This is a genomic window from Amycolatopsis albidoflavus (assembly GCF_039525725.1).
GTDB lineage: Bacteria > Actinomycetota > Actinomycetes > Mycobacteriales > Pseudonocardiaceae > Amycolatopsis > Amycolatopsis albidoflava.
In genome coordinates this window covers 224227-280627 of record NZ_BAAAHV010000003.1, presented here as the reverse complement: position 1 = coordinate 280627, position 56401 = coordinate 224227, and the positions used below count along the sequence as shown (strand labels likewise).

General features: G+C 69.2%; 52 protein-coding genes, 3 pseudogenes and 1 riboswitch (2 of these 56 running past the window's edge). Of the genes and pseudogenes, 38 read left to right on the top strand and 17 right to left on the bottom strand.

Translation table 11 applies throughout. The features are described 5' to 3' along the window. A protein-coding gene (locus ABD156_RS02355; RefSeq protein WP_344265575.1) for a hypothetical protein crosses the window boundary here: on the top strand, positions 1-74 show its final stretch. 373 nt of this gene lie to the left of the window's left edge; only the last 74 of its 447 coding nucleotides appear in the window; its start codon lies beyond the left edge, outside the window; the stop codon is at positions 72-74. A gap of 48 nt (positions 75-122) precedes the next feature. On the opposite strand, the gene ABD156_RS02350 is transcribed toward ABD156_RS02355, so the two are convergent. Continuing rightward, positions 123-581 carry a GreA/GreB family elongation factor gene (locus ABD156_RS02350; protein WP_344265572.1) on the bottom strand — a complete coding sequence of 153 codons (459 nt, stop codon included), beginning with the start codon at positions 579-581 and terminating at the stop codon, positions 123-125. Between the two features lie 122 nt (positions 582-703). Between ABD156_RS02350 and ABD156_RS02345 the strand changes: the two genes are divergently transcribed. The 3 genes from ABD156_RS02345 to ABD156_RS02335 all read left to right on the top strand — a co-directional run bounded on the left by ABD156_RS02345 (position 704) and on the right by ABD156_RS02335 (position 3256). After that, positions 704-1291: a TetR/AcrR family transcriptional regulator gene (locus ABD156_RS02345; protein ID WP_344265569.1), complete on the top strand. Its 588-nt coding sequence runs from the start codon at positions 704-706 to the stop codon at positions 1289-1291. Positions 1292-1310: 19 nt separating this feature from the next. Then, positions 1311-1829, top strand: a complete 519-nt coding sequence (locus tag ABD156_RS02340; RefSeq protein WP_344265566.1) for a gamma carbonic anhydrase family protein — start codon at positions 1311-1313, stop codon at positions 1827-1829. 158 nt (positions 1830-1987) lie between these two features. Further along, complete coding sequence (locus ABD156_RS02335; protein ID WP_344265563.1) at positions 1988-3256, top strand: serine hydroxymethyltransferase; 1269 nt, start codon at positions 1988-1990, stop codon at positions 3254-3256. 40 nt (positions 3257-3296) lie between these two features. Here the strand turns inward: ABD156_RS02335 and ABD156_RS02330 are convergent, their stop codons facing one another. Further along, entirely contained in the window at positions 3297-4433 is a 1137-nt protein-coding gene (locus ABD156_RS02330; RefSeq protein ID WP_344265561.1) for an RNA polymerase sigma factor, read from the bottom strand. Further along, on the bottom strand, positions 4430-4837 hold the full coding sequence (locus ABD156_RS02325) for a YciI family protein (protein ID WP_344265559.1): 408 nt from the start codon (positions 4835-4837) through the stop codon (positions 4430-4432). The genes ABD156_RS02330 and ABD156_RS02325 overlap by 4 nt, the downstream gene beginning before the upstream one ends. Positions 4838-5041: 204 nt before the next feature. On the opposite strand from ABD156_RS02325, the gene ABD156_RS02320 reads away from it, so the two are divergent. Next, positions 5042-6691, top strand: a complete 1650-nt coding sequence (locus ABD156_RS02320) for an MDR family MFS transporter (protein WP_344265556.1) — start codon at positions 5042-5044, stop codon at positions 6689-6691. Positions 6692-6748: 57 nt separating this feature from the next. Here ABD156_RS02320 and ABD156_RS02315 read toward each other — a convergent pair whose 3' ends face one another. Then, positions 6749-7267 (bottom strand): inorganic diphosphatase, encoded by a 519-nt coding sequence (locus tag ABD156_RS02315; RefSeq protein WP_009084318.1) that lies wholly within the window; start codon positions 7265-7267, stop codon positions 6749-6751. A gap of 172 nt (positions 7268-7439) precedes the next feature. Between ABD156_RS02315 and dacB the strand changes: the two genes are divergently transcribed. The 14 genes and pseudogenes from dacB (at position 7440) to folK (ending at position 22888) form a co-directional block, all read left to right on the top strand. After that, on the top strand, positions 7440-10373 hold the full coding sequence (gene dacB / locus ABD156_RS02310) for a D-alanyl-D-alanine carboxypeptidase/D-alanyl-D-alanine endopeptidase (protein ID WP_344265549.1): 2934 nt from the start codon (positions 7440-7442) through the stop codon (positions 10371-10373). A 109-nt stretch (positions 10374-10482) separates the two neighbouring features. Beyond that, positions 10483-11499 carry a zinc-dependent metalloprotease gene (locus ABD156_RS02305; protein WP_344266689.1) on the top strand — a complete coding sequence of 339 codons (1017 nt, stop codon included), beginning with the start codon at positions 10483-10485 and terminating at the stop codon, positions 11497-11499. Beyond that, the gene (gene tilS / locus ABD156_RS02300) at positions 11496-12467 is read left to right on the top strand and encodes a tRNA lysidine(34) synthetase TilS (protein WP_344265546.1); all 972 of its coding nucleotides are present in this window, start codon (positions 11496-11498) and stop codon (positions 12465-12467) included. The genes ABD156_RS02305 and tilS overlap by 4 nt, the downstream gene beginning before the upstream one ends. A gap of 3 nt (positions 12468-12470) precedes the next feature. After that, a complete protein-coding gene (hpt, locus tag ABD156_RS02295) occupies positions 12471-13025 on the top strand; it encodes a hypoxanthine phosphoribosyltransferase (RefSeq protein WP_037369179.1) in 555 nt (184 codons plus the stop codon). Between the two features lie 171 nt (positions 13026-13196). Beyond that, on the top strand, positions 13197-13565 hold the full coding sequence (locus ABD156_RS02290) for a hypothetical protein (protein WP_344265538.1): 369 nt from the start codon (positions 13197-13199) through the stop codon (positions 13563-13565). Between the two features lie 23 nt (positions 13566-13588). After that, positions 13589-15007, top strand: coding sequence for a hypothetical protein (locus ABD156_RS02285; RefSeq protein ID WP_377926754.1), 1419 nt, complete (start codon positions 13589-13591; stop codon positions 15005-15007). Between the two features lie 79 nt (positions 15008-15086). Further along, the gene (locus ABD156_RS02280) at positions 15087-15890 is read left to right on the top strand and encodes an ESX secretion-associated protein EspG (protein WP_344265535.1); all 804 of its coding nucleotides are present in this window, start codon (positions 15087-15089) and stop codon (positions 15888-15890) included. Positions 15891-16220: 330 nt separating this feature from the next. Next, positions 16221-17042: an ESX secretion-associated protein EspG gene (locus tag ABD156_RS02275; protein WP_344265532.1), complete on the top strand. Its 822-nt coding sequence runs from the start codon at positions 16221-16223 to the stop codon at positions 17040-17042. 206 nt (positions 17043-17248) lie between these two features. Beyond that, the gene (ftsH, locus tag ABD156_RS02270) at positions 17249-19654 is read left to right on the top strand and encodes an ATP-dependent zinc metalloprotease FtsH (protein ID WP_344265529.1); all 2406 of its coding nucleotides are present in this window, start codon (positions 17249-17251) and stop codon (positions 19652-19654) included. Continuing rightward, positions 19626-19898: pseudogene (locus ABD156_RS02265) on the top strand (GTP cyclohydrolase I); the annotation flags it as partial. The gene ftsH and the pseudogene ABD156_RS02265, both read left to right, overlap by 29 nt. A 969-nt stretch (positions 19899-20867) precedes the next feature. Further along, a pseudogene (gene folE / locus ABD156_RS02260) lies at positions 20868-21212 on the top strand (GTP cyclohydrolase I); the annotation flags it as partial. A 26-nt stretch (positions 21213-21238) separates the two neighbouring features. Further along, positions 21239-22045, top strand: a complete 807-nt coding sequence (folP, locus tag ABD156_RS02255) for a dihydropteroate synthase (RefSeq protein WP_344265526.1) — start codon at positions 21239-21241, stop codon at positions 22043-22045. After that, positions 22038-22397, top strand: a complete 360-nt coding sequence (gene folB / locus ABD156_RS02250) for a dihydroneopterin aldolase (protein ID WP_344265523.1) — start codon at positions 22038-22040, stop codon at positions 22395-22397. Before folP ends, folB begins: the two co-directional genes overlap by 8 nt. After that, complete coding sequence (gene folK / locus ABD156_RS02245) at positions 22394-22888, top strand: 2-amino-4-hydroxy-6-hydroxymethyldihydropteridine diphosphokinase (protein WP_344265520.1); 495 nt, start codon at positions 22394-22396, stop codon at positions 22886-22888. Before folB ends, folK begins: the two co-directional genes overlap by 4 nt. A gap of 15 nt (positions 22889-22903) precedes the next feature. Here folK and ABD156_RS02240 read toward each other — a convergent pair whose 3' ends face one another. Then, a complete protein-coding gene (locus ABD156_RS02240) occupies positions 22904-23842 on the bottom strand; it encodes a helix-turn-helix domain-containing protein (protein WP_377926750.1) in 939 nt (312 codons plus the stop codon). Positions 23843-23912: 70 nt separating this feature from the next. On the opposite strand from ABD156_RS02240, the gene ABD156_RS02235 reads away from it, so the two are divergent. From ABD156_RS02235 to ABD156_RS02205, 7 genes and pseudogenes are all read left to right on the top strand, one after another. After that, positions 23913-24365 carry a DUF3180 domain-containing protein gene (locus tag ABD156_RS02235; RefSeq protein WP_344265514.1) on the top strand — a complete coding sequence of 151 codons (453 nt, stop codon included), beginning with the start codon at positions 23913-23915 and terminating at the stop codon, positions 24363-24365. 69 nt (positions 24366-24434) lie between these two features. Continuing rightward, entirely contained in the window at positions 24435-26390 is a 1956-nt protein-coding gene (locus ABD156_RS02230; RefSeq protein WP_344265511.1) for a DUF6779 domain-containing protein, read from the top strand. 538 nt (positions 26391-26928) lie between these two features. Beyond that, positions 26929-28035: a PrsW family intramembrane metalloprotease gene (locus ABD156_RS02225; protein WP_344266683.1), complete on the top strand. Its 1107-nt coding sequence runs from the start codon at positions 26929-26931 to the stop codon at positions 28033-28035. A 253-nt stretch (positions 28036-28288) separates the two neighbouring features. Continuing rightward, positions 28289-29197, top strand: a pseudogene (locus tag ABD156_RS02220) (Rossmann-like and DUF2520 domain-containing protein); the annotation flags it as partial. Next, positions 29194-30102: a pantoate--beta-alanine ligase gene (gene panC, locus ABD156_RS02215; RefSeq protein ID WP_344265505.1), complete on the top strand. Its 909-nt coding sequence runs from the start codon at positions 29194-29196 to the stop codon at positions 30100-30102. The pseudogene ABD156_RS02220 and the gene panC, both read left to right, overlap by 4 nt. A gap of 12 nt (positions 30103-30114) precedes the next feature. Then, entirely contained in the window at positions 30115-30609 is a 495-nt protein-coding gene (gene panD, locus ABD156_RS02210) for an aspartate 1-decarboxylase (protein WP_043827144.1), read from the top strand. Between the two features lie 46 nt (positions 30610-30655). Next, positions 30656-31429 carry a type III pantothenate kinase gene (locus ABD156_RS02205; RefSeq protein ID WP_344265498.1) on the top strand — a complete coding sequence of 258 codons (774 nt, stop codon included), beginning with the start codon at positions 30656-30658 and terminating at the stop codon, positions 31427-31429. On the opposite strand, the gene ABD156_RS02200 is transcribed toward ABD156_RS02205, so the two are convergent. Beyond that, positions 31426-32160 carry an SDR family oxidoreductase gene (locus ABD156_RS02200; RefSeq protein WP_344265495.1) on the bottom strand — a complete coding sequence of 245 codons (735 nt, stop codon included), beginning with the start codon at positions 32158-32160 and terminating at the stop codon, positions 31426-31428. The two genes, ABD156_RS02205 and ABD156_RS02200, sit on opposite strands and share 4 nt — an antisense overlap. A gap of 87 nt (positions 32161-32247) precedes the next feature. Between ABD156_RS02200 and ABD156_RS02195 the strand changes: the two genes are divergently transcribed. After that, on the top strand, positions 32248-33102 hold the full coding sequence (locus ABD156_RS02195; protein ID WP_344265492.1) for a sigma-70 family RNA polymerase sigma factor: 855 nt from the start codon (positions 32248-32250) through the stop codon (positions 33100-33102). A 3-nt stretch (positions 33103-33105) separates the two neighbouring features. Here ABD156_RS02195 and ABD156_RS02190 read toward each other — a convergent pair whose 3' ends face one another. Next, positions 33106-33420 carry a DMT family transporter gene (locus ABD156_RS02190; protein WP_067576886.1) on the bottom strand — a complete coding sequence of 105 codons (315 nt, stop codon included), beginning with the start codon at positions 33418-33420 and terminating at the stop codon, positions 33106-33108. A gap of 33 nt (positions 33421-33453) precedes the next feature. After that, a riboswitch (guanidine-III (ykkC-III) riboswitch) is annotated at positions 33454-33516 on the bottom strand. Positions 33517-33566: 50 nt separating this feature from the next. Continuing rightward, the gene (locus tag ABD156_RS02185; protein ID WP_344265487.1) at positions 33567-34331 is read right to left on the bottom strand and encodes a class I SAM-dependent methyltransferase; all 765 of its coding nucleotides are present in this window, start codon (positions 34329-34331) and stop codon (positions 33567-33569) included. Positions 34332-34413: 82 nt separating this feature from the next. Between ABD156_RS02185 and lysS the strand changes: the two genes are divergently transcribed. Beyond that, entirely contained in the window at positions 34414-35922 is a 1509-nt protein-coding gene (gene lysS / locus ABD156_RS02180; protein WP_344265484.1) for a lysine--tRNA ligase, read from the top strand. 163 nt (positions 35923-36085) lie between these two features. After that, positions 36086-36439 (top strand): histone-like nucleoid-structuring protein Lsr2, encoded by a 354-nt coding sequence (locus ABD156_RS02175; RefSeq protein WP_009084272.1) that lies wholly within the window; start codon positions 36086-36088, stop codon positions 36437-36439. Positions 36440-36579: 140 nt separating this feature from the next. Here the strand turns inward: ABD156_RS02175 and ABD156_RS02170 are convergent, their stop codons facing one another. Continuing rightward, a complete protein-coding gene (locus ABD156_RS02170; protein WP_344265478.1) occupies positions 36580-37407 on the bottom strand; it encodes a DUF6597 domain-containing transcriptional factor in 828 nt (275 codons plus the stop codon). 67 nt (positions 37408-37474) lie between these two features. Here ABD156_RS02170 and ABD156_RS02165 point away from each other — a divergent pair, with 67 nt between their 5' ends. After that, positions 37475-38044, top strand: coding sequence for a TIGR03086 family metal-binding protein (locus ABD156_RS02165; protein ID WP_344265475.1), 570 nt, complete (start codon positions 37475-37477; stop codon positions 38042-38044). Positions 38045-38062: 18 nt separating this feature from the next. Here the strand turns inward: ABD156_RS02165 and ABD156_RS02160 are convergent, their stop codons facing one another. Beyond that, entirely contained in the window at positions 38063-38878 is an 816-nt protein-coding gene (locus ABD156_RS02160; protein ID WP_344265472.1) for a (2Fe-2S)-binding protein, read from the bottom strand. 368 nt (positions 38879-39246) lie between these two features. Here ABD156_RS02160 and ABD156_RS02155 point away from each other — a divergent pair, with 368 nt between their 5' ends. Both ABD156_RS02155 and ABD156_RS02150 read left to right on the top strand, forming a co-directional pair. Continuing rightward, the gene (locus tag ABD156_RS02155) at positions 39247-41796 is read left to right on the top strand and encodes an ATP-dependent Clp protease ATP-binding subunit (protein WP_344265469.1); all 2550 of its coding nucleotides are present in this window, start codon (positions 39247-39249) and stop codon (positions 41794-41796) included. Positions 41797-41859: 63 nt separating this feature from the next. After that, positions 41860-42852, top strand: coding sequence for a protein kinase family protein (locus tag ABD156_RS02150; protein WP_344265466.1), 993 nt, complete (start codon positions 41860-41862; stop codon positions 42850-42852). Here the strand turns inward: ABD156_RS02150 and ABD156_RS02145 are convergent. Continuing rightward, a complete protein-coding gene (locus ABD156_RS02145) occupies positions 42804-43184 on the bottom strand; it encodes a hypothetical protein (RefSeq protein WP_344265463.1) in 381 nt (126 codons plus the stop codon). The two genes, ABD156_RS02150 and ABD156_RS02145, sit on opposite strands and share 49 nt — an antisense overlap. A gap of 55 nt (positions 43185-43239) precedes the next feature. Next, complete coding sequence (locus ABD156_RS02140) at positions 43240-43665, bottom strand: helix-turn-helix domain-containing protein (RefSeq protein WP_344265459.1); 426 nt, start codon at positions 43663-43665, stop codon at positions 43240-43242. 133 nt (positions 43666-43798) lie between these two features. Here ABD156_RS02140 and ABD156_RS02135 point away from each other — a divergent pair, with 133 nt between their 5' ends. Then, complete coding sequence (locus tag ABD156_RS02135) at positions 43799-45613, top strand: Hsp70 family protein (protein WP_344265456.1); 1815 nt, start codon at positions 43799-43801, stop codon at positions 45611-45613. 3 nt (positions 45614-45616) lie between these two features. Here the strand turns inward: ABD156_RS02135 and pcp are convergent, their stop codons facing one another. Beyond that, the gene (pcp, locus tag ABD156_RS02130; protein ID WP_344265453.1) at positions 45617-46222 is read right to left on the bottom strand and encodes a pyroglutamyl-peptidase I; all 606 of its coding nucleotides are present in this window, start codon (positions 46220-46222) and stop codon (positions 45617-45619) included. Continuing rightward, entirely contained in the window at positions 46219-47664 is a 1446-nt protein-coding gene (locus ABD156_RS02125; RefSeq protein WP_344265450.1) for a M1 family metallopeptidase, read from the bottom strand. Before ABD156_RS02125 ends, pcp begins: the two co-directional genes overlap by 4 nt. A 146-nt stretch (positions 47665-47810) precedes the next feature. Between ABD156_RS02125 and ABD156_RS02120 the strand changes: the two genes are divergently transcribed. Together ABD156_RS02120 and ABD156_RS02115 are read left to right on the top strand one after the other, a co-directional pair. Beyond that, positions 47811-50981, top strand: a complete 3171-nt coding sequence (locus ABD156_RS02120; RefSeq protein WP_344266680.1) for an AfsR/SARP family transcriptional regulator — start codon at positions 47811-47813, stop codon at positions 50979-50981. A gap of 89 nt (positions 50982-51070) precedes the next feature. Further along, on the top strand, positions 51071-52090 hold the full coding sequence (locus ABD156_RS02115; RefSeq protein WP_344265447.1) for an amidohydrolase family protein: 1020 nt from the start codon (positions 51071-51073) through the stop codon (positions 52088-52090). Here the strand turns inward: ABD156_RS02115 and ABD156_RS02110 are convergent. Then, complete coding sequence (locus tag ABD156_RS02110; protein ID WP_344265444.1) at positions 52079-52492, bottom strand: SRPBCC family protein; 414 nt, start codon at positions 52490-52492, stop codon at positions 52079-52081. The genes ABD156_RS02115 and ABD156_RS02110 overlap by 12 nt on opposite strands. A 119-nt stretch (positions 52493-52611) precedes the next feature. On the opposite strand from ABD156_RS02110, the gene ABD156_RS02105 reads away from it, so the two are divergent. Next, positions 52612-53412, top strand: coding sequence for an AraC family transcriptional regulator (locus ABD156_RS02105; protein ID WP_344265441.1), 801 nt, complete (start codon positions 52612-52614; stop codon positions 53410-53412). A gap of 81 nt (positions 53413-53493) precedes the next feature. Here ABD156_RS02105 and ABD156_RS02100 read toward each other — a convergent pair whose 3' ends face one another. After that, positions 53494-54300, bottom strand: coding sequence for an ABC transporter permease (locus tag ABD156_RS02100; RefSeq protein ID WP_344265438.1), 807 nt, complete (start codon positions 54298-54300; stop codon positions 53494-53496). Continuing rightward, positions 54297-55274, bottom strand: coding sequence for an ATP-binding cassette domain-containing protein (locus ABD156_RS02095; protein ID WP_344265435.1), 978 nt, complete (start codon positions 55272-55274; stop codon positions 54297-54299). The genes ABD156_RS02100 and ABD156_RS02095 overlap by 4 nt, the downstream gene beginning before the upstream one ends. Positions 55275-55380: 106 nt before the next feature. Here ABD156_RS02095 and ABD156_RS02090 point away from each other — a divergent pair, with 106 nt between their 5' ends. Together ABD156_RS02090 and ABD156_RS02085 are read left to right on the top strand one after the other, a co-directional pair. Further along, a complete protein-coding gene (locus ABD156_RS02090) occupies positions 55381-56334 on the top strand; it encodes an endonuclease/exonuclease/phosphatase family protein (RefSeq protein ID WP_344265432.1) in 954 nt (317 codons plus the stop codon). Continuing rightward, positions 56331-56401 carry the 5' portion of an acetyltransferase gene (locus ABD156_RS02085; protein WP_344265429.1) on the top strand. It continues 358 nt past the right edge of the window, so the window shows 71 of its 429 coding nt (coding positions 1-71); the start codon lies at positions 56331-56333; its stop codon lies beyond the right edge, outside the window. The genes ABD156_RS02090 and ABD156_RS02085 overlap by 4 nt, the downstream gene beginning before the upstream one ends.

Below are 56401 nucleotides of genomic sequence, written 5' to 3'. Positions count from 1 at the left end.
GCTGGCACGTCGCGGTCGAGAACGACGGCGTGTACGCGTATCAGGCCGAAACGGTGGCCAACGCGGACAAATAACAGTGGCCGCCCCGGAAAACCGGGGCGGCCACTGTCTGTCCTCTGTGGTCAGTTGGCGGGCGGGGTCAGCTTCAGCACCGTCGCGGTGGCTTGCCCGCGCGGGGTGCGGTAGCTGATTTCCTCGCCTGCCTTCGCCTTCGACAGCGCGATGCCGAGCGGGCTGTCCGAGGTGATCGCGTCCGCGTCCTCGCCGGGAAGGGTCACCACGGTGAACTCTTCCTCGTCACCGTCGGAAAAACGCAGCGAAACGCGCGTGCCGTCCGGAAGCAGCGAGCTGTCGTACGCGCCGTGCTCCAGCTTCGCGGTGACGTCGGCGATCTGCCGGTCCAGTCGCGCCGCTGCCTCGGCGCGGTCGATCACGTCCGCCTGATCGGCGGCGTCCCCCGTGCGTTCCTGCTCGCCCGGCTGCGGCGATAGCGCCTCCCGTTGCGCACGCAGGTCCGCGATTTCCTTTTCCAGCTGACGGCGCGCCGCCTCGCTGAGCCCCTTGTCCCCTGAGATCACCATGCCGGGCATTGTCCGCTGCGCGGACCGGGGTGGCCAATCCGGTTTTTCACCCGCCGGAAGACGTTGGGACGACTGGCCTAGGATTCAGGGCTGCCGTCCTGACAAACGTAACGAGGATCACCGTGAGCGCCGTTCCCGGCCGCAGCACCCAGCTGTCGCCCAACCAATTGCAGAAGCAGGAACAGATCGTCGAAGCGGCTCGCAAGGTCCTCGCCCGCGAAGGACTCGGCGGCTGCACGGTACGCGCGATCGCGGAGGCCGGACCGCTCACCAAGAGCGCGATCCACTACTACTTCGCCGACATCGACGTGCTCATCGACCGGGCGATGGCCGCGCACATCAACACTTTCGCCGCGGACCTGCGCACGGTCGCGGACAAGCACTCCGACCCGCGCAAACGGCTTTTCGCGGTGACCGAGGCCTACCTCGCCGAGTTCGCCGACCATCCGCGCGGCGCGTTCCTCTGGTTCGAGTACTGGATCGCCGCCGGACGGGCGCAGCATCCGCAGGCGATCGACGCCATGCTCACCTCGATCACCGAACTGCTCGTCGAACTTCTCGTCCCGCTCGACGTCGACGACCCGCGCGCCCGCGCCCGCTCGCTGCTGAGCTACTTGCTCGGCGCGGTGGTGCAGCAACGCGTCCGGCCGCGGTCGTCCGCGAGCCTGCGCGGCGACATCGAGGCGCTCTGCTTCGCCGGATACCGCTGACGCCGCTTAGGCTCCCGGCATGCCTTTGTTCTCCTTGGACGGCGTCAGCCCGCAGGTTCACCCGGACGCCTGGATCGCCCCCACCGCCACCCTGATCGGCAACGTGACCGTCGAGAAGGACGCTTCCGTTTGGTACGGCGCGGTGATCCGCGCGGACTTCGGCCCGATCATCATCCGCGAGGGCGCGAACATCCAGGACAACTCGGTGATCCACTCCGGACCCGAGACGACCGAGGTCGGCCGCAACGTGACCGTCGGGCACCAGTGCCTCGTGCACGACTGCACGGTCGGCGAGCAGGCCTTGATCGGCAACGGGTCGACGGTGCTCGACCGCGCGGTGATCGGACCGCGCGCGTTCGTCGCCGCCGGGTCGACGGTCACGCCGGGCACCGAGGTCCCGGCGGAGACGATCGCGATGGGCAGCCCGGCGAAGAAGTTCGTGGAACTCACCGATTCCGCGCGGGTGTGGGTCGAGCACAACGCGGCGGTCTACCAGGAACTCGCGCGACGCCACCGCGGCGGCCTCGAGCAGGTCTGAGGCCCTTCCCGCGGACCGGACGCGGGCTGGCGCGGTGCACTAAACTTCGTCCCGCAGCAGCGACTGGCGCCATTCAAGAGGTGGAGCACCACCGGGGAGCGACGACGAGGCCGGCACCGCGCGCCTGGGTGAGGGCCACTGCAGAGCCGGAGTACGCCATGACACACCAGCCCGCCTTGTCCGCACTGTCCGCGGCGGATCCGCGGATCGCCGGTCTCGTCGAGGACGAGGCGAAGCGGCAGCACGACAAGATCCGCCTGATCGCGTCCGAGAACTACGTTTCGCAGGCGGTGCTCGAGGCCACCGGCAGCGTGCTCACCAACAAGTACTCCGAGGGCTACGCCGGCAAGCGCTACTACGAGGGCCAGCAGTTCATCGACCAGGTCGAGCAGGTGGCGATCGAGCGCGCGAAGGCGGTTTTCGGCGCTGACCACGCGAACGTCCAGCCGTACTCCGGCTCTCCGGCCAACCTCGCGGTGTACCTGGCGTTCGCCAAGCCGGGCGACACCGTGCTCGGCATGGCGCTGCCCGACGGCGGCCACCTCACGCACGGCTGGAGCGTGTCCGCCACCGGCAAGTGGTTCACGCCGGTCCGCTACGGCGTCCGCAAGGAAACCGGCCGCGTCGACCTCGACCAGGTCCGCGACCTCGCCCGCCAGCACCGGCCGAAGCTGATCTTCGCGGGCGGCACGGCCATTCCGCGCACCATCGACTTCCCGGCGTTCGCCGAGATCGCCCGCGAGGTCGACGCCGTGCTGGTCGCCGACATCGCGCACATCGCCGGCCTGATCGCGGGCGGCGCGCACCCGTCGCCGGTCGGCCACGCGCAGGTCATCACCACGACCACGCACAAGACGCTGCGCGGCCCGCGCGGCGCGATGATCCTTTCCGACGCCGACCACGCGAAGGCCGTCGACAAGGCGGTGTTCCCCGGCCTGCAGGGCGGCCCGCACAACCACACGACGGCCGCCATCGCGGTCGCGCTGGGGGAGGCGCAGCAGCCGTCGTTCTCCGACTACGCGCACACGATCGTGGCGAACGCCAAGGCACTGGCCGAAGCGCTGGTCGAGCGCGGCTACGACCTGGTGTCCGGCGGCACGGACAACCACCTGCTCTTGATCGACCTGACCAACAAGGCGGTGCCCGGCAAGCCCGCCGCGCAGGCCCTGGACCGGGCGGGCATCGAGCTGAACTACAACACCGTGCCGTTCGACCCGCGAAAGCCGTTCGACCCGTCCGGCATCCGGCTGGGCACGTCGGCGATCACCACGCGCGGGCTCAAGCCCGAGCACCAGGTGCAGGTCGCGGACTGGATCGACCGGACGGTGACCGCCGCGGCGGCGCAGCAGGACGGCGCGCTGGACGCGATCGCGGCGGAGATCCGCGAGTTCCTGCAGCCGTTCCCGATCCCGGGCTACACCGAGTGACGTCGTGAGTGGCGATCGCGGTTCTCACCGTGATCGCCACTCACGAGTTGTTAAGCCGGGCCGCCTGCCTGATCAAGTGCTCGCTCTCCGCCCGGTTCGGCGCCTTCCCCGCCGCTTCGCTGTACAGCCGCGCCGCCGTGACCAGGTCTCCGTCGCGTTCGTGCAGGTAGGCCGCCACCGCGAGGTACCGCGGCAGCTTGTCGTCCAATTCGGCGAGAGCTTTCAACCCGGCGCGAGGCCCGTCCGCCTCGCCGACCGCCACCGCCCGGTTCAGCCGGACGATCGGGCTGTCGGTCAGCGCGAGGAGCTCGTCGTACCACTCGACGATCTGCACCCAGTCGGTTTCCTCCGCCGCGAGAGCGTCGGCGTGCAGCGCGGCGATGGCGGCTTGGGCCTGGTATTCGCCGAGCTGGTCACGGGCCAGCGCCGCCTGCAGGATGTCGACGCCTTCGGCGATCAGCCGGGTGTCCCAAACACTCCGGTCCTGCTCGGCGAGCGGCACGAGGCTGCCGTCCGGCTTCGTCCGCGCGGCCCGGCGCGCGTGGTGCAGCAGCATCAACGCGAGCAGACCGGCCACTTCCGGATGATCGAAACCCGCCGCCAGCTGCCGGGTCAGCCGGATGGCTTCGGCGGCGAGGTCGAGTTCGCCGGAGTAGCCCTCGTTGAACACCAGATACAGCACGCGCAGCACGGTCGCGACATCACCGGGCGCGTCGAACCGAACGCCGGACACCGTCTTCTTGGCCCGGCTGATCCGTTGCGCCATAGTCGCTTCCGGCACCAGATACGCCTGCGCGATCTGTTTCGTGGTCAACCCGCCGACCGCGCGCAAGGTGAGCGCGACGGCCGACGACGGCGTCAAAGACGGGTGTGCGCACAGGAAATACAGCTGGAGCGAATCGTCCACTGCGGACGCCGGACCGGGCTGCGGCTCGGCGTCGATCGCCACTTCCCGGCCCCGGCGCGAGGATTCCGACCGCGTGGCGTCGAGGAACCGGCGCCACGCGGCGGCGATGAGCCACGCCTTCGGGTCGCGTGGCGGATCTTCCCGCCACGCGTCCAGCGCGCGGATCAACGCTTCCTGCACGGCATCCTCGGCCGACGCGAAATCCGCTCCGCGCCGGACGAGGATGCCGATCACCGCGGGCACGAGTTCCCGCAGCAACTCCTCGTTCATTCGGTCACCGAGGGCGTCACGCCGTAGAACGGGCGCAGTTCGAGCCATTCGTGGATCGGCTTGCCGTCCGCGCCGGGGGCCGCGGACAGCTCGCCGGCCAGTTCGACCGCGCGCTCGTAGCTGTCGACGTCGATGATCATCCAGCCCGCGATGACGTCCTTGGTCTCGGCGAACGGGCCGTCGGTGACCGGCGGGCGGCCCTCGCCGTCGTAGCGGACCCACGCCCCTTCCGGCGACAGCGCCTGCTCGCTGACGAACTCGCCGGTCTCCACGAGCCGGTCCGCGAAGTCGCGCATGTACTGGATGTGGGCGGTGACCTCCTCGGGCGTCCACTGGTCCATGGGGACGTTGTTCACCGAGGCCGGAGCGCCGCGGTAGTGCTTGAGCAGCAGGTACTTGGCCATTGTGGTTCTCCTCCGTGCTGGTGGCGGCTCGTTGCCGTCACGTTCGCGCCAGGGACGGAGCCGGTCTCGCGTTCTCGACATCCCCCGGCGAGAGATTAGCGTCACACGATATTTGGTTGATGAATGCAAGCTTTTCGGGAACAGTTGTGGCGAGCAAGTAGTTGAGGGATACAAGCAACTACCCCGGCACTGAGGGAGACCACCATGAGCGACACCGCCACCGCGGAAGGGGGCGCCACCACGAACGGACGGCTTTCACACCGGCAGATCCTCACGGTTCTGTCCGGACTGATGCTCGGCATGTTCCTGGCGGCCCTCGACCAGACCATCGTGTCCTCGGCGATGAAGACCATCGCCGACGAACTGCACGGCCAGAGCCTGCAGGCCTGGGCCACCACCGCCTACCTGATCACCGCGACGCTTTCCACGCCGCTGTACGGCAAGCTGTCCGACCTCTTCGGCCGCAAGCCGATGTACCTGACCGCGATCTCGCTGTTCCTCGCCGGTTCGCTGGCGAGCGCGATGGCCGGATCGATGTACGAACTGGCCGCGTTCCGCGCGTTCCAAGGCCTCGGCGCCGGCGGTCTGATGTCGCTCGCGCTGGCGATCATCACCGACATCACTTCGCCGCGGGAACGCAGCCGCTACCAGGGCTACTTCATGGCCGTCTTCGGCGTTTCGAGCGTCGCGGGCCCGGTCGTCGGCGGGTTCTTCGCCGGACTCGACTCGTTCGCTGGCCTCACCGGCTGGCGCTGGGTGTTCATGGTGAACGTCCCGATCGCGCTCGCCGCGCTGGTCGTGGTGAGCAAGGTGCTGAACCTCCCGCACACCCGCGTCGACCAGAAGGTCGACTTCCTCGGAGCCGGCGCGCTGACGCTGGGCCTCGTGCCGCTGCTGCTCGTCGCCGAGCAGGGCCGCGAATGGGGATGGGGTTCGCCCGCGTCGCTGGCGATGTACCTGGTCGGCGCGCTCGGCGTGGTGCTGTTCATCCTGCAGGAACGCCGGATGGGCGACGCCGCCCTGCTGCCGCTGCGGCTGTTCGGAAACGGGGTGTTCCGGGTGTCGACGCTGGTCACCGTGATCCAGGGCATCGGGATGTTCGGCGCGATGATGTCGCTGCCGCTGTACCTGCAGATCGTGAAGGGCGCGACGCCGACCCAGGCCGGGCTGCAGATGCTGCCGCTCACCCTCGGGATCATGGTCGCGAGCCTCGGCAGCGGGCGGATCATCGCCCGCACCGGCCGGTACAAGGGCTTCGCGGTCGCCGGACTCGGCCTGATGGCCGCGGCGGTGTACTCGTTCTCGATGATCGGCGTGGACACCGCGCTCGGCGTGGTCATGGCCATCGCGTTCGTGCTCGGACTCGGCCTCGGCTCGACCATGCAGACGCTGACCCTGGCCGCCACGAACGACGTCTCGCCCCGCGACATCGGCGTCGCGACCTCGTCGGTCACGTTCTTCCGGCAGATCGGCGGCACGGCGGGCACCGCGGTGTTCCTGTCGATCCTGTTCAGCACGGTCGGCGACCGGATCGCGGCGGCGGTGCGCTCGGCGATGGCCTCCCCGGCCTACACCGCGGCGCTGGCGCAGCACCCGGAGTTCGCCCGGCAGCTGGCGGGCGGCGGCCTCGACGTGAACGACACCTCGTTCCTGTCGAAGCTCGACCCGGTACTCGCCCGGCCGATCCTGGAAGGGTTCTCCAGCTCGATGAGCACGGTGTTCCTGATCGGCGGCGCGGTGCTGACCGTCGGGTTCGCGCTGGTCTGGCTGCTGCGGGAGAAGCCGCTCTCGGACAAGTCGGCGATGGAGCAGCGCGCTGAGCAGGAAGCGGGCGAACTGGCCCTCGCGGGCTGAGCGGGAAGTAAAAAAGGGCCGTCCACCAGGCAGGTGGACGGCCCTTTTTCAGATGGCTCAGTGGTGCTCTTCGCCGTTGATCTCTTCCTTGGCGAGGCGGTCCTTCTCGCGCTCGTACGAGCGGGCAATCTCGGACTCGGCCTCGGCGCGGCTCACCCAGGACGAACCCTCGACGCTCTTGCCCGGCTCCAGGTCCTTGTAGACCTCGAAGAAGTGCTGGATCTCGAGCTTGTGGAACTCGTTCAGGTGGTGGATGTCGCGCAGGTGCTCGAGGCGCGGGTCGTTCGTCGGGACGGCGAGGACCTTGTCGTCCGGGCCCTTCTCGTCGGTCATCCGGAACATGCCGATCGCGCGGCAGCGGATCAGGCAGCCGGGGAACGTCGGCTCCTGGACCAGCACGAGCACGTCCAGCGGGTCGCCGTCCTGGCCGAGCGTGTCGTCGATGAAGCCGTAGTCGGCCGGGTACTGGGTCGCGGTGAACAGGGTCCGGTCGAGCTTGATCCGACCGGTCTTGTGATCGACCTCGTACTTGTTGCGCTCCCCCTTGGGGATTTCGATCGTGACGTCGAATTCCACGGCCGTCCTCGCTGCTTCTTGAATCTCGGTGTCCCACGCGCTCGTGGGCGGCAACCTAATGACCTCGTTGACGTCACTAGTGTGGACTACGCCCCGTCGGCGGGTCGCGCCGATGTCGGCCAGACGGCATGTGACCTTGGCCCCTCCGGGGGCGGGTGAGAAGGAGTGGTGGGTGCCGGAAAACGACCAGCCGAGGTGGCCCACGGGCGACGAGGACACCTCGTCCCAGGCGGACCGGGCGACCTCCCGCCTCCCCCTGCCCAAGCGCGACGCGGGAGCCACCGCGCAGCTTTCCGTGCCGAACGTCACACCGGGAGACGGGCCGGGATCGTGGTTCCGGCCGAACGTCCCGCCCGAGGAGGTCCCCGGGCTCAACGCGCCCTCGGACGCCCCCGCCGCGCCGCCGGAACCGCCCCGATCGAATCTCGCGGACCGGATGAGCGGCACGTCCGTGCCCACGCCGTCTGGTCGCGCTGAGGAGCCGAAACCGCAGGCCCCGTGGGTGCCGGTGGAGGGGCCGACCCGGTTCGTGGCCGGGGTGCCGCGGCCGGGGGACAACGCTGGTCGCCCGGATGCCGAGGCGACGGTGCAGTCTTCGACGGTCGATTCCGCCGAAGGGGCCGCGGAGAAGACTTTCCAGGTTTCGCAGCAGCAGTCGAGGCCCTCGGCGGAGGGGGCCGCGGAGCGGACGGTGCGGGCGCAGTCGAACGTTTCGCCTGGTCAGCAGGATTCTTCACCCGCTTGGCAGGCCGCGCGGAAGCCGGGGAACTCGCTGTTCGAGCCCGCCGGGTCTGGTTCTGGAGCTTCGGGGGACGGGCAGGGGTGGAATCCGTTCCAGTCCGGCCAGTCGGGTCAGTCGGGCCAATCGGGTCAGGCTGCTGGGACGGGCGAGCCCGCGGGCAAGCCGGGGCAGTTCGCCGCGTTCCGGGACGAAACGCCGGGAGCGGGCGACAACAACCAGGGCTGGGCGGCGTTCCGCCCGATCGTCGCGCGGGACGAGCAGGGGGAGGAGCCGCCCAAGGAGGGCTGGACCGCCTTCCGCAACGACTCCGGCTCCGGCGAATCCGGTGCCTCCGGCCAGTCCGGCCAGGCACAGTCCGGCCGAACCAGAGAGGAACCGCAGGAGAACCGGACCGGCTTCCGAGGCGAATCCGGCCCGATCCCAGGGTCCGCCGCCGCTCGGCTCAATCCGGGCCAGCCTGGCCAAGCCGGGAACCAGTCCCAGGAAAGCTGGGCTGCCAACCCAGGCCAGTCCGGCCAAGCCGGGAGCGAGTCCCGGGAAAACTGGGTCGCCAGCTCCAACCAAGGCCAGTCCAGCCGTGCTGGAGACGAGTCGCAGGCAGGCCGGAACGAGTCCGGATCCGAACCCTGGTCGCAGCAGATCGAAATCCCCGTCCGCCCCGGGCTGCCCGAACCGCAGCCGGGCACCGTCCCGCCCGCGGGTGCCAGTCACGTGCGGCCGATGCGGATCGACCCGGCTGGCGGTCAGTTCCCGGCTGAGGCGACCGTCGGGATCCCGAGGCCGCCCGAGGGCTTCCTGAACCAGGGGCCGTCGGAGGCGACTGTCGGCATTCCCGCGCAGGCCGAAGGTTTCTCCGAACGCCCAGGTCCGGAGCAGATTCCGCCGCGCAACGCTGCGGAGCAGTATCCGCCGGAGCCGCCTGCCGGTGCCGGGCCGATCCCGCCCGCGGACGACGCGCCTCGGCCTGAGGGGAAGAAGCCGCGCCGGAAGGCGTTGATCCTGGCGCTCGTCGTGCTGCTTCTGCTGGCCGCCGCGGGTGGTGCGTCGGCCGTGCCCGCCGTGTCCAACCGGCTTGGGTTGCCGTGGGCGCCGAACGCGCCGAAGGGCAGCGAGCCCGATCCCTCAGACGCCAGCCTCGCGCTGCACGGCCCGGACACCTCCGCACAGGGACCGTCCGCGAACGGGGTCGCCTCGAAGCTGTCCGGTCCCGCCGGTGCGGCAGCACTTTCCCAGCTCAGCGGCAGTGTGATCGACCCGGCCAGCGGCACCGTGCTGTGGGACCACGCGTCGAACACCCCGCTGACCCCGGCGTCGACCACGAAGATCCTCACCGTCTCCGCGGCACTGCTCGCGATGGAGCCGACGAAGCGGATCTCCACCAAGATCGTCCAGGGCGCGCAGCCGGGCACGGTCGTCATCGTCGGCGGCGGCGACCCGTCGCTGACCGCGTTGCCGGTCGGCACCGATTCGCCGCTCTACCCGGGTGCCGCGCACGTCGACGACCTCGTCAACCAGGCCAAGAAGGCCGGCGGCGACATCAAGAAGGTGCAGCTCGACGCCAGTGCCTTCAGCGGTCCGAACACCGCGCCGGGCTGGGAGCCGGGCGACGCGCCTTCGCTGTACGGCGCGCCGATCGTCCCGGCCATGACCGACGGCGGACGCGGCAACCCGAAGGTCGACGAGACCATGCGCTCGGGCAACCCGGGGACCGCGCTCACCCAGCTCGTCGCGGAGAAGCTCGGCGCGAGCCCGGCCGGCGCCGCCAAGGCTCCGGACGGCGCGAAGGTGCTCGGCGAAGTCCAGTCGGCTCCGCTGCCGGACCTCGCGTACGCGCTGCTGCAGATCTCCGACAACGTGCTCGCCGATTCGCTCGGCCGCCAGGTCGCGATGGCCACCGGCGGGGAAGCGTCGTTCGCCGGCGCCGCCGCCGCGGTGAAGAAGGTGTTGGCGGACCACGGTTTCGACGTCAACGGGCTTCAGCTGTTCGACACGAGTGGACTGTCCAATCAGAACAAGGTGCCGGCCAGGCTGCTGGCGCAGGTGCTCGCCGCGGCGGCCGGTCCGGACGGCAAGGACCCGAACACGCCGAAGCTGCGTCCGCTGCTGGCCGGTCTTCCGGTCGCGGGCAGCCCGGAAGGCACGCTGCACGGTCGCTACCACTCGGGCGAAACCCAGGGCGGCAAGGGCTGGGTGCGGGCCAAGACCGGCACGCTCACCGGCGTGAACACCCTCGCCGGGTATGTGCTCGACAGCGACAACCGCGTGCTCGCCTTCGCGTTCATGTCCAACGGCTCGGAGAAGAACTCCGGGCAGGCGGCGCTCGACGTGCTGGCGACGGCCTTGCGGGGCTGCGGGTGCAAGTAGCCCGCACTGAGCCGACTCGCTGAACCCGCACGGCTGAGCTGCCCACAATTCCGGACCGGAAGGTAGCGTCGGAGGGGTGAGCCAGGAAACCGAGACCCGACGGCGGCCCATGGTCGACTGGGACCGGGCAGCCGCCACCGGCGCGCTGCTGGTGCGCGGCGGCCCGCAGGTCGCCCGAGGCGAGGCCGACCGCGCGGTGGTCGACCTGCGGGAGCTGACCGCCGAGGCGGAGGGGCACGTCCGCGAGCTGACCGGCCTCGGCCTCGACCTGCCGCTGCTGCCCGGCACCGTGGTGGACCGGCCCGGCTGGGTGCGGTCCGCGGCGTCCGGTCTCGGCGTGCTCACCGGTCGCGCGCTGCCCGCGGCGCAAGGCGGCCCGCTCGGCCCGATCCTGGCGTCCGGCGCTGGCGTGCAGACCGGGCTGCTGCTCGCGTTCCTGGCGTCCCGCGTGCTCGGCCAGTACGACCCGTTCGGCGGCGAGGAGAACAAGGGCGAACTGCTGCTCGTCGCGCCGAACGTGGTGGCCGCCGAGCGCGCGCTGAAGGTCCCCGCGCGCGATTTCCGACTGTGGGTCTGCCTGCACGAATGCACGCACCGGCTGCAGTTCACCGCGGTGCCGTGGCTGCGCGACTACTTCGCCGACGAGGTCGAGCGGCTCGTGTCCGGGCTCGCGGAGAGTTCCACCGACGGGCTGGCCGAGCTGGTCGGCAGGCTGCCCGACGCGCTGCGCAACCGCGGCAAGGGCGGCGGCATCGCGGAGCTGCTGCAGTCGCCGAAGGAGCGTTCGGTTTTCGACCGGCTGCTGGCGTTGTCCACGCTGCTGGAGGGCCACGCGGACTACGTAATGGACGCGGTCGGTCCGCAGGTCGTGCCCAGCGTCGAACAGATTCGCGCGCGATTCACCGCGCGTCGTCAGGGCGGCGGGCTTTTCGACCGGCTGCTGCGTGCGGTCCTCGGTCTCGACGCGAAGATCCGCCAGTACGAGGAAGGCGCGAAGTTCACGCGGCACGTGGTCGACGCGGTCGGGATGGACGGGTTCAACAAGGTCTGGCGCTCGCCGAACACGTTGCCGACTCGCGCCGAGATCGCCGACCCCGCGGCCTGGGTGCGGCGACTGCACGGGTGAGCGCGCTCGCCGCGGTCCGGACAGCGGTCCGCGATTTCCTCGCGACGGTCGCTGTTCCGAGCGAAGTGTGCGTCGCGGTGTCGGGCGGCGCGGACTCCTTAGCGCTCGCTGAAGCGACGGCGTACGTCCTTCGGCACCGAGACGTCCGTACGCGGGCTCTCGTCGTCGACCATGGCCTTCAGGCCGATTCAGCCGCCGTTGCCGCCGAAGCAGCGACAGTCGCGAAGGGCGTCGGCATCGACGTCGTCGAGGTGCACGCTGTGCACGTCGTGGGCAAAGGCGGTCCCGAAGCAGCCGCGCGCGCCGCGAGGTACCACGCGCTGCGCGAAGCGTTGCCAAACGGCGAAGGGCTCGTGCTGCTCGGCCACACCCAAGACGACCAAGCCGAGACGGTGCTGCTCGGGCTAGGCCGTGGCTCCGGACCGCGCTCGCTGGCCGGCATGCGTCCGCACGATCCGCCGTGGGGCCGTCCGCTGCTCGGCATCACTCGCGCGCAAACCGTTGCGGCGTGCGCAGAACTCGGCCTAGAGCCGTGGCAAGACCCGCACAACGCCGATCCACGCTTCACCCGCGTACGGCTGCGTACGGAAGCACTGCCGCTGCTGGAGGACGTCCTGTCGGGTGGAGTCGCTCCAGCTTTAGCCCGTACGGCCGCACAGCTGCGCGAAGACACCGAGGCGTTGGACACACTCGCCGCGCGCGTGCACGAGCGCGCGGCCCGCGAAGACGACCTCGACGTAGCCGTGCTGGCAGCCGAGCCCGCTGCGCTGCGCAGACGGGTTCTCCGCAGGTGGCTGCTGAACTCCGGGGTTCGCGAGCTCACCGACGCGCACCTGCGTTCGGTCGACGCGCTCGTTGCCCGCTGGCGGGGTCAGGGCGGGGTGTGGCTGCCAGGCAACTTGGAGGCTCGACGGCGGCGTGGCAGGCTTTCGGTTGCCGGACCCGAACCCACCACCCGAGGGGAATGACCCGTGTACGAGGGCGAGATCGCCTCCGTGCTCATCACCGAGCAGCAGATCAAAGACAAGATCGCGGAGCTGGCGGCGAAGATCGCCGCCGACCACCCGGAGAACGGCCAGGGCGACCTCCTCCTGGTCGGCGTCCTCAAGGGCGCCGTCATGTTCATGACCGACTTCGCGCGGGCGCTTCCGGTGCCGACGCAGCTGGAGTTCATGGCCGTGTCGTCCTACGGGTCGTCGACCTCGTCGTCGGGGGTGGTGCGGATCTTGAAGGACCTCGACCGCGACATCGCCGGCCGCGACGTCCTGATCGTCGAGGACATCGTCGACTCCGGGCTCACCCTGTCCTGGCTGCTGAAGAACCTGGCGAGCCGGAACCCGGCCTCGCTCGAGGTCGTCTCGCTGCTGCGCAAGCCGGAAGCCGTGAAGGTCGAGGTGCCGGTCAAATACATCGGCTTCGACATCCCCAACGAGTTCGTCGTCGGCTACGGCCTCGACTACGCCGAGCGCTACCGCGACCTGCCCTACATCGGCACGCTCGATCCGCACGTCTACACGTCCGGATAGTCCGGTTCAGCACGGTTCACGGTAATACTTCCGGGTGCGGAACCCGGAAGCCCGAAATCGCGTCATAGGGCTCGACCAGGTGCGTTAACCTATGCGAAGACCTATTGCCATGCGGACGAGTGACACCAGCCGACGGGCTGGTCCTCGCGCGGGGGAACGGAGAGAGGGCAGATGGGCAACAACAGCTCGGCGGATGCCGCGGCGTTCAAGAACGCCGCTGTCAACGGCCAGGTCGGAATCGACCCGGATGCCGCGCAGACCGTGCTGAAGAAGATCCGGACCGGGCGCGACGCGGTCGAAGCTCTCCTGAACAGCGCGGGCACGCTCGCGCAGCCGCCGAAGCTCGGCGCGAACCCGGTCGGCAAGGCGATGGCGACGAAGTTCGTGCAGCGCGCCGACGGCGGCGGCGACTCCTACTCGTCCGCGCTGCAGAACCTGCTCAGCCAGTACCAGGCGGCGGAGGAAGGCATCGTCGCGGCGATGGCCCGCTACCACGAGATCGACCAGTCCGCCGGCGACCCGTTCCGCAACAAGGCCTGACGTCCTAGGGGGATCACGCAGTCATGGCACCGAACACCACCACCTCGGCCCCGGACGGATCGGGCTACAACACCTCCGGCTACGGCACGTCGTCCTCGGTCCCCGCGCCCGGCTCCGCCGTCGCGATGGGCTCGAACTCGGCGGCCAACGACATCGTCGCCTCCGCGCGCAGCAGCTCCGGCGGCTTCGAGATCGGCGGCGACCGCGCCATCGGCAACCCGCCGAACTGGCAGTCGCAGGAAAGCCACCAGCTCTACGTCGGCGCGACCACGGACAACGACCCGGGCACCGCCGAGTCGACCGGGCAGCACTGGACCAAGCACGGCACCGAGCTGAAGCAGGCGTCCGACGACCTGTACACCGCGATCAGCGAACTGGGCAACGTCTGGGTCGGCCACGGTGCGGCGGGTGCGCAGGGCGCGCTCGTGGCGATCGCCAACTCGGGCACGCAGGCCTCCGACGCCGCGCACACGATGGCCGACAAGCTCGCCCGGCAGGCCGCCGCGGCCGCTGAGGTCAAGAAGATGCCGGCCCCGCGCGACTACGACCCGAAGCAGGCCATGACGGCCGCGCTCGCGGGCGGCCCGGCCGCGATGGCCGCGGACCAGAAGGCGCAGGCGGACGCCGCGAACGACGTCAAGGCGCAGCAGGTCGCGTTCTTCAACGCCTACACCCAGGCGATGAGCGAGGTCGACGGCTCGACCCCGAGCTTCGGCCCGGATTCGCTCGGCATGAAGCCGACCGCGAACCACTTCAACGGCAACTCGTTCAACAACGTCAACAACATCGGCCACACCGACGGCCCGGGCGCGCTCGGTTCCCCGGCCAACTTCGGCACGGTCGGCGCGCACGGCGCGGCCGGCGGCGCGGGGGTCGCCGGGCACGGCGCTCCGGCGCACGTCTCGGCCGACTCGGGCAAGTACGGCACCTCCGGTCTCGAGGGCGGCGCGCTCGCCGGCGGCACCGGCGTGGGCACGGGCGTTGGCGCCGGTTCCGGCGTCGGCGCGGCCCCGGTCGCTCCGGCCGCCCCCGCGAGCACGGGCGGCAGCGGCCTCGGTTCCGCGCTCGGCCTCGGCGCCATCGGCGCCGGCGCCGGGCTCGCCGGCGGCAAGCTCGGCGAGGGCAACCGCAGCGGTTCGCGCAAGGAGGAGGAAGGCAAGACCTCCGCCGCGTCCGAGCACCAGAACGGACAGAGCGCCGCGTCGGCGGCTCCGCAGCAGCAGGGCGTGGTCCCGGCGGGCGGCACCATCGGCCAGTCCCAGGGCGGCATGAGCCCGATGGGCGGCGGCATGGGCGGTGCGGGCGCGCACGGCGCCGGCCAAGAGGACGAGGAGCACACGCACGCCTCGTTCCTCATCGAGCCGGACCCGGACGACGCGTTCGGGGCCAACGAGGCCACCCCGCCGCCGGTCATCGGCGCGTGGTCGGACGACGACAACTGACGCAGTGCTCGCGGGCGCGTGACCGGAGTGGTCACGCGCCCGCGAGCGTTCGCAAACACTCGGGGTAGGGGGTTGGTCGATGCCGAACGCGGAGCTGCTCGCGCCGATCGAGGTGGACTTCCTGTGGGAGTCGGCCGGGATGGGCGAGCTGCCGTATCCGCTGCGGATCCGTTCGCACGGCGCGACGATGGACGAGCGCTCGGCGCTGCGCACGCGCACGCTCGGCGCGCTCGCCGACCGGGGGCTCGCCGATGATCGCGGCAGGCCCGCTCCGCACGTCGAGGACTACTTCGGCATCCTCGCCTCGCCGGACGTCAGCCTCGACACCGTCCAGCTGCTCGACCCGAACGGCGAACCGCTGCTCGCGGTCGCGGGCAGCGCCAACGGCGACGGCCTGTTCGCCGTGCAGGACCAGCGCGGGCTGCACCTGCACCCGTGCGCGCCGGACGGCCTGGCCACGGCGATCATCTCGCTGCTGCCGGGCGCTCCGCGCGGCAGCGAGAAGTCGATCACCGTGCCGCTGGAGCAGCTGGTCGGCGCGTCCGGAGTGGACTTCATGCAGCGGCGCGGCAACCAGGTGGACGCCTCCGGCCGCGCGAGCGTGGACGAGGACCGCAAGGCTCTCGCCCGGCTGCACGCCCAGCAGCGCCTGCGCGGCGGCCAGATCGGCGCGAACGCCCGCAACCGGCTCGGCGGACGCAGCCGGTCGACGGTGCTGAGCTGGTTCGACACCGAAACCGGGCGGTATTTCACGCAAGCCAGCCAGGGCCACGACGGACGCGACTGGATCACCATCGCCCCCGCCGACCCGGCGACGCTGCGGCACCGGCTCGGCGAAATGCTCGCCGGGGTGGCCGACCAGGCCAGCGCGGGCGCGTTCTGACCCGCTCTGACCCGCTCTGCCTGACCCGCGCTGACCGGCTCGGCCCCCACTCGACTGAAACCGCCCCAATGTGGCATTGGGTGCATCTGACGCAACCAACGCCACATTCGGTGCGCGGGATGCACCGAACGCCACATTGGGTGCGTGGGACGCACCGAACGCCACTTTGGGTGCGTGGGACGCACCGAACGCCACTTTGGGTGCGCGGGATGCACCGAACGCCACTTTGGGGCAACTGACGCACCCAATGTGGCGTTGAGCCGCTTGAAGACTGCCGATCCGGCGCTACGCTGGGCCGGAAATCGTTGACCGGAGGGTGAGCAGCACCGGATGCACCAAGAGTTCTTCTCGCCGCTGGCATTCGACTTCCTGTGGGAGTCGGTGGAGCTGGGCGAGCTGCCCTACCCGCTGCGCGTGCGCTCGCACGGGGCGACCGAGGACGAGCGCGTGTCGCTGCGGCACCGGGTCGACACCGAGCTGAAGGCCCGCGGCATCCGCGATTCCCGGGGCAGGGTCGAGCCGGACGTCGAGGACTGGCTGACGCTGCTCGCGCGCGCCCCGCACTCCATCGACGCGCTGCACATCCCGCAGTTCGAGGCGCATCCGGTCGCGCTGCTCGCCGCGGGCGACGAGCGCACCGGCGTGGTCGCGATCCAGGACGCGGACGGCATCTGGCTGCGCGAGATCCAGCCGGACGCACTGGTGTCCACGATCGTCGAGCTGCTGCCCGGCGGCCCGCGCGGAAGTGAGGCGTCGGTCACTCTTCCGCTGGACGAGGCGTTGCACACCCAGCCGATCCGGGTGCCGGTCGCCGCGGGCGGCGGGCAGTCCGAGGAGAAGGGCGGACGGCGGGCGAAGCGCCAGTCGCTCAGCGAGCGCGCCACCGTCGACCCGCGCGAGACCTACGGGCTCATCGCGGGCCAGCCGCGGCTGCGCGGAGGTCAGCTCGCAGCGAACAGCCGATCCCAGCTGGGACACCGGCAGCGGTCCCGGGTGCTCGGCTGGTTCGACACCGCCACCGGACGGTATTTGAGCTTGTCGAGGGCGGGTTCGGACGGCCGCGAATGGGTCACCGTCGCCCCGGCGGACCCGGCGACGCTGCGGAGCAGGCTGGGTGAAATGGTGGCTTCAGTGGCGGTCGACACCCGGTAGCCGGGTGACGTGTCGTCCCGGAACGGGAACCCTCGCGCGGGATTGGCCGTTGACCTGCGAGAGGCTCGCCAGGCTTCCCCGCCCGCCCGGACGGTACCCTGGTGGGACGGGTGCCCTGCGGCGCCCACGGGTTGTCAAGATCGCGATGGCGGGTATCACAGGAGCCGCCCAACCAGGGAGGGTCGAGGCCGCAAGGGCCGAGTCGTATGAACCGGAAGAGCGTGCTCAGGAACCCACTGCTGTGGATCGTCGCGGGGTTGCTGGCGTTGTTCGCCTACAACACGATCTTCGACAGCGATCGTGGCTACACCCAGGCTCCTATTTCGACGGCGATGAACCAGGTCGCCCAGAACCACATCAAGGAAGCCAGCCTCGAAGACAAGGAGCAGCAGCTCAAACTGCAGCTCACGCAGAAGATCGACGTCGACGGCCAGCAGACTGACCAGATCATCGCGCAGTTCCCCGCGAACGCCACGCACGAGATCTACGACAAGCTGATCGCCGCGCAGAACGGCGGCCAGCCGGTCAAGTTCACCACCAAGGTCACCCAGCAGAGCCTGCTGACCCAGATCCTGATCTTCGCGATCCCGCTGGCGCTGGTGCTCGGCCTGCTGATGTGGATGATGAACAACGCGCAGGGCGGCGGGAACCGCGTCCTGAACTTCGGCAAGTCGAAGGCGAAGCAGCTCAACAAGGACATGCCGAAGACGACCTTCGGCGACGTCGCGGGCGCTGACGAAGCGGTCGAAGAGCTGTACGAGATCAAGGACTTCCTGCAGAACCCGGCGCGCTACCAGGCGCTCGGTGCGAAGATCCCCAAGGGCGTGCTGCTCTACGGGCCGCCCGGCACCGGCAAGACGCTGCTCGCGCGAGCTGTCGCGGGCGAGGCGGGCGTGCCATTCTACACGATCTCCGGTTCGGACTTCGTCGAGATGTTCGTCGGTGTCGGCGCGTCGCGGGTTCGCGACCTGTTCGAGCAGGCGAAGCAGAACGCGCCGTGCATCATCTTCGTGGACGAGATCGACGCGGTCGGCCGCCAGCGCGGCGCCGGCCTCGGCGGCGGCCACGACGAGCGCGAGCAGACGCTGAACCAGCTGCTGGTCGAGATGGACGGCTTCGACGCCCGCGGCGGCATCATCCTGATCGCGGCCACCAACCGGCCGGACATCCTCGACCCGGCGCTGCTGCGCCCCGGCCGGTTCGACCGGCAGATCCCGGTGTCCGCGCCGGACCTGCTCGGCCGCAAGGCGATTCTCGAGGTGCACGCCAAGGGCAAGCCGATCGCGCAGGGCACCGACCTGACCGGGCTGGCCAAGCGCACCGTCGGCATGTCCGGTGCGGACCTGGCCAACGTGCTGAACGAAGCCGCGCTGCTCACCGCCCGCGAGAACGGGCACGTGATCACCGACGTCGCGCTCGAGGAATCGGTCGACCGCGTGGTCGGCGGTCCGGCGCGCAAGAGCCGGATCATCTCCGAGAAGGAGAAGAAGATCACCGCCTACCACGAGGGCGGGCACGCGCTCGCCGCGTGGGCGATGCCGGACATCGAACCGGTCTACAAGCTGACGATCCTGCCTCGCGGCCGCACCGGCGGGCACGCGCTGCTGGTGCCGGAGGACGACAAGCAGCTGATGACCCGGTCGGAAATGATCGGCAGGCTGGTCTTCGCGATGGGCGGCCGCACGGCCGAGGAGCTCGTCTTCCACGAGCCCACCACCGGTGCTTCTTCGGACATCGAGCAGGCGACGAAGATCGCCCGCGCGATGGTCACCGAATACGGCATGAGCGCTCGGCTGGGCGCGGTCAAGTACGGCCAGGAGCAGGGCGACCCGTTCCTCGGCCGGTCCGCCGGCCGCCAGGCCGACTACTCGCTCGAGGTGGCGCACGAGATCGACGAGGAGGTGCGCAAGCTCATCGAGACCGCGCACACCGAGGCGTGGCACGTGCTCAACACCTACCGCGACGTGCTCGACAACCTGGTCATGGAGCTGCTGGAGAAGGAAACGCTGCAGCGCAAGGACCTCGAGCGGATCTTCGCGACCGTCGAGAAGCGCCCGCACATCACCGTCTTCAACGAGTTCGGCGAGCGCACGCCGTCGGACAAGCCGCCGATCAAGACCCCGGGCGAGCTGGCGATGGAGCGCGGCGAGCCGTGGCCGCCGCCTGCTCCGGAGAAGGAAAAGCCCGCTCTGCAGCCCGCGCCGACCCCGGTCGGCACGGCCCCGGGCGCGGGCGAGCTGCCCGGCGGTCCGCCGTACCAGGCTCCGGACCCGAACGCGAACCCGTACGCCCCGCCCGCCAACGGCGGCCGTCCGGTCGGCGGGCCGAACGGCACCGGCCGCTGGGGCCAGCCGTATGGTGGTCAGCAGCAGCCGGGCGGTCCGGCAGGCGGCGGCTACCAGCCCGGTGGCCCTGGCGGTGCGCAGAGCGGACCGCCGAACTACGGGGCGCCTCCGGGCTGGACCCCGGCGACGTCCCCGGGCGGCCAGCAGCCGTGGCGCCCCGCCGAAGACCGTCCGCGTGAGCAGGGCTGGTTCGCCGACGGCGCGAACGGCCAGCAGCCGGACGAGGGGCAGCATCGGCGTGACGTCGACGGAACAGACAAGCAGTAAAGACGGCATCCGCCCGGTCTTCGATGCCGACCGGGCGGAGCGCGCCGTTCGCGAGCTGCTGCTCGCCTGCGGCGAAGACCCGGATCGGGACGGTCTCCAGGACACCCCGGCCCGGGTCGCTCGCGCTTACCAGGAGATGTTCGCCGGCCTCTACACCGATCCGGACGAGGTGCTGGCGAAGACGTTCGACGAATCGCACGAGGAGCTCGTGCTCGTCACGGACATCCCGATGTATTCGACATGCGTGCCGAGCAGGCAGACTGTCAACACGGTCGCTGGAGCCAAACGGGCCATGGAGGTCGAGACGGGCGATCGGCTTTGGACGCTTGTCGGCGGCAACGTCGAAGAAACGACGGTCACCCAGGTCAGCTCTCACAAGACCCGTGAACTGGTCGAAGTCACTACGTCGGCGGGCAGCTTCCGCGTGACGCCAGATCATCCGCTGGCGACTCCGGAGGGCTGGAAGGAAGCGAAGGACGTCGAAGGGACGTTCATCGAGTGGACTTCGGCGCGGAAGCTCTGTCGCAACCGCTGGAAGCCGACCCTCGGTTACGACTTCGGGTATGTGATCGGTGCGGTCTGTTCTGATGGGACGGTCTCTGACCGTTATGTCTCGCTGGTCGTCAACGACCGCGACTTCGCAAAGAAGTTCGCCGAAGGTCTGTACCGCGCGTTCGGGATCCAGGCGAAACTCGAACCGGTCAGCCGTCCGTCTGGCTATCTCGGTCGCCCGGCACCCGGCTTCCGGGTACGGGTCGTGTCGTCGTATCTGGCAGACCTCTTGCGCCAGTACGTCGGCGGCGATGCCCATCACCAGCGGCAGCGTTTCCCGATGGTCGTATTGAATGACGTGTCGACGTTCAACGGCTTCTTGGACGGCTATATCGACGGCGACGGGTGCGCCGCCAAGGGGCATCCCGGGCGCTTCGCCACCAGCGCGAATATCCCGTTCCTAGAGGACTTGGCGACGGTGATCGGGGCGCGATTCACGCCACGCAAAGCACCCGCCTCGGCTTTGTACGTCGCTGACAGCTGGATGCGACGGCACGGTTTCCCTCAGGGTGACTACGCCACGGATCTGATCGAGTCCGAGTACGTCGAAGTGGTGTCAGTGAAGCCAGTGACGGCCAGTGGGGCGAAGCCTTACACCGTGTATAGCTTCAAATGCGAGCCGCATCCGACCTTCCTGATCGGCGGGCATTTGACGCACAACTGTGAACACCATTTACTCAGCTTCCACGGCGTAGCCCACGTCGGCTACATCCCGAACGGCGAGGGCAAGGTCACCGGGCTGTCGAAGCTCGCCCGGCTGGTCGATCTCTACGCTCGCCGCCCGCAGGTGCAGGAGCGGCTCACCTCGCAGATCGCCGACGCGCTCGTGCGGAGGCTGGAGCCGCGCGGCGTGATCGTGGTCGTCGAGGCGGAGCATTTGTGCATGTCGGTGCGCGGGATCCGCAAGCCGGGTTCGCGCACGACCACGTCGGCGGTGCGCGGGATGCTGCGGTCGTCGGCGACGTCGCGCGCCGAGGCGATCGAGCTGATCCGGGGGCGCCGGTGATCCCCCGGCCGGGGCGGTGCGCCGTGATGGGCGTGCTGAACGTGACACCGGATTCGTTCTCCGACGGCGGCCGGTACCTCGATCTCGACCAGGCGCTGGAGCACGCGCGCGAGATGTGGGCGCGCGGCGCGGACCTGATCGACGTCGGTGGCGAGTCGACGCGGCCCGGTGCCTCGCGGGTCGACGCGGAGACCGAGGCCGCGCGCATCCTGCCGGTGATCCGGCAGCTGGCTTCCGAAGGCGTCGTGCTGTCGGTCGACACCACGCGGGCCGCGGTCGCCGAAGCCGCGGTGGCGGCCGGCGCGAAGGTGATCAACGACGTGTCCGGCGGGCTCGCCGATCCGGCGATGGGACGGGTCGCGGCGGAGACCAAGGCGCCGTGGGTGTTGATGCACTGGCGCGGGCACAGCAAGGACATGAACGCGTTGGCCACGTACGCCGACGTCGTCGCCGAAGTGCGCGGCGAGCTGCTGGAGCGGGTCGACGAGGCGATCGCGGCCGGGGTTTCCGAGAGCGAGATCGTGCTCGACCCCGGTCTGGGGTTCGCGAAGCACGCCGAGCACGATTGGGCGTTGCTGCACGGGCTGAATTCGTTGCTGGACTTGGGTTTCCCGGTTTTGGTGGGTGCTTCGCGCAAGCGTTTCCTCGGCCGGCTGCTGTCCGGAAAGGACGGAGTGCCGAGGCCGCCGGACGGCCGCGAGGTCGCCACCGCGTCGATCTCGGCGCTGGCCGCCGCGGCCGGCGCTTGGGGGGTGCGGGTGCACGAGGTGGGGGCCTCATTGGACGCCGTGGCGGTGGCCGCGGCCTGGCAGCAAGGACGGGCCGATGGCTGACCGCATCACGCTCACCGGGTTGCGCGTGTTCGGCCGACATGGCGTCTTCGAGCACGAGAAGCGCGACGGGCAGGAATTCGGCATCGACATCGTCGCGTGGCTCGACCTCGGGCCGGCCGCGGCGTCGGACGACTTGACCAAGACGCTGCATTACGGCGAGTTGGCCGAGCTGGCGGCGGGGATCGTCGCCGGGGAGCCGTACGACCTGATCGAGAGTGTCGCCGGGAAGATCGCCGACGAGGTCATGCGCGACGACCGGCTGACCGCCGTCGAGGTCACCGTGCACAAGCCGTCCGCGCCGATCCCGCTGACCTTCGACGACGTCGCGGTGACCGTCCGGCGGGAGCGGTGAGCCGCGCGGTCCTGTCACTGGGCTCCAATCTCGGCGACCGGCTCGGCTATCTGCGCAGCGCGGTCGACGCGGTGCGCCCGGCGCTCGTCGCGGTGTCCGGGGTGTACGAGACGAAAGCGTGGGGCGTCGAGGACCAGCCGGATTTCCTGAACGCGCTGTGCATCGTCGACGACCCGGCGCGCGACCACTGGGCGTGGCTGCGCGCCGGGCAGGCTGCCGAACAGGCGGCGGGCCGGGTGCGCGAACTGCGCTGGGGCCCGCGCACGCTGGATGTCGACATAGTGACAGTGCAGGGCGTGCTCTCCGACGATCCGGAGCTGCTCCTGCCGCACCCCGGGACCCCGGACCGGGCGAGCGTGCTGATCCCGTGGCTCGAGATCGACCCGGACGCCGAGGTCCCCGGGCACGGCCGGGCCGCCGACCTGCTCGCCCGGCTGCCGGAAGCCGACCGGGCGGGCGTCGTCCTGCGGCCCGACCTCACCCTGGCCTAGTCCAGGGCCACCCGCTTACGAAGCCCGCAGCGCCGCCAGCAGGAACTGAATCTCGTCCTGCCTGCTCGGGATGGCGGGCCAGCCGTTGATCGTCGCGAGCAACTGCCAGTACCGCTCGGCGCGCGGATCCGCCCCGACAGCGATTCCGTCGGCCATCTTGTAACGGACCGCCGGCTCGGCCGGGTCCTGGCCGGGCAGCGCCGAGGCGGTCGCGATCGCGTCCGCCAGCGCCCGTCCGGCCGGGGAGTCCGGCGCGTGGCCCGCGTCGAGCGCGGACCGGGCGTCGGCCATCCAGGCCTCCCAGTTTTCCTGCTGGGCCTTCGTCGGCTGCTCGTACTCGCCCGCTTCCCGCGTGGCCGAATGCCGCTCGCTCATCGTGCGGATGGACTGCCGGAACTCGGGGTCCCGCACGAGTTCGGCGAACTCGATCCAGGCCTCCAGCTGTTCTGGCGCCGGATCATCCGGAAGATCCGGTTTCGCCGATTGCATTCGCGCGTAGAACTCGGGATCGACATCGAGCCCCTCCATCATTTCGGACCAGAACTCGTCCACCAAACGGCGGCGTTCCTCGTCCGGCATTTGGGCGATGCGATTCATCAGTTTCACTTCCTCCAGCTCGGAATCCCGTTTCAGCACCGCGCGCAATACCGCGCGGCGCAGCCGCAACCGCCGGATCTGCTCGTCCAGAGCGTCGACGTGGCTCGTCGCCAGGTCGCGCACCGTCGTCTCGCGCGCCAGGGCGCGGGACACGTCAGGCAGGCCGATGCCCAGCTCGCGCAGCGTCCGGACCAGCTCCAGCCGGGCGAGCGCGTGCGCGTCGTACAGCCGGTAGCCGGCTCCGGTCCGCTGCGTGGGCGGGAGCAGGCCCTCGTCGGAGTAGAACCGGATGGTCTTCACCGGCAGCCCGGTGCGCCGGGACAGTTCGCCGATCGTGAAGACCGTGGTGGCAGGCATGTCAGGCATCGTGGAGTCTCCAGTCGCTGGAGAGTCAAGCCTGCCAGAACGGGCTCGGTACGGTGGAGTCATGCACTTCACGCGGTCCCGGGACCTGGTCGTGGCCGCGGTCCTCGGCCTCGCCGTGGTCTACGTGCTGTTCCAGGCCGCTTACGGCGATCTGCCGCAGCTGCCGTTGCTCGCCGGGGTGACCTTCGCGGTGCTCGCGATCGCCGAGGCCGGTTTGGCGTGGTCGATCCGGTCGCGGATCAAGTCCGGCCGGGTGCACGGCGACGCGGTCGGGATCGCGCGGGCGGTCGCGCTGGCGAAGGCGTCTTCGCTGGCCGGGGCGTTTCTGGGCGGCGGCTGGATCGCCGCGTTCGGCTATGTTTTCCCGCGACGTGACGAACTCGTTGCCGCGGTCTCCGACAGCAAGTCGGCTGTCGTCGGGGCGGTGTCGTCGGCGCTGCTCGTAGCTGCCGGTTTGTGGCTCGAGCACTGCTGCCGGACGCCGCCGGAGGACCGTCGGTCCCCGACCGGTTAACGCGTCGATGGCGCCGCTCGAAGTACCGACTAGGTCTCATTCGGATCACCGGAAGGTACGGTGTCAGGCATGACTGGCGTGGGTGACGACTCGCACGGCCGCCGCGCTGGCAGGCCGTGGCTTGTCGCCGGATTGCTCCTCGCCGTCGGCGCCACCGTGGTTTTGGTGCTGAGCGACGACCTCCGGTACCTCCGGCTCGGGATCGTCGCGGCGCTCTGGGCAGCCTTGATCGGCGCCTTCCTCGCTGTTCGCGCCCGCAAGAACGCGGCGCACAGCGAGGACGCGGTCGCCGAGGCGCAGGCGGTGTACGAACTGGAGCTGGAACGCGAAATCGCGGCCCGGCGAGAGTACGAACTCGAGCTCGAGACGGAAACGCGCGAGGCCGCGCAGGCACAGTCACGAGAAGAATTGGATGCGCTGCGTGCCGAAGTGGCTGCGCTGCGCGAAAGCCTGCATTCGCTGTTCGGCGGAGAGGTGCTCCTGGAACGCGTCGCGCTCACCGCGCAGGCGACTCGGATGCGCTCGCTGAACGACGAGCAGCGGCTCGTTTCCGCGGGTTCTGAGACCAAGAACGGCAATGGCAAGAAACCGGCCCAGCTGCTCGCCCCGAAGAAGCAAGTGGTCGATGTTCCGGAGCGGCCGACCGAATTCATGGACCGGGTGCTCGACGCGACGCCCGCGGAGCGTCGCCGGGTGCCGGCGAACGGCGGCGGCAGCGGCGGCAATGGGGTCGCGAAGACCAATGGCGCCAATGGGACTTCCGGCGCGAATGGCTCGATCAGCGCTGGGTTGAACGGATCCGGCCCGAATGGCGACCGGTCGACGCAGCTGCGCACTCAGCAGATGCCGCGTCTCAAGCCGAAGCGTCCGGAACCGCCCGCTGAGCCGGAGCCGTTCGAGGACGACGTCGAATCCGACAGCCCGGCCCCGCGCGGTGGCCGTGATTCGCGGGCCAGCCTGGCGGAGGCGTTCGTGCCTCGTGGCGGCCGTGGCGACGCGGGACTGCATGAGGGGCGGGCGAGTGTGGCGGACGCGTTCGCTGCGCGTGAGCCGCGCAATGGCGCACCGGAAGCGCATGCTGAGCGGCCGCCCGCTCGCGGTGCCGCGCCGGAGCCCGGTCCTCGTGGGGGTGCGCCGAAGCCGCGTGGCGATCGTGCGCCGGAGCCGTATGAGGCCGAGCGTCGTCCGGCCAGCGAGTCTGGTTCGCACGTCATTCCGGAAGCGTTTGAGCCGGATGTTGCTGAGCGTGGGCAGCGGAATGTGACTGAGCCGTTGCCGCGGGAGGCTGAGCGGGCGCGTGGTTCGTTCAACCAAGGGACGCGGAGTGCTCGGCCGCAGAATGACGCGCCGGAGCCTGCTCGTCGTCCCGCTGCCGAGGCGCAGCCGACTCGTACTGTCGCGCCGGTGAGCAAGCCGGAGCCGCCGGTCAAGGAAGAGCGGCCGGTGCCTCGGTTGGCGGCTCGGCCTGCGCCGCAGCGGTCGGAGGAGCGGCCGGAAGCTGCTGAGCAGACCGCGATTTCCCGGCCTGCTGAGCCGGTTGCGCATCGGCATGCTGAGCCTGCCCCGAAGAAAGCGGAGAAACCGGTGGTGGAGAAGGAGACCGCGGCTGAGCCGCAGACTCGTGCGCCGTCTCGGCTGGAGCAGTTCTCCCGGTCGGATTTGTCGCCGTTGGCTGAGGACACGCCTACTGGGCGGCACGGGGCTCCGGGGGCGGACGCGGTTAATCCGACGTTGCCGGAGTCGGTTCGGAGTTCGGTCGGGAGCGGATCTGGAGGGCGGCGGCGTCGTCCGGAGGCTGAGGCTGCTTCGGTTTCGGCTCCTGCCGGCGGGCGTCGGCGGCGGCCGGAGGGGGAGCCTCCTGCTTGGGAGGCTTCTGCCGCTGAGGAGAGTGTTGAGGAGTCGGCGCACGGGCGGCGGGCCGCGGATACTGGGCATCATGCGTCTGGGCGGTCGGTGACGGAATTGCTTGCGGCTAACGGGAAGACGGAGGGGAGTCCTCGGCGGCGGCGTCGGGCTGAGGATTGATTCTCTTTCGGCTCGTCGCCTGGCGGCGACATTGCGCACGGTGGTTGCGTGGGGCACCCCGAAGCTGATTGTGACGACGGACGGCGGGTGCTTGTCAAGGCGGGAAAGATGCCTTGACAAGCACCCGCCGTCCGCGTTTTTGGCTTCGTATCGGGGTGCGGGGGTGGTGTGGGTGCCTCGATCGTTGGGTGCATCGGTGCGGTTGGGTGGGTGGTTGGGTGGTTGGGGCTTGCGCCCCAATGTGGCGTTGGGTGCATGTGACGCACCGGATGCCGCATTGGGGCGCGACTCTGGCGGGTGGCGGGGCGAGTCGTGAGGGGAACCCTGAGGGACTCTGAGTTCGTGAGGGTTCCCCTCACGGACGGCTGGTGGGGGTCAGGGGATGTGGGTCACAGCGGTATCCCGCGTAGGGCTGAACCACGTACGTCCAACCAGCATGGCTGGTGGGGCCTGCGTATGGTGACCGCTCGTGAACGGCACCCTTTCCGCCACGTCGCCGGGTTCTGCGTCCACGCCATCTCGTTCGCGGCATGTCACCGTGCTCCTTCCGGTGCTCGGGTTGATCGTCGTGGCGTTGTGCGGGCTTTTTCTTTTCGGGCTCGCTACTGCGCGCGTGGGGTGGCTGGCGGTCGCGATCGGCGTTGTCGCTGCGTTGCTCCCAGTCGGTGTAGTGGTCGCGGGGTTGCTGTGGGTTGATCGGTGGGAGCCTGAGCCGGCGAAGTTGCTCCTGATCGCTTTTGCTTGGGGCGCTTGCATTGCCACGGTTACCGCTCTGCTGATCAATACCGGGGCGGAGGCGTTCGGCGATCTGCTTCTGGGGGGCGGCAACGGCAGCAAGGTCAGTGCGCTCGTCTCCGCGCCGCTGGTCGAGGAAGCGGCGAAGGGCGTCTTCGTCCTGTTGATCTTCTGGCGGCGCAACGAGGAATTCGACGGGATCGTCGACGGCGTCGTCTACGCGGGGTTCGCGGCCGCTGGGTTTGCCTTCACTGAGAACATCTATTACTTCGGCCGCGCCTTCGCTGACCACGGCTTCGGCAACGGCACCAGCTCCGGGGTGCTCGCCGCTTTCCTCGTGCGGGGAGTGCTTTCGCCGTTCACGCATCCGCTGTTCACCGCCATGACCGGCATCGGGTTCGGCATCGCGGCGCGGTACGCGCAGCGGTGGGTACGGATTCTCGCGCCGCTGGCCGGGTACCTCGCCGGCGTCTTCCTGCATGCGCTCTGGAACGCCGCCGCTACGCTGAATGGCGGGAAGTCCTTCCTCACGCTGTATTTCCTGGTCATTTTGCCGCTGCTGATCGCCGCGATCTACGTGATCGTGTTGCAGCGGCGCAGAGAACAGCGGATCGTCGCCGCCGCGCTGCCGAAGATGGCGGCTGCGCGGTGGATCGCGCCGTCGGAGATCGACTTGCTTGCCAGTCTCTCCGGGCGGCGGGAATGGCGGAAGCAGGCGCGCAAGCAATCCGGGCGGGCGGCGGCTCGGGCCGTGGGGCGGTATCAGGCGAGCGTGACGGAGCTCGCATTCCTTCGGCGTACGCGGTTGCGCACCGAGCAGGACCGGCAGCGGCAGGAAGAGTTGCTGCAGGCACTGCGGGACGCCCGCGCGGACGCGGTGCGATTGGCGAACAATCGCGACAGTCGGTGAACATTCCCCGTTCGGGGTAGCTCTACCGTGCCAAAAGTGGCGTTCCACCGGGGGATTCGGGCTCTCGGCGACCGGCAGAAGCCGACTGCCAATAAGGTACGGGCGCGATTGGCCGCCCCGGGTGAAGCTGGTCACCCGGGCACCTTGATCCGGCCGGGGCGGGGCTACTCTCGCGCCGTCGTCTGGTACCCGCGACGAAAGAGCGGGACTGGAACGAACATGAGGAGTTTCGAGCCATGAGCGTCCACAGGCGCACGCCATGAACCGACCGGCCCGCCTTGCCGTGGGCGTCGTTTCCGCCGGCCGCGTGGGCAGTGTCCTCGGTGCGGCCTTGGCCAGGGCGGGCCACACCGTCGTCGCCGCGTCGGGGTTGTCCGCCGCTTCGCTGAACCGCGCGGAGCGGCTGCTGCCCGATGTCCCGTTGCTGCCGCCCGACGAGGTCGTGCGGAGAGCCGATCTCGTCCTGCTCGCGTTGCCGGACGACGCGCTTGCCGGCACCGTCCGTGGCCTGGTCGCTACGAATTCGATCCGCGCGGGCCAGATCGTGGTGCACACCTCGGGTGCGCACGGCATCGACGTGCTGGCCCCGGCCGCGGAAGCCGGTGCGCTGCCTCTCGCGCTGCATCCGGTGCTCACCTTCACCGGCCGCGAGGAAGACCTCGAACGTCTTGTCTCGGCGAGCATCGGCGTCACCGCGGCGCCGGACGACGACGCGGCGTGGAACGTCGGCGAGGCGCTCGCGGTCGAGATGGGCGCCGAGCCGGTGCGGGTTCCCGAATCCGCGCGGGCGCTGTATCACGCGGCGCTGGCGCACGGCGCGAATCACCTGATGACGCTGGTCGCGGACTGCACTGAAACCCTGCGCGACGCCGGAATCGGGCATCCGGAACGACTCGTCGCACCGCTGCTTTCGGCGGCATTGGACAATGTCTTGCGCCACGGGGACCGCGCCCTCACCGGACCGGTCCCGCGTGGTGATCTCGGCACCGTCCGCAAGCACCTCGACGTGCTCACGGACCGGGCGCCGCAGATCGCCCCGGCCTACCGGGCGCTGGCCCGGCGCACCGCCGAACGGTCCCGCGCCGCCGGCCTGCTCGATCCCGCGGCCGCGGGCGAACTGACCGATCTTCTCGCCGACCCCGCTGAAGGACAGACCCCGTGACGACACCGAAATTCCAGCGCGGAACGCTCAACACGTTCCAGCCGCCGGAGCACATCAGCAAGGTGAGCCAGGCGCTGCGCAGCGTCGGCCGGAAGGTCGCGCTCGTGCCCACCATGGGCGCGCTGCACGACGGGCACCGCGAACTGCTGCGCCGTGCGAAGCGGCTGCCGAACACTGTCGTCGCCGCGTCGATCTTCGTGAACCCGTTGCAGTTCGGCGAGGGCGAGGACTTCGAGGCGTACCCGCGCCAGCTTGAAGCCGACCTGGCGACGTTGTCCGAGGCGGGGGTCGAACTGGCCTTCACGCCGAAGGCCTCGGACATGTTCGACGAGAACGCGGCGGTCACCCTGAATCCCGGACCGCTCGGCGACGAACTCGAGGGCGCGGCCCGGCCAGGGCATTTCTCCGGGATGCTCACGATCGTCGCGAAGCTGCTCAACGTGGTCCGCCCGGACTACGCGTTCTTCGGGGAGAAGGACTACCAGCAGCTGGTGCTGATCAAGCGGATGGTGGCGGACCTGAACATCGGCACCCGGATCATCGGGGTGCCGACCGTCCGGGAGCGGGACGGCCTCGCGCTGTCCTCGCGCAACGTCTACCTGACACCGGAACAACGGGAAGACGCCGTGGTGCTGTCGTCCGCTCTGTCGGCCGGGGCGCACGTCGGGCGGGACGGGGCGGAGGCCGTGCTGGACATGGCGCGGAAGACGCTCGCGGCCCGTCCCCAGGTGGAAGTGGACTACCTGGAATTGAGGGGAACCGATCTGGGACCGGCGCCCGTCGACGGAGAGGCGCGGTTGCTGGTCGCCGCCCGGGTGGGGAGTACCCGGCTGATCGACAACGCGGGAGTGCTGCTCGGAAAAGCCGTGGAACATCCGAGCGGGGATCCGGACGCAGGGGAATAGGGAGAGTCTGCGATGTATCGCACGATGCTGAAATCGAAGATCCACCGGGCCACGGTGACCCAGGCCGACCTGCACTACGTGGGTTCGGTGACGGTCGACGAGGACCTGATGGAGGCCGCCGATCTGCTCGAGGGCGAGCAGGTGTCCATTGTGGACGTCACGAACGGCGCGCGGCTGGAAACCTACGTCATCACCGGCGAGCGCGGCAGCGGCGTGCTCGGCATCAACGGAGCCGCCGCGCACCTGGTGCACCCGGGCGACCTGGTGATCCTGATCGCCTACGGGCAGATGGACGACGCCGAGGCGCGCGCGTACCGGCCGCGAGTGATCTTTGTGGACGATTACAACCGGATCGTCGAGCGCGGGGACGACCCGGCGCACGCACCGGACGGATCGGGTCTGCTGAGCGGCACGGTCACGCTGCCCGAAGAGGACACGATGACCTTCCCGGTGGCCGAAACCGCGGACGCGCGCCGTCTCGACGCGTTGCTGCACGCCGAAAACTGACCTGTCGCGGATGCCTCGTGCGCGAGCCGCAGTAAGGAAGACCTCGTTGCTGCTCACTGTCGACGTCGGCAACACCAACATCGTGCTCGGCCTCTACGAGGGCGCCGAGCTGGTCGGTGACTGGCGGATGCGCACCGACGCGCGGATGACCGCGGACGAACTCGCGCTCACTGTGCGCGGACTGCTCGGCCCGCACGCCGACGCGGTCACCGGAATCAGCGCACTGTCCACAGTGCCCGCGGTGCTGCGCGAATTGCGGGTGATGCTCGGCCGCTATTACGCGCGGGTGCCGAAGGTCGTGGTCGAACCCGGCGTGCGCACCGGGGTCGCGCTGCTGGTGGACAATCCGAAGGAAGTCGGCGCGGACCGGCTGGTGAACACCCTTGCCGCGCACCATTTGCACGCCACCGCGTGCGTGGTGGTCGATTTCGGAACGTCTACGAATGTCGACGCGATCTCGGCCCGGGGAGAATTCCTCGGCGGGGCGTTCGCCCCGGGCATCGAGATCTCGGTGGACGCGCTCGCCGCCCGCGCGGCCGCGCTGCGCAAGGTGGAACTCGTCCCGCCGCGTTCGGTGATCGGCAAGAACACCGTGGAATGCCTGCAGTCCGGCATTTTGTACGGCTTCGCCGGCCAGGTCGACGGGCTCGTGAGGCGGATCGTGCGGGAATTGCAGGCCGACAGCTCGGATCCGGTCACCGTGATCGCCACCGGCGGGCTCGCCCCGTTGGTGCTGGGCGAATCCGAGACGATCAAGGAGCACGTGCCGGACCTGACGCTGCTCGGCCTGCGGCTGGTGTACGAACGGAATGTGCGTTAGCCGACCTGCTCGGCGAGGTAATCCTCGAAAGTGCGGGTGCCGGTGTCCGCGTCGAGGTTGAGATTGCCGTCCGCGCGATAGACCTTTCCCGCCGCGCCGGGAACGCGCATCGGCATTTTCAGCCGTCGCCGCCCGCGAGCCTGCAAATACTTGTCGACCAGCTCGCCCATGCCGTACACCTTGGGACCGGCCAGATCCCGTACCCGCCCGGCCGGTGCGCCGAGCGCAAGCTGCGCGATCCGCTCGGCCACTTCCCGGACGTCGACCGGCTGGAAATTGACCCCGGGCACCGGCACGACCGGCAGTTTCGCCATTGCCTGCACGGCGTTGAGACAGAAGCCGTGGAACTGGGCCGCGCGGAGGATGGTCGAGGGCACTTCCGACGCGGCGACGAGTTTTTCGGCTTCGTGCTTGCGACGGAAATAGCCCAGCGGCACCGCGTCGGCGGCGATCACCGAAATGAAAACCAGGTGGCCGACTCCGGCGCGTTCGGCGGCCCGGACGAGGTTCGCCGTCGCCACGTCGTCGCCCTTCGGGCCGCCTGCCAGGTGCACGACCACATCGGCACCGTCGATCGCGGGCGCCAGGCCCTCGCCGGTCATCAGGTCGCAGGCGAACCGGTCGGGGCCGTTCGCCTTCCGGCTGAGAATGCGCACCTTCGCGTCGCCGAGCGCGGGAACGACCAGCTTGCCGAGGGTTCCGGTGCCGCCGGTGACCAAGATCGTCGTCATGACAATTCCTTCCGGGTAAAGTGCCGCTGGGTCGGGCACTGGGGGTGTCCTACTGGGATGAACCCGCCCACGAAGGAGATGTGACAGGTGCACGACCGGAACCTGCTCGCGGCCCAATTCGAGGAGCAGCGGCCGCGGCTTCGCGGGGTCGCCTACCGCATGCTCGGCTCGCTCAGCGAAGCCGACGACGCGGTGCAAGAAGCCTGGCTGCGCGCGGACGGCGCGGATATTTCCGAAGTGCAGAATCTGCCCGCCTGGCTCACCACAGTGGTGGCGCGGGTGTGCCTGAACCTGTTGCGCACGCGCGAACGCCGCCGGGAAGACTCGCTTGACGCATTCCCGCTCGACCGCGGAGACGAAGGCGCGGACCTCGCCGAAGAAGCCCAGTTGGCCGATTCCGTCGGGCTGGCGATGCTGGTAGTGCTCGACGTCCTCGGCCCGGCCGAGCGGATCGCGTTCGTGCTGCACGACATGTTCGCCGTGCCCTTCGAGGACATCGCGCAGATCCTCGATCGCAGTCCGGCGGCGGTCCGGCAGCTGGCCAGCCGGGCCCGGCGCCGGGTGCGTGGCGGAGAAGCCGGGCCAGCCGATGCGAGCAAGCGGCGCGGGGCGGTCGAGGCGTATCTGGCCGCAGCTCGCGAGGGAGACTTCGCCGGACTGTTGAAAGTGCTCGATCCAGACGTCGTGCTGCACTCGGACACCGGCGCGGCGCCGGTGGTGCTGCGCGGTGTCCGAGCGGTCAGCAAGGGCGCGCTGCTCGCTTCGGAAGTCGCGCGCGGCACGCAGGTCGCTTTGGTCGACGGCGGTCCCGGCCTGGTGCTCGCCCCGCGCGGCCGGCTCGCCGTGGTCCTCAAGTTCGTTTTCGACGGCGACCTGATTACCGGGATCGACGTGATTTCCGAGCCGGAGCGGCTGCGCGGGCTGGAGATCGCTCTCGGATGAAGATCAGTGGAACAGTTTCAGCCCGACGACCCCGGCGACAATCAGCACGAGGCAGGTGATCCGGCCGACGGTGAGCGGATCGTTCATCGCGACGATCCCGTACACCGCGGTCCCCACCGCGCCGATGCCGACCCACACCGCATAGCCGGTGCCGAGCGGAATTTCGCGCAAGGAATACGCGAGACCGGACATGCTGAGCAGCAGCGCGCCGCCGAACAGCACGCTCGGCCAGAGCTTGCTGAAGCCTTTCGAGGCGCCGAGCGCCGCGGCCCACACGGTTTCGAGAAATCCGGAAACGACAAGAACGAGCCAGGCCATGATCAAGAACCTTTCGCAGTGACGGATGCGTGCACTGCGCCGTCTTGTCGTCACCGGGTACGACGCGCTCGTCCGGGGCGGGAACACCGCCACTTCCGAAATTAGCACCAACCGGACGCGCCGAGGTGGTGATTTCGGTCGCCGCCTCAGCTCCGGCGAGCCCGCAGAACCGTGGTGACCAGCGGGTAATCGAATTCACCCGTTCCGGCTTCTGGAACAGTTTCCAGGTACGCCCTGGCTTCCGCGAGCAGCCGGTCGCGCTCGTCGGCGGACGCGATCAGCAGATGCGAATGCGTGGCCACGGTCGCCACCAGCGAGTCGATCGAGCGCCGGTGCGTATGGGCGAACCGGTCCTGTTCGAACGGGCCGAAGCCGTCCGCGCGCAGCGTTTGCCCGGAGTCGGCGAACCCCCGGTTGGCGTCGGTCCGGATCAGCCGGGCGAATTCACGCACCCACGGCACGGATTCGTCTTCGTGATTCCACAGCGCCACCACGGCCCCGCCCGGCCGCAGCACCCGGCGGATCTGCGCGAACGCCGCGGCTAAATCGAACCAGTGCAGCGCCTGGCCGACGAACACCGCGTCCGCCGATTCGTCCGGCAGCGGGATGTCCTCGGCCTTGCCCAGCAGCGCGGGAACGTCCGGAAGCCGCCGGGACAGTTCGGCGAGCATGCCCGGATCCGGTTCCACCGCGGTCACCGAACGGCCGAGATCGACCAGTCCTTCGGTGAGTTTTCCGGTGCCCGCCGCGAGGTCCAGCACGTCGCGGACCGGCCGGTTCGCTCGGGACATACCCCATTCGAGTGCCGCTCGCGGATAGTCCGGCCGGTGCCGGGCATAGGCGCTCGCCTGGTCCCCGAACGAAGAAGCCCGCCGGGCGTGCAGTTCCGCATCAGTGCCGGGATCGCTCACGAGTAACCACCCTAATACCGTGAGTGCTCCGTAAGGGGAATCCGGTTGACGCGGTTCACCAGCGGCTTCGTACGCTATGGCCATGACCGAATTCCCCGCGTCCGACGCACTGCCCGATGACGACCTGCCCGAACAGATGCGGGTGCGCCGGGACAAGCGCGACCGGATAATCGCGGAGGGCGCCGATCCTTACCCGGTAGAGGTTCCGCGTACGCACACTCTCGCGCAGATCCGTGCCGAACATTCCGGTCTCGAAGCCGACACCAGCACCGGTCAGTCGGTCGGCGTCACCGGTCGCGTCATGTTTCTCCGCAATACGGGCAAACTGTGTTTCGCCACTCTTCGTGAGGGCGACGGCACGGAACTGCAGGCGATGCTGAGTCTCGCGCAGGTCGGGCCCGAGTCGCTCGCCTCGTGGAAGTCCGATGTCGATCTCGGCGACCACGTATTCGTGCACGGCGAGGTGATCACCTCGAAGCGCGGCGAGCTTTCCGTGCTGGCCGACAGCTGGCAGATCGCGGCGAAGTCGCTGCGCCCGCTGCCGGTGGCGTTCAAGGAGCTGGCCGAGGAAACGCGAATCCGCCAGCGTTATGTCGATCTGATTATGCGGCCGAAGGCGCGCGACGTGGTGCGCACGCGCGCCGGCGTGATGCGTTCGCTGCGGGAGTCGTTCCACCGCCGGGGATTCACCGAGGTCGAGACGCCGATGCTGCAGACGCTGCACGGCGGCGCCGCGGCCCGGCCGTTCGTCACGCATTCCAATGCCTTCGACCTCGAGCTGTTCCTGCGCATCGCGCCGGAGCTGTACCTCAAGCGCTGTGTGGTCGGCGGGATCGAGAAGGTTTTCGAGATCAACCGGAACTTCCGCAACGAGGGCAGCGACTCCTCGCACTCGCCGGAGTTCGCGATGCTCGAGTACTACGAGGCGTACGCCACTTACGACACGAATGCCGTGATGACCCGCGAACTCATCCAGGAGGCCGCGGAGAACGTGCTCGGCACCCAGGTCGTCACTCTCGCCGACGGAACCGAGTACGACCTTTCCGGCGAATGGACGACACTCGGCATGTACGAGTCGCTCTCGGAAGCGCTCGGCGAGGAAGTGACGCCGGATACTCCCGCCGAAGCACTGCACAAGATCGCCGCGGCGCGCGAGATCGAGGTGGATCCCAAGCTAGCGCACGGCAAACTCGTCGAAGAACTGTGGGAACATCTCGTCGGCGACGGACTTGACGCGCCCACATTTGTCCGGGATTTCCCGCTCGAGACCTCTCCGCTCACGCGGCAGCACCGCAGCCGCGAGGGCGTGGCCGAGAAGTGGGACCTGTACGTGCGCGGTTTCGAACTCGCGACCGGATACTCCGAGCTGGTGGATCCGGTGGTGGAACGGCAGCGGCTCACCGAACAGGCGCGGCTCGGGGCCGCCGGGGATAGCGAGGCGATGCGTCTCGACGAGGATTTCCTGCGCGCGCTCGAGTACGGAATGCCGCCGAGCGGCGGGGTCGGAATGGGGATCGACCGGCTGCTCATGGCACTGACCGGGCTCGGTATCCGGGAGACGATCCTCTTCCCGCTCGTGCGGCCTGAATAGGACACCGTTCGCCGCACCGGTCGAGATTTCCTCAATGCGGATTTGCCTACGGCCGGGCAAGCGGGTATTAATATGGGTGTCAAAGACTTCTGTAGCTCGGGGCTTGCCCCGAAACCAGATCATGTAGCCAGATCATTCGGGTAAGCCCCGCAGGAGGAATCAGATGGCACAGAAGGTGCTTGTCTCTCTGGTCGACGACCTCGACGGCAGTGAGGCGGAAGAGACCGTTGAGTTCGGTTTGGACGGTGTGAGCTACCAGATCGACCTGTCGGGCGAAAACGCCGAGGAGTTGCGGGACGCGCTGGCGCAGTATGTCGAGCACGCCCGCCGTGCCGGCGGCCGCAAGCGCGCGCCGCTGCGTCCGGTCGCCGGCGGCAAGTCCCCGGCCCGCCCGGCCGCGGTCGACCGCGAGCAGAACCAGGCGATTCGCGCGTGGGCCCGCAAGAACGGTTTCCAGGTTTCCGACCGCGGGCGCATCCCGTCGGAGGTCGTCGAGGCTTACCACAAGAAGAACTGACCGGGCATTTCCGGAACTCGCGGATGCGGTCCTCCGGTTAGCGAACCGGGAGAACGCACCGCGGCGGAGACGGGGGTCTTCGCACTCAGCACGCCAAACGGCCGTCGGGAACATTCCCGGCGGCCGTTTGGCGTTCGGTATTAGTTTCCCGGCTTTGCGCCGTCCGGCGTGCACGAGATCAGCCGCCGGGCGGAACGGGCGTACTCCGCGGGAGGGGCTCCGGTCACGGTACGGAAATCGCGGATGAAGTGAGGTTGGTCGCTATAGCCCAGCCGAGTCGCCAGATCCGCGTAATCCGGAGCGGCCGGAGCGGCCAGTAACCGGGCGGCCTCGTTGAGGCGGTAAATCCGGATCGCCCACTTCGGCGTTGTTCCGACGTGCTCGGCGAACAACCGCTGCACCGCCCGGACCGACAGCCCGAGTGCCGCCGCCAGTTCCGCGACCCTGGTGATCTCCGGATCCGCGGCGATTGTTTCCACCGCCTCGGCGGCCACCCGGGTCGCTCGGGGAATGGGACGACGGCGTGCGATCAGCAAGTTGTCGATTGCAGTGATCATTTCCGCGTCCGTTTCCGCATTCCGGACGGCCTTTTCGGCGACCGCGGCTCCGGGCCCGAAGATCGCGGCCACGTCCTCCGCGCGATCGGCGAGGGTGCGCATCGGGGCGTCCAGGAACGGGCGGAAACAGCCGGGCCGGATCCGGGCCCCGATCCCGTGCACGCGTCCGCTGAGCCGATGCGTGAAAAGCTGGTGCGCCGGACCGTAAACGCCGCACGCGCCGGGGAAGAACGTCACGTGCACCGACAGATTCGGAAGTACGTGCTGTTCGTGGGGTTCGGTCAGATCCCAGCGCAGTATCCAGTGGTGTTCCACGAAATCGCGCAGTTCCGGGCCGGGCGGATGCCGGGTGAGAGTGAACTTGGTGCGAGCCGTCCGCTCGTTCAGGATGCCGCTCGGGATCCGCCGCATGGCTGAAACGCTAGTGCGTCGCGTAATTTCAAGACGGCCGCCGCGCCAGCGTGGTTGGCTCGGGCGCATGTCGAATCACTCCGGACTGCTTGCCCCGGCCGCCGCCGAACTGCGGCGCGTCGCGGCTGCCGCCCCGTCGCTGACCGCGCCCACCGCCTGCGCGGATTACGACGTTCGCGGCCTTCTCAACCACCTTTTCTACTGGGGGCCGTGGCTCGCCGCCGCTATCCGGCACGAGTCCTACGAACCGCCCGCGCCGAGCGAAGCCGAGGCCTCGCTCGTCGGCGACGATTGGCCGAAGGCTCTGGAAGCCTTGACCGACGACGTGATCGCGGCGCTCACTCCGCCGGAGGCGTGGACCGGCACCATCACCTTCGGCGGATCCGAACTGCCCGCCGCGGTCGTGGGGGACATGGTGCTCGGCGAATTCGTCCTGCACGCCTGGGATCTCACGCGGGCGAGCGGCGTCGCGCTGAACTGTTCGGACGAAGCTGCCGAAGCGGTTCTCGCGTTCGCGGCCGCAATGGGCGAGAAGGCCCGCGCCGGCGGCGTCTTCGGCCCGGAAGTCGCGGTGCCGGAAACCGCGCCGGTGCTGCACAGGGCGCTGGGCGCGACCGGCCGGGACCCGTACGCCTGATTTTTCACTCGATGGAGATCAACGAGGGCAGATTCGCGGACAGCTTTCGCACTCCGCTTCGCCGGGCAGCAGATAAGAGAAGCAACAGCTCTCCCGACGGCGTTCCCAAGCCCTGCGCCCGTCGTCGTTGATCGCCATGCGCAAGGTGGACGCCGAGGTCAGCGGGCGGTACTGCGCGTCGAGCACCAGTGCGGCGTCCGCGACGCCGGCACCTTCGGCCTCGGCTGTCCCGCCTTGTTTGCCGACTCGCCACAGCGCGCCGTCCAGCGCGTCTGTGGCGGCCGCCCAGAGCGTGCGACGGCCGAGCCGGGTGCCAGGGGCGTAGGCGCGGACGAAGCGGGCAGCGTGGCCGACGAACTGCGCGCGCAGCACCGCGGCCAGCGCGCGTTCGTCGCGCACGACAGTGGCCTCGGAGCGGACGCTGCCCGGGTCTGTCGGCAGGCAGTAGAAAGCGTCGCTGAGGACGGCCATGCCCTCGGGATGCGGCCGGTCGGGGCCGAGGCCGAACGCGAGCTGCTCCGGCTTCAGCGACGGCACGCGACGCTCGCGGTGCAGCAGCAGCGCGCCCACGTACGCGGGGACGTACAGGTACCAGGACATGACGTAGCTGGCCGCTGTCCGCGCTGGCGCCGCGCCGTGCTGGTCGAGGAGCCAGTCGCTCAGCCGGGACCGCCACTCGGCGAACAGCGCGGGCTGTTCCAGGAGGTCAGCGCAGCGGAACCAGCCCTCGGGGACGTCGCGGCGCAGATCGTGCCGGGCGCTGGCGCGCAGCAGGGAGGACGCGAGCCCGTCGCCGATCTCGCGGGCGTCGTCGCGCGAGCGCTGCGGGTTCACCCGGTCGACCCCCGTCCCGTAGTTGATTAGGCGTGCCTAACCTTACATAGGGAGCGGGATTGCGCCAATCGGGTGGCCACAGGGTGAGACCACCCGGACGCGCGGGGGTGTTCGCGCTGAGCGGACAGGGGTGCCCGGGCGGAATCCTGATCCGGTCCCGTACGTTCGAGAGGGAGTAAAGGTGCAGCGCAACCGGATGAACAGCGGTGACCGACCGGGTCGCCGTCCGGATGCGAACGGGCCGCCGGAAGCCGTAGTGGTACGCAAGCGCGACCGCTTGGCTACTAGAGTGGTCTCACGGTGCTGTCCGCCGTGGACGCGATCCACGGAGGTTACGGGCCGCCGACGCAGCAGTCGAGGGAGTGCGCATGTTTGAGAGGTTCACCGACCGCGCGAGGCGGGTGGTCGTCCTGGCCCAAGAAGAGGCCCGGATGCTCAACCACAACTACATCGGCACCGAGCACATCCTCCTGGGTCTGATCCACGAGGGTGAGGGTGTCGCCGCCAAGGCGCTGGAGTCGCTGGGCATCGCCCTCGAGGGCGTGCGCCAGCAGGTCGAGGAGATCATCGGCCAGGGCCAGCAGGCGCCGAGCGGGCACATCCCGTTCACGCCGCGGGCGAAGAAGGTGCTGGAGCTGTCGCTGCGCGAGGCGCTGCAGCTCGGCCACAACTACATCGGCACGGAGCACATCCTGCTCGGCCTGATCCGCGAGGGCGAGGGCGTCGCCGCCCAGGTGCTCGTGAAGCTGGGCGCGGACCTCAACCGGGTCCGCCAGCAGGTGCTGCAGCTCCTGTCGGGCTACCAGACCGGCGAGAAGTCCACCGAGAGCGGCTCCGGCCGCGGCGAGGGCACGCCGTCCTCCTCGCTGGTGCTCGACCAGTTCGGCCGCAACATGACCGTGCTCGCCCGCGAGGGCAAGCTCGACCCGGTCATCGGGCGCGGCAAGGAGATCGAGCGGGTCATGCAGGTGCTGTCCCGCCGGACCAAGAACAACCCGGTGCTCATCGGCGAGCCGGGCGTCGGCAAGACCGCCGTCGTCGAGGGGCTTGCCCAGAGCATCGTCAAGGGCGAGGTGCCCGAGACTCTCAAGGACAAGCAGCTCTACACCCTCGACCTGGGCTCGCTGGTCGCGGGCTCGCGCTACCGCGGTGACTTCGAAGAGCGCCTGAAGAAGGTGCTCAAGGAGATCAAGACCCGTGGCGACATCATCCTGTTCATCGACGAGCTGCACACGCTCGTCGGCGCGGGCGCGGCCGAGGGCGCGATCGACGCGGCGTCGATCCTGAAGCCGATGCTGGCCCGCGGCGAGCTGCAGACGATCGGCGCGACCACGCTCGAGGAGTACCGCAAGTACATCGAGAAGGACGCCGCGCTGGAGCGCCGCTTCCAGCCGATCCAGGTGGGCGAGCCGTCGCTCGAGCACACGATCGAGATCCTGAAGGGCCTGCGCGACCGGTACGAGGCGCACCACCGCGTCTCGATCACCGACTCGGCGCTGGTCGCGGCCGCCACGCTGGCCGACCGCTACATCAACGACCGGTTCCTGCCGGACAAGGCGATCGACCTGATCGACGAGGCCGGCGCCCGGATGCGCATCCGCCGGATGACCGCGCCGCCGGACCTGCGCGAGTTCGACGAGAAGATCGCCGACGTCCGCCGGGACAAGGAGTCCGCGATCGACGCGCAGGACTTCGAGCGGGCCGCGCGCCTGCGCGACGAGGAGAAGCAGCTCCTCGGCCAGAAGGGCGAGCGCGAGAAGCAGTGGAAGGACGGCGACCTCGACGTCGTCGCCGAGGTGGACGACGAGCAGATCGCGGAGGTGCTGGCCAACTGGACCGGCATCCCGGTGTTCAAGCTCACCGAGGAGGAGACCACCCGGCTGCTGCGCATGGAGGACGAACTCCACAAGCGCATCATCGGCCAGGAGGACGCGGTCAAGGCCGTCTCCCAGGCGATCCGCCGTACGCGTGCGGGTCTGAAGGACCCGAAGCGCCCGTCCGGTTCGTTCATCTTCGCCGGCCCGTCCGGTGTCGGTAAGACGGAGCTGTCGAAGGCGCTGGCGGCGTTCCTGTTCGGCGAGGACGACGCGCTCATCCAGATCGACATGGGCGAGTTCCACGACCGCTACACCGCTTCGCGGCTCTTCGGCGCCCCTCCGGGCTACGTCGGCTACGAAGAGGGCGGGCAGCTGACCGAGAAGGTGCGGCGCAAGCCGTTCTCGGTGGTGCTTTTCGACGAGATCGAGAAGGCGCACCAGGAGATCTACAACACCCTCCTGCAGGTGCTCGAAGACGGCCGCCTCACCGACGGCCAGGGCCGTACGGTCGACTTCAAGAACACCGTGCTGATCTTCACCTCGAACCTGGGCACCTCGGACATTTCCAAGTCCGTGAGCCTCGGCTTCTCCTCCGGAGCGGATTCGACGAACCGCTACGAGAAGATGAAGCAGAAGGTCAACGAGGAAATGAAGAAGCATTTCCGCCCGGAGTTCCTGAACCGGATCGACGACATCATCGTCTTCCACCAGCTCAACCAGGAACAGATCATCCAGATGGTGGATCTGATGATCGGCCGGGTCGAGACGCAGCTCAAGGCCAAGGACATGGAGATCGAGCTCACCGAAAAGGCGAAGGCGCTGCTGGCCAAGCGCGGCTTCGACCCGGTGCTCGGCGCCCGGCCGCTGCGTCGCACGATCCAGCGCGAGATCGAGGACCAGCTGTCGGAGAAGATCCTCTTCGGCGAGGTCGAAGCGGGTCAGATCATCGTGGTCGACGTCGAGGGCTGGAGCGGCAACCCGGAGGACCGCGACGACGAGGCGCACTTCACCTTCCGCGGTGAGAAGCGTCCGTCCTCGGTCCCCGACGCTCCGCCGGTGAGCATCGGCGCCGCGGAAAACGGCGAGTCCGAGAACGAGTGACGTAACCAGGTAAAAGGGCGGCTCCCAGCTTCGGGAGCCGCCCTTTTCTCTATGGTCGTTGTCATGGGGTCTTCTTCTTCGAGAATCTCGCGGCATGCCGCGGCGAGCACCGCGCTTTCGCTGCTGAGCGACCGCCAGCTCACCGAGCGGCTGGAGTCCGCCGAGGTGCTGTCCGAGGGCATCGGCGGCACCGGCGCCCGGCTGGATGTCGACGGGGTGCCGGTCTTCGCGAAGCGGGTGCCGCTCACCGCGCTGGAGCGGCAGTATCCGCATTCCACCGCCAATCTGTATGGCCTGCCTGCCTTTTGCCACTACGGGCTGGGCTCGCCGGAGGGCTCGGCTTGGCGGGAGCTGGCGCTGCACGTGATGGCCACCGGCTGGGTCCTTAGTGGACAGTGCGAGAACTTCCCTTTGCTGCACCATTGGCGAGTGCTGCCGGTTCTCTCGGGCCGGGTGCCGGATCGCTCGCTGGAGGAGGACGTCGAATACTGGGGCGGTTCCGCTGCGGTTCGCCGACGGCTCACGGAGCTGCGGGATTCCTCGTCGAGTGTTGTGCTGTTCTGCGAGTATTTCCCGACCAATGTGCACCGGTGGCTGCCTGGGCATCTGGATCAGGCTGACCGTGTTGCGTCGCAGGTGGCCGAGACGCTCTCCTTCCTGCGTGCGCAGGGTGTTCTGCACTTCGACAACCACTTCGAGAATTTCCTGACCGATGGCGATCGGTTCGCGCTGACCGATTTCGGCCTGGCGTTCGCGCGGCGGTTCGATCTGACTGAGGCGGAGCTGGCGTTCGCCGAGCTGAATGCGGAGCACGACCGGGCTTATGGGTCGATGTATTTGGTGAACTGGCTGGTGACCGAGGTGCGCGGGACTTGGGACCGGGCGAGCCGCCTGGCCGCGGTGCGCCGTGCGGCTGCTGGAGAGCTTGCGTTGCCTTCGCCGATTGCCGAGGTGGTGGCGCGGCATGCGGCGGTGGCGGTGGAGATGAACGACTTCTATACGCGGCTTCAGGAGGACCGGGAGACGCGTTTTCCGGCGGAGGTTTTCGCGGGGTAGCTCGCGCTACTGGTCGAACGCGATCTCGCGGCAGCGCTCGGCGATTCGCTCAGCGAAAACGGGTCGGCCAGCACGACGGCGTCCTGTCCGGACGGGTAGTCGTCGATGCGGCCGTCCATCGATCCGGCGATCGCGTCGCGGATTTTGGTGATCTCGGTTCCGGTAAGCCCGGGATTGCGGCGACGGATGCTCTGGATGGTCTCGGCAAGAATGTCTTCGGTGTAGAAAACGTGGAACATGCTTGCGTTTCCCGTGTCCTTCAGCAGAAGCAGCCAGTCCCGTAGTGTTCTGGCGTGCAGGACGTTGGCATCGGGAAGCACACGAGTGGGCATCGCACCACGATACGAGGACTAAAGTTCCGCGGTGCGGCCTCCTGTTCGATTCTGACTATTCGATGTCGAGCCGGTCTTCGATCGCGAGCAATTCGTTCAACGCGTCTCGTTGTTTGCGCAGTCGTTCCCGGCGGAAGGCGAGGACGTCGTCGCGGCGGAGTTTTGTGTGGCTGCCGGTTCGGGTGCTGGGCAGGTCGCCGGCGCGGACGTGTTTCATCAGCGTGGTCCGGGAGAATCCGAGCAACTCCGCGGCCACCGTCGTGGTGATGATCTCCGGCATCGCGCCGACGGTCACCGTTCCGCCTTCGGCGACGATCGCGATGATCTGGCGCAGCAGTTCGCGGATCTCACCGCCCAGTTCGACGCCGTCCAGCGTGACCTGGCCGTCTGCTTCGGCGATCAGTTCCGCGGCGGCGTGGGCCTCTTGTTGTGCTCGCGGGGTCGCGAACAGCGACTCTCGTGCGGTCGGGGTCGGCGTCATGGTCTCTCCGCTTCACGGCTGTTGACGTACTCAAGTGTGCCTCGGTGTCACTTACCTTGGCAAGTAGGTTTCAGTTATATCTGTCACGCATGCCCGTGAGACGATGCCGTGGGGATTTGGGGAGGGGAACTGCGTGGACGTCCTGTCGATCGACTTCGGTACTTCCAGCACGGTTGGCGTCTTGGCGGCCTTCGGACGCGGCCCGCGGGCTATTGAGGTCGACGGGTCGGTCACCATGTCTTCCGCGGTTTACGCGGAGGAGGACGGGCTGCTCGTCGTCGGGCAGGACGCGGAGCGGCGGGCTCGGCTGGATCCCAGCCGGTTCGAGCCGAATCCCAAGCGGCGGATTGACGACGGGGAGTTGCTGCTTGGCGATCGGGCGGTGCCGGTGGTCGACGCCTTCGCGGCGGTCCTGAGGCGGATGGGCGAGGAGGCCGAGCGGCAGCTTTCCGGGGTTCCGGACGAGGTGCGGGTGTCGCATCCGGCCGGGTGGGGCGCGCGGCGGCAGCAGACTCTCCGGGCGGCGGCGGGGAAAGCCGGGTTCGGGCAGGTGCGGCTGGTGCCGGAGCCGGTCGCGGCGGCGGCGCATTACGCGACCTTGCGCGAGCAAGGGGCTCCCAGCGGGCCGATCGCGGTGTACGACCTCGGGGCGGGCACCTTCGACTGTGCGGTCGTCGGCGCGGGTACCGCGGTTTTGGCGGAGGACGGGTTGCCGGACCTCGGCAGCCTGGACATCGACCAAGCCTTGCTGGTCCATATTGGACGGTCGGTTTCGCACGCGGATCCGGCGCAGTGGCAACGGCTTCTCCGTCCGCAGACGACCAGTGACCGACGGTTGCGGCGGGTGTTGCTCCAAGACGTCCGTGACGCCAAGGAAAGTCTTTCCCGGCACTCGCACACCGAGGTGCCGATGCCGGATCCGTTCGGCGACGTCCTCGTCACTCGTGCCGAGTTGGAAGCGTTGGTGCGGCCGAATCTGTTGCGCAGCGCGGAGATGCTCGCGGCGACGATCGCGCGGGCCGGGCTTTCTCCGGATCGGCTCGGTGGCGTCTATCTGGTCGGCGGGCCCAGCCGGATGCCGTTGCTGGCCTCGTTGGTCGGGTCGACGCTTGGCGTCGTGCCGACTACTGAGGACCAGCCGGAGACGGCGGTCGCGTTCGGGTTGCATCACGTGCCGGTGGACGAACGGCCGGCGGCACCAATGCAAGCGGCACCGCGGGCACCGGCATCCTGGCCGCCTGTCCAGCAACAGCCTGTTCAGCAACAGCCAGGCCCGGTACATCGGCAGCCGGTCCCCATGCCACCCCCAGCCGGATGGCCGCGGCAACCGAAGAAGAAGTCTCGCAGACCCTTCGTAATCGGTGCCATCGCCTTGGCCGTGCTGGTCGTCGCCGGGATCGTGACCGCCGTCGTCGCCACGCGTGGCGACGACAAAACTCCGCCAGTCGCCGCGAACCAGTCAGCGCCCGCCAGCCCGTCCAGCAGCGCGGCTCGCGCTGCCGCCTGCGTCGGCGTGCAAGCGGCGCTTCCCGGCGAAAACGGCCTCACCCGGTGCATGCGCCGCTTGTCCGGTCCGAGCATCCAAACCCGCGCCACCTGCTCAGACGACCCGGAACTGGCGAAAGCCCTAGGCGCACTGCGCACCGCGCTGTGCCGCTTCCCGGACAAGACCACGGTCGCGTTCCACGAAGGACTCACGCTCGCCCAGGTCGAGCCAGGAGCGCGCAAGGACATGACCGGTCGCGTCGAGACCGACACCTGGCGCACCCGCACGGGACTGAGCGGCCGTTACGTCGCGGGTGTCGGACCGAAGCTGGGCCTGCTGATCTATCAGGCCGACGGAATCCCCGTGGTCGGCACCGTGATGGACACCAGCCCGTCGCACACGAGCCGCAGGCCGCAGGATCTGGTGCAGTATTTCCAACAGACCGTGCAGCCCGGCGAGTAAAGGTCAGTGCAGCGTGCCCGCTGAGGTCGTGACGTCCTTGTCCACGGTCAGCGCGGTGTCCGCCACGATCTCGAGCGCTCGCGCGGTCGAGTCCAGTGACAGCTGGGATTCCTCCGGCACATGCACGAAACCGCCGCGCAGTCCGGGAAACTCCGTCGCGATCAGGTGCATCAGGCCGTAGAAGACCTGATTGCACACGTAAGTCCCGGCGGTGTACGACACGGCAGCGGGCAGTCCCGCCGCCTCGATCGCCGCGACCGCCGCTTTCACCGGCAGCGTGGTGAAGTACGCCGATGGCCCGCCCTCGACCACCGGGACGTCGACCGGTTGCGCGCCGGCGTTGTCCGGGATCCGGGCGTCGATCAGGTTGATCGCCACTCGTTCCGGCGTGACGTGCTCGCGTCCGCCGGCGAGCCCGGCGCAGACGACGAGTTCCGGCCGGTGCGCCAGGATCGCGGCCCGCAGCGCCGGCAGCGACGCGTCGAACTCGCACGGCAGCTCTACCGCCACCGTGTCCGTCCGCAGCGCCGCTGCCAGCGAAGCTGCCTGCCAAGAAGGATTCGACGCCGCTCCGTCAAAGGGCGCGAACCCCGTCAGCAGAACCGTCACTTCGCCGCCGGTTTGAGGTCGCCCGGGTAAAGGAACTCGTCGGACGGCTTGCCGTTGCCGTAGATCCACGCGTCGAAGAAGCCCTGCAGGTCCATGCCGGACACCTTCTCACAGTACTTCTGGAACTCCTGCATGCTGGCGTTCCCGTTGTGGTGGACGGTGTTCCAGGTCTTGAGCACCTGGTCGAACGCTTCCTGTCCCATGTACTTGCTGAGCGCGTGCAGCATGACCGGACCCTTGGAGTACACGTAGGTGAACTCGTGGCCGGGCCCCATGTCGTACAGCTTGCCCGCCCAGAACGAATCGCCTGCCGACGCGACCGCGTCGAGGTACCGGGCGTCGAGGTCCTCGCCGTTCTTCTGCGCCCACAGCCAGGTCGCGTAAGACGCGAAGCATTCGTTGAGGCAGACGTCCTTCCAGTGGTCGACGGCGACCGTGTCGCCCCACCACTGGTGCGCGTTCTCGTGCACGATCGTGCCGATGTTGCCCGCGCGGCCGGAGTAGATCGGGCGGCTCATCGTCTCGAGCGAGAACCCGATCGGCTCAGTCAGGTAGATGCCGCCCGCGGCGTCCACCGGGTACTTGCCGAACTTCGATTCGAGGAAGTCGATGACCTCCGGCAGCTGGGCGTCGGCCTGCTTCGTGGCGTCCGAGGTGCCCGGCGCGTACGCGCTGACGATCGGGGTGCCGTCCGAGCGCTGGCGCTTGTTGAAGGTCCACTTGTCGATCGCGACCGTGGTCATGTACGACGCGGTCGGGGTGTCCTCCGCCCAGACGTGCGTGGTGCCCGTGCGCGTGCGGTACGAGCCAACCTCGCGGCCGTTGGCGATCACGCCCCATTCGCTCGGGACGTTGATCGACAGCCGGAACCGGGCCTTGTTGCGCGGGGTGTCGTTGACCGGGTACCAGGTGGTGGCCGATTTCGGCTCGCCCGCCGCGAACGCGCCGCCGGACTTGGTGAACTGCCAGCCGTTCTTGCCGAGGTTCGGGTCGTCGATCGCGACCGGGACGCCGTGGTAGGCGACCTCGGTGGTGAACGGCAGGCCCTTCCACAGCGGCATCTTCGGCGTGATCACGAGTTCGTGGTCGCCGGTGCGGGTGAACTTCGCGGGCACGCCGTTGACCCGGACCGCGTCGACCGTGAGGCCCCGGAGGTCCAGGTCGAACGAGCTGAGCGACTGGGTCGCCTTCGCGTGGACCGTCTGGACCCCGGCGAGCTGGTGGGTGTCCGGGGCGTAGTTGACCCTGAGGTCGTAGTCGGAGACCTCGTACCCGCCGTTGCCGTCCTGCGGGTAGTAGCTGTCTCCGGCGCCGTCCGAACCGGGGGTCGGCCGGTCCCAGCCGTCCTGTCCGGCCGACGCGATTCCCGTGCCGAGCGTCAATGCGGTGAGGGTGGCTGCGACGGTCACTGCCGGGCGACGCCAGCGGTGCAGTGCTCTCATGGGCGCTCCTGTGTCTGCGTGTGAACCCTCCGCAACGTAGCGCCGGGAAGGCATGGAGTAACCGCAAGGTGGGCAGATTGTCTCGAAAGTCCACACTTCCGTCGGGCCCCGGCACGACGTGGTCGTTGTCTGGAAAGCTGGACCTCATGCGCGTCGCGCTGCTGGGCCCGCTGCGAGCGGACGGGGAGGACGGCACGCCGATCGACATCGGCGGAGCCCGCCTTCGCATGCTCCTTTCGCGGCTCGCGCTCGACGCCGGGCGCGCGGTGCCCGCCGAGGCGTTGATCGACGGCCTGTGGGGCGCTGAACCCCCGGCTGACGCGGCCAACGCGCTCCAGTCGCTCGTCTCCCGGCTGCGTCGTGCGCTGCGGCCCGCGGAGGTCGACCTGGAGTCGGTCAATGGCGGTTACCGGCTCGCGGTGCCGCCGGAAGCGGTGGATCTCCACCGGTTCGAGCAGTTGTCCGCCGAAGGGCGCCGGGAACTTGCCGCTGGCCGGGACGGTACCGCCGCCGAATCGCTCGCCGCCGCGCTCGCGTTGTGGCGCGGGGCGGCGCTCGCGGACGTGCTGGACGCGCCGTTTGCCGCCGCGCCCGCGACTCTGCTGGAAGAACGGCGCACGGAGACCACTGAGGACTGGTTCGAAGCCGAGCTGCGGCTGGGGCGGCACGCGGACGTGCTCGCGGAACTCACCGCGGCCGCGCAGGCGCATCCGTTGCGGGAACGGTTGGCTGGCTTGCGAATCCGTGCGCTTTCCGCTGCCGGACGACAGGCTGACGCGCTCGCCGCGTACGCCGCGATCCGCACGACGCTGGCCGACGAATTGGGCGTCGACCCGTCGGCGGAACTGCAGGAAGTGCACCTGCGTGCGCTGCGCGGCGAATACACGCCAGTCGCCACGGTGGCGGACCGGTTGCCGCAGCGGCTCACCAGCTTCATCGGCCGCACCGACGAGCTGAAGCTGCTGGCCGAACTGCTCGAAGGATCCCGGCTGGTCACGCTCGTCGGCCCGGGCGGAGCTGGCAAGACGCGGCTCGCGACGGAAGCGGCTTCGCGGCATCCGGCGCACTCGCGCGGCTTGGTGTGGTTCGTGCCGCTGGCCGGCGTGCGGGATGCGGAAGACGTGTTGGCCGCGCTGCTCAACGCGTTGGAGGTCCGCGATCTCCGGACGACGGAGGCCGATGCTCGGCGTCGGCAGGTCGATCCGTTCGAGCACGCGGTGGAAACGCTCAGCGGCGCGGACGTGTTGCTGGTGCTGGACAATTGCGAACACGTCATCGACACCGCCGCGGAGCTGGCCGACAACCTGCTGCGGCGGCTGCCGGCGTTGCGAGTGCTCGCGACGAGCCGTGAACCGCTCGCGATAACCGGGGAAGCGTTGTGCCCGCTCGGTCCGTTGCCGGTGCCGGACGAAGCCGCGCCACCTGCGGACGTCGGCACGCTCGATTCCGTCCGGCTTTTTCTCGACCGCGCGATGGCGGTACGGCCCGGGTTCCGGCTCGATGAGTCCACAGTGGACGCGGTGCGGCAGATCTGCCGCCGGCTCGACGGGATGCCGCTGGCGCTCGAACTGGCCGCCGCGCGGTTGCGGTCGATGACCGCCGAGCAGATCGCCGAACGCCTCGACGACCGGTTCCGGTTGCTCACCTCCGGCAGCCGGACGGCGTTGCCGCGCCAGCGCACCCTGCGCGCCGTGGTGGAGTGGAGCTGGGATCTGCTGAGCGACGCGGAGGTCCGGCTCGCGCGCAGGCTCGCGGTGTTCGCGGCGAGTTTCTCCGAGGAGGCAGTGGAAAACGTCTGCTCGGACGACGAACTGCCCGCGGATGACATCGTGTACGTGCTGGGTTCGCTGGTTGAGAAGTCCATTGTGGACGTGGTGGGCATGCGGTACCGCCTGCTGGAAACCTTGCGCGCCTACGCCACCGAGCGGCTCGCCGAGTCCGGCGAGAAGGAGCGGCTGCGGGTGGCGATGGTCTCGTACTACACGGAATTGGCCGACCGCAACGAACCTTTGCTGCGCGCACGGGAGCAGCTCCAGGCTATCGACGTGTACGAGCACGAAATCGACAACTTCACCTCCGCGCTGCGGGCGGCGATCGAGTCGGGTTCCGCGGAATCGGCGGCTCGGCTGCTGTTCGGATTGTTCTGGTATTTCAATATCATCGGGCAGAACGAGCGGGCCGCGCTGTTCGTGGACGAGGTGCTCGAAATGGGCGGCGAGCTGTCGCCGGACATGGCGGCGAGCCTGCGGTTGATCCAGGTGCTGATGCGGGTCATGGCCGGTCCGCACGAGAAGGTGGACGTCCCCGAGCTGATCGAGGAATGCGTGCGGACCGGTGCGGCGGAAAAGAATCCGTGGCTCTGGGTCGGATTGCCGATAGTGGCTTATCTCAACGGCGAACGCGACCTGGCGAAGCGCGAGATCCGCCGGGCGGTCGAGCGGGACGACGTCTGGAGCCGCGCCGCCGGGCACTGGGCGGAGAGCTTCGTCCTCGGCGACACCGGCGATCTCAAGAGCGCGGACCGGGCGCGAGAGCTCGCGCACCTTGGCTTCGCCGAGGTCGGCGACCGTTGGGGCCTCGGCATGACGCACGGTTTCCGGGCCGCGGCGCAATCGCAGTCCGGCGACCACGAAGGGGCGATCGCCGGGTACGCCGAGGGCCTGCGGCTGATGATGGAACTGCGGTCGCGGGACGACATCGTGCAGCAGTGGTGGCGGCTGGCGATCGAACGTTCGCGCGCCGGTGACCAAGAAGGCGCGTGGCGGGACATGGAAGCCGCCGAACGCTACGCGGCTTCCGGCGGGAACAACGGATTGCGGCTGATCGTGTTGCTTGGCCGGGCCGAGTTGCTGATCCGGGAGAACAACGTCGAGCAGGCGCGGGAGGTGTTCCGGGAAATGAAGTCGGCGCGCGCGGATTGGCCGACGCCGGAGGGCTTCGAGACGGAATGGCTCGGCACCATCGAGGCTGCTCTGCTGCTCGCCGAGGGCCGCCCGGACGAAGCGGAGCCAGCGGTGTTCGACGTGGTCGAGCAGACGGCCAGGCGCTTCGACATGCCGGACCTGGCAGCCATAGTCGAACTGCTGGCGCGGATCCGGTACCAGCAGGGGCGGCTGGAGTCGTCCGCTCGGGTGCTGGCGCTGAGCGCGGTGGTGCGCGGCCGGTTCGACCTGGGCAGCCCGGAGGTCCGGGAGCTGATCGCCGGCCTGACCCGGGAGCTGGGCGCGGAACGGTACGAGGCGATCGTCGCCGAGACCTCGCGGCTGGAACGGGCCGAGGCGATCGAAGCGGTCCGGGCGGAACGCGCACGCGAGTAGGCGTTATCGGTGATAACCGCTCCTTGCTTCCACTGATGTTTCCGGTGATACTCTGCGGTGAGTATCACTGGAAACATCGAGGAGCTGTCATGCGCATCGTCGCCCTGGAAGAACACGTGGTCCTGCCTGTTCTGCGCGACGCGTGGGCGAAGGCGGGGGTCCAGCCGCACGGCTACCCCGAGGATCACCCGGTCACCAGACGCCTGTGCGACGTCGGCGACGGACGCCTCGCCGACATGGACGAGCAGGGCATCGACGTAGCGGTGTTATCCCTGTCCACTCCCGGGGTGCAGAACCTTCCGGCCGCCGATGCCGTGCCCGTCGCGCGGGAGGCCAACGACGCACTCGCCGAAATCGTCGCTGCGAACCCCACGCGATTCCAGGCCTTCGCCACCCTCCCGACATCTTCGCCCGAAGCCGCCGCCGAGGAGCTGGAACGCGCGGTCAGCCTGGGGTTCCGCGGCGCGATGCTGTACGGCCGCACAGGCGACAAACTGGCCGATGCACCGGAATTCGATGACCTCTACGGAACCGCCTCACGACTTCGAGTCCCGCTGCACTTCCACCCGCAGGCTCCCGTGCGAGCGGTTCAGGAGGCGTATTACTCAGGGCTGCCCAACGGCGTCGGGCCAGCGTTGGCGACCGCCGGGCTCGGCTGGTACTACGACCTCGGCGTGCAGTACCTGCGGATGATCTTCTCCGGAGTCTTCGATCGGCACCCGGATCTGCAGGTGATCGCCGGGCACTGGGGCGAGGTCGTGCTGTTCTACCTCGACCACGTCGGATTCCTTCAGGAAATGGCCGGACTCCGGCAGCCGCTGGCCGAGTACTTCCGCCGGAACTTCTGGATCGCGGGCAGCGGCACGGTCAGCGAACGCTACCTGCGCTGGGCGGCCGAGGTGGTCGGGACAGAGCGGATGCTGTATTCGACCGACTATCCCTACACCTTCGGCACCCGGCCCGGCGGTTTTCCTTATCTGGACACGAGCGGCGGGGTCGCGCGGTCGTTTCTGGAGGCGGCGCCGTTCAGCGAGGAAGCGAAGGCCGCCATCGGCTCCGGGAACTGGGAGCGGCTGACCGGCCATCTCGCGGGAGCCTCACTCGGGTGAGCGGAGGTGATCGAGGGTTCGCTTGATCACCTCGAGACCGGCCGACATCGCTTTGGCCATCGGAGCGGCTAGCTCGTCGGGGAGCACGTCGCGGGTCCACACCAGCCGGCACCGCTGTTCGCCGTCGGGGAGGACCTGCATGGCCGCGTTGTCGTGTTCGGGCTGGACGTCGCCGCCGACGACCGAGTAGACGATCCGGCGCGCGCCGTGGTCGACGCCGATCCGCCGTTCCCGCACGACCGTGCCGTCGGCGAAGGTGACGACCCGGCAGTCCTCCTCGGCCCGGCTGTCCAGGACGAACCCCGGTGCCATCCGCCGGGGACCCGGGGCGAAGTCGCCGATCACCTCCCACACGTCGTCGGCACTGGATTCGAGCACTGCTTCTTCGCGGATGGACGCCATGTCTCCTGCTCCGGTTTTCCTGCGGTGGCAACGGATGTGCCAGCCTGCCCGGTACCGGTCGCTCGGGTCTTGAAGATTCTTGCGGGGGAATTGTCAGACCCCCGCCGTAACCTCCGGACGTGCTCTCCTTCGCCGGTCTCGCCACTCGCCCGGAGTTCTCCGTCGGGGCGGTGGACTGCCTGGACGATCACCGCGGCTGGTCGGCCGAGCAGCCGCGCGAGGACGTGCGGCTCGTGCTCGTGCGCCGCGGCGGGTTCCGCCGCCGCGTCCGCGGGGTCTGCTCGGACCTCGACCGCACCGTCGGTTACGTCGGAATGCCCGGCGAGGAGGAGCACTTCGCCCATCCCACCGGCGGTGACTGGTGCACCTCGATCAGCCTGACCCCGGCGTTCTGGCGCACCCTGGCCGGCGACGCACCACAGCTGGATCGCTCAACGCTGTACGTGGACGGTCCGCTCGACCTCGCCCACCGTCGGCTCCTCGCCGCCACCCGCGCCGCCGACACCGGTTACGCGGCGACCGAGGGACTGATCGGCCTGGTATCCGCAGTGGTCCGGCACGTCGTGGCGACGACCGTCCCGGACAGCGACCAGACACGCGACCGCGCGCTGACCGCCCAGGCCCGCGCCGCGATCGGCGACGAACATCCCGCGGCGGCCGGGCTGATTCCGCTGGCAGCGCTGCTGGGCGTCTCGCCGTACCGGCTCAGCCGAGCCTTCACCCGCGAACTGGGAGTGTCGCTGACCAAATACCGCAATCGCGTGCGCGTAGCCCGCGCGCTGGACCGGCTGGAGGCAGGCGAACCCAGCTTGGCCGCCCTCGCCGCCGACCTCGGGTTCGCCGATCAAGCCCACCTGTGCCGGACTGTGCGCGCACACCTCGGACACACCCCGGCCGCACTGCGCAGGCTGCTCGCATAAAAAAGTGAGTGCCTGTGCCCGGCTGTGGAACCCGGACACAGACACTCACTCACAGCGTCCACACCCCCGTGCGGGACGCCCTCAGACCCGCTTGCGGTAAGCCCACGTCGCGAGCGGGAAGAACACCACGACCGCACCGGCCATCCACGCCAGCGCGCCCAGCAGGGAGCCGCCGTAGGCGACGCCGCCGTTGAGCAGGCCGCGCATCACGTCGGACAACAGGCTCACCGGGCTGATGTCCGCCCACGCCTTGAGCCAGCCCGGCATCGTGGCCGTCGGGAGGAACACGTTGCTGCCGAACGTCAGCGGCATGATGAAGACGAACATCAGGCCCTGCGCCGCGCCAGGGGACTTCATCAGCATTCCGACGAACACCGAACCCCAGCAGAAGCACAGGCCGAACGCGATCGCCAGCAGAATCGCGAGGACGAACTCCCCGGGACCGGTCTGCACGCGGAAGCCCATCACGGTCGCCACGACCAGCAGGACCGTCAGGCACACCACGTACCGCACGAGGTCGGCCAGCACCGCGCCCACCAACGGAGCCGAACGAGCGATCGGCATGGAGCGGAAGCGGTCGAAGACGCCCTTGGTGATGTCGGTGTTGAGCTGCGTGCCGACCGTCAGCGACGCCTGCAGGATGTTCATCACGATCAGGCCCGGCACGAGCGCCTGCAGGTAGTTCTCGATCGAACCGCTCAGCGCGTTGCCGAACAGGTAGGTGAACATCAGCAGGAAGATGATCGGCATCAGCGTGACGTCGGCCAGCTGTTCCGGATTCTTGCGGATCTTCAGGATTCCCCGCCAGGCAAGCGAAAGCGCGTGCTTCGCGCCTTGGACGGGACTGATGTGCCGGGGCGGGGCCGCCACCGCGGTCGCGGTGGTCACGAGCGGCTCCCTTCGAGTTCGCGCTCCGGCTTCGGCTCGTCGGCGGTATGCCCGGTCAGCGCGAGGAACACCTCGTCGAGGCTGGGCAGCCGCAGTGCCAGTTCGTCGGAGGTGATGCCCGCCGAGTCGAGGCGGCGCACCAGCGTGGACAGCAGCACCGGGTCGGACACCGGCGCGGTGAGCAGCCCGGTCGCGTTGTCGCGGACCGGACGGACGCCGGTGAGTTCGGCCAGGATCCGGTCGACCTCGTCGAGGTCGCTCAGCGACGTCGGCCGCACCTGCAGCGTCTGCCCGCCGACCCGCCGCTTCAGCTCGTCGGCGCGGCCGTCGGCGACCACGTGGCCGTGGTCGAACACGGTGATCCGGTCCGCCAGCTGATCGGCCTCCTCCAGGTACTGCGTGGTGAGCAGCACCGTCGCGCCGTCGGCGACGAGGCTGCGGACCACCGCCCACACTTCGTTGCGGGCGTGCGGGTCGAGTCCGGTGGTCGGCTCGTCCAGGTACAGCACGGCGGGACGGCCGACGAGGCTCGCCGCCAGGTCGAGCCTGCGCCGCATGCCGCCGGAATACGTCCGGATCGGCCGCTTGGCCGCGTCGGTCAGCTCGAACCGCTCCAGCAGTTCGGCCGCCCGCGCCCGGGCGTCGCCCCTGGACAGGTTCAGCAGCTTCCCGATCAGCACCAGGTTCTCGGTGCCGCTCAGGTCCTCGTCCACCGACGCGTACTGCCCGGTGAGCCCGATCAGCCCGCGCACCCGGACCGGGTCGCGGACCACGTCGTAACCCCCGACCGTGGCCCGCCCCGCGTCCGGTCTCAGCAGGGTGGCCAGGATGCGGACCGCGGTCGTCTTGCCCGCGCCGTTCGGCCCGAGCACCCCGACCACCTTCCCGAACGGGACCTCGAGGTCCACCCCGTCCAGCGCCTTCGTCTCCCCGAAATGCTTGACCAGGCCCTCGGCCTGGATCGCATGCGACATGATGCCTCCTCCTGTGTCGCTCCAGCACACAGTGGACGGAGGCGCTGGCAAGCCGCGCACACGGCGCTGACACGGACCTGTCAGCGCGCCCGGCATACTCGGGATCATGGTGATGGAGGCGCGGAGGCGCAGCCGGCTGGTCACGAGCCTGCTCGTGCTGGTCGCACTGCCGCTGCTGGCGGTGGCCGTGCTGCGCACGATCGGCTGGGACGGCAGCGGCTGGTACCTGACCGCCTTGCTGGCGCTGACGCCGTACTTCGTCATCTACGGCGTGCTGCTCGCCGCGCTCGCGCTGATGCTGCGGCGGTGGTGGACCGGCGGCGTCGTGCTGGCGTTGTCCGTGCTGCTGGCGGTGTACGTCGCGCCGCGGGTGATCCCCGACGCCCAGCCCGCGGCGAACGGGAAGACGGTGCGGGTGCTGGCGGCCAATCTCTACCTGGGCCAGGCTGACCCGGCGGCGCTCGTGCGGCTGGTCCGGGAGCACCGGATCGACGTGCTGAACCTGGTGGAGATGACGCCTGCCGCGATGTCCGGGCTGGAGAAAGCCGGGCTGTTCCAGACGCTGCCGTACCGCGTCATGCACCCGTCGTCCGGTGTGGACGGTTCCGGCATCGTGTCGCGGTATCCGCTGACCGAAGAGGACTTCACCGGCGATTCGGTCCAGAAACAGCCTGGTGCGGCGGCGGATCTCGGCGGCGGGACGACGTTGGAGATCGTGGCCGCGCATCCGCGTTCGCCGGACTCCGGGTATTACCAGTGGGAACAGGAGATGCGGGACCTGTCGCGCGCGATCGGCGAACACGGGCTGCGCGTGGTGGCCGGCGACTTCAACGCGACGCTCGACCACGCCGCGCTGCGGACGGTGCTGTCTCGCGGCTATGTCGACGCGGCGGAGGCACGCGGCGACGGCATGGTCCCGACCTGGTCGACGTCGGCGGTCCCGCTCGTGCCGCTGGATCACGTGCTGGTGGACCGCCGGGTGGCGATCCGGGATTACCAAGTTTTCGAGGTGCCCGGGAGCGATCACCGGGCCGTTTACGCGGAGGTGCAGCTGCCGTGACGACCTTGCGGCCGAGCAACGGGGAATACCCGCGTCTGCTGGAGATCTGGCGCAGCGCCGTCGAGGC

Coding starts and splice junctions, on each gene's coding strand:
- ABD156_RS02350 (WP_344265572.1), bottom strand. CDS start 581: ATGGTGATCTCAGGGGACAAGGGGCTCAGCGAGGCGGCGCGCCGTCAG.
- lysS (WP_344265484.1), top strand. CDS start 34,414: ATGACCGAATTCCCCGCGTCCGACGCACTGCCCGATGACGACCTGCCC.
- ABD156_RS02330 (WP_344265561.1), bottom strand. CDS start 4,433: ATGAACGAGGAGTTGCTGCGGGAACTCGTGCCCGCGGTGATCGGCATC.
- ABD156_RS02125 (WP_344265450.1), bottom strand. CDS start 47,664: ATGAGAGCACTGCACCGCTGGCGTCGCCCGGCAGTGACCGTCGCAGCC.
- ABD156_RS02305 (WP_344266689.1), top strand. CDS start 10,483: ATGGTCGACTGGGACCGGGCAGCCGCCACCGGCGCGCTGCTGGTGCGC.
- panD (WP_043827144.1), top strand. CDS start 30,115: ATGTATCGCACGATGCTGAAATCGAAGATCCACCGGGCCACGGTGACC.
- ABD156_RS02235 (WP_344265514.1), top strand. CDS start 23,913: ATGCACTTCACGCGGTCCCGGGACCTGGTCGTGGCCGCGGTCCTCGGC.
- ABD156_RS02325 (WP_344265559.1), bottom strand. CDS start 4,837: ATGGCCAAGTACCTGCTGCTCAAGCACTACCGCGGCGCTCCGGCCTCG.
- ABD156_RS02335 (WP_344265563.1), top strand. CDS start 1,988: ATGACACACCAGCCCGCCTTGTCCGCACTGTCCGCGGCGGATCCGCGG.
- ABD156_RS02155 (WP_344265469.1), top strand. CDS start 39,247: ATGTTTGAGAGGTTCACCGACCGCGCGAGGCGGGTGGTCGTCCTGGCC.
- ABD156_RS02275 (WP_344265532.1), top strand. CDS start 16,221: ATGCACCAAGAGTTCTTCTCGCCGCTGGCATTCGACTTCCTGTGGGAG.
- ABD156_RS02200 (WP_344265495.1), bottom strand. CDS start 32,160: ATGACGACGATCTTGGTCACCGGCGGCACCGGAACCCTCGGCAAGCTG.
- folB (WP_344265523.1), top strand. CDS start 22,038: ATGGCTGACCGCATCACGCTCACCGGGTTGCGCGTGTTCGGCCGACAT.
- ABD156_RS02175 (WP_009084272.1), top strand. CDS start 36,086: ATGGCACAGAAGGTGCTTGTCTCTCTGGTCGACGACCTCGACGGCAGT.
- folP (WP_344265526.1), top strand. CDS start 21,239: ATGGGCGTGCTGAACGTGACACCGGATTCGTTCTCCGACGGCGGCCGG.
- ABD156_RS02285 (WP_377926754.1), top strand. CDS start 13,589: ATGGCACCGAACACCACCACCTCGGCCCCGGACGGATCGGGCTACAAC.
- ABD156_RS02290 (WP_344265538.1), top strand. CDS start 13,197: ATGGGCAACAACAGCTCGGCGGATGCCGCGGCGTTCAAGAACGCCGCT.
- ABD156_RS02120 (WP_344266680.1), top strand. CDS start 47,811: ATGCGCGTCGCGCTGCTGGGCCCGCTGCGAGCGGACGGGGAGGACGGC.
- ABD156_RS02095 (WP_344265435.1), bottom strand. CDS start 55,274: ATGTCGCATGCGATCCAGGCCGAGGGCCTGGTCAAGCATTTCGGGGAG.
- ABD156_RS02150 (WP_344265466.1), top strand. CDS start 41,860: ATGGGGTCTTCTTCTTCGAGAATCTCGCGGCATGCCGCGGCGAGCACC.
- ABD156_RS02170 (WP_344265478.1), bottom strand. CDS start 37,407: ATGCGGCGGATCCCGAGCGGCATCCTGAACGAGCGGACGGCTCGCACC.
- ABD156_RS02240 (WP_377926750.1), bottom strand. CDS start 23,842: ATGCCTGCCACCACGGTCTTCACGATCGGCGAACTGTCCCGGCGCACC.
- ABD156_RS02145 (WP_344265463.1), bottom strand. CDS start 43,184: ATGCCCACTCGTGTGCTTCCCGATGCCAACGTCCTGCACGCCAGAACA.
- ftsH (WP_344265529.1), top strand. CDS start 17,249: ATGAACCGGAAGAGCGTGCTCAGGAACCCACTGCTGTGGATCGTCGCG.
- ABD156_RS02230 (WP_344265511.1), top strand. CDS start 24,435: ATGACTGGCGTGGGTGACGACTCGCACGGCCGCCGCGCTGGCAGGCCG.
- ABD156_RS02090 (WP_344265432.1), top strand. CDS start 55,381: ATGGTGATGGAGGCGCGGAGGCGCAGCCGGCTGGTCACGAGCCTGCTC.
- ABD156_RS02140 (WP_344265459.1), bottom strand. CDS start 43,665: ATGACGCCGACCCCGACCGCACGAGAGTCGCTGTTCGCGACCCCGCGA.
- ABD156_RS02190 (WP_067576886.1), bottom strand. CDS start 33,420: ATGGCCTGGCTCGTTCTTGTCGTTTCCGGATTTCTCGAAACCGTGTGG.
- ABD156_RS02320 (WP_344265556.1), top strand. CDS start 5,042: ATGAGCGACACCGCCACCGCGGAAGGGGGCGCCACCACGAACGGACGG.
- ABD156_RS02280 (WP_344265535.1), top strand. CDS start 15,087: ATGCCGAACGCGGAGCTGCTCGCGCCGATCGAGGTGGACTTCCTGTGG.
- ABD156_RS02115 (WP_344265447.1), top strand. CDS start 51,071: ATGCGCATCGTCGCCCTGGAAGAACACGTGGTCCTGCCTGTTCTGCGC.
- ABD156_RS02340 (WP_344265566.1), top strand. CDS start 1,311: ATGCCTTTGTTCTCCTTGGACGGCGTCAGCCCGCAGGTTCACCCGGAC.
- ABD156_RS02165 (WP_344265475.1), top strand. CDS start 37,475: ATGTCGAATCACTCCGGACTGCTTGCCCCGGCCGCCGCCGAACTGCGG.
- ABD156_RS02110 (WP_344265444.1), bottom strand. CDS start 52,492: ATGGCGTCCATCCGCGAAGAAGCAGTGCTCGAATCCAGTGCCGACGAC.